At 65.8% G+C, this 56,584-nt stretch carries 55 protein-coding genes (1 of these 55 cut by a window edge); 26 read left to right on the forward strand and 29 right to left on the reverse strand.

Annotated elements, in window-relative coordinates:
- Both pgl and gnd read right to left on the reverse strand, forming a co-directional pair.
- Positions 1-43 carry the beginning of a 6-phosphogluconolactonase gene (pgl, locus tag D779_RS01305; protein ID WP_232424034.1) on the reverse strand. 680 nt of this gene lie to the left of the window's left edge, so the window shows 43 of its 723 coding nt (coding positions 1-43); it begins with the start codon at positions 41-43; the stop codon falls past the left edge of the window.
- A gap of 2 nt (positions 44-45) precedes the next feature.
- Complete coding sequence (gene gnd / locus D779_RS01310; RefSeq protein ID WP_043748280.1) at positions 46-1,023, reverse strand: phosphogluconate dehydrogenase (NAD(+)-dependent, decarboxylating); 978 nt, start codon at positions 1,021-1,023, stop codon at positions 46-48.
- 468 nt (positions 1,024-1,491) lie between these two features.
- On the opposite strand from gnd, the gene D779_RS01315 reads away from it, so the two are divergent.
- Genes D779_RS01315 through D779_RS01325 form a run of 3 tightly spaced genes read left to right on the forward strand, consistent with a single transcriptional unit; the run spans position 1,492 to position 4,053 of the window.
- Positions 1,492-3,318 (forward strand): DUF1538 domain-containing protein, encoded by a 1,827-nt coding sequence (locus tag D779_RS01315; protein WP_232424035.1) that lies wholly within the window; start codon positions 1,492-1,494, stop codon positions 3,316-3,318.
- Positions 3,315-3,695, forward strand: a complete 381-nt coding sequence (locus D779_RS01320; protein ID WP_043748282.1) for a P-II family nitrogen regulator — start codon at positions 3,315-3,317, stop codon at positions 3,693-3,695. The genes D779_RS01315 and D779_RS01320 overlap by 4 nt, the downstream gene beginning before the upstream one ends.
- 16 nt (positions 3,696-3,711) lie before the next feature.
- The gene (locus tag D779_RS01325; RefSeq protein WP_043748285.1) at positions 3,712-4,053 is read left to right on the forward strand and encodes a hypothetical protein; all 342 of its coding nucleotides are present in this window, start codon (positions 3,712-3,714) and stop codon (positions 4,051-4,053) included.
- A gap of 33 nt (positions 4,054-4,086) precedes the next feature.
- On the opposite strand, the gene D779_RS01330 is transcribed toward D779_RS01325, so the two are convergent.
- On the reverse strand, positions 4,087-4,635 hold the full coding sequence (locus D779_RS01330) for a cell wall hydrolase (protein ID WP_043748287.1): 549 nt from the start codon (positions 4,633-4,635) through the stop codon (positions 4,087-4,089).
- A gap of 209 nt (positions 4,636-4,844) precedes the next feature.
- Here D779_RS01330 and D779_RS01335 point away from each other — a divergent pair, with 209 nt between their 5' ends.
- Both D779_RS01335 and D779_RS21450 read left to right on the forward strand, forming a co-directional pair.
- Positions 4,845-5,345: a glycosyl-4,4'-diaponeurosporenoate acyltransferase CrtO family protein gene (locus D779_RS01335; protein WP_043748289.1), complete on the forward strand. Its 501-nt coding sequence runs from the start codon at positions 4,845-4,847 to the stop codon at positions 5,343-5,345.
- Between the two features lie 117 nt (positions 5,346-5,462).
- Positions 5,463-7,097, forward strand: a complete 1,635-nt coding sequence (locus tag D779_RS21450; RefSeq protein WP_043748291.1) for a c-type cytochrome — start codon at positions 5,463-5,465, stop codon at positions 7,095-7,097.
- Between the two features lie 39 nt (positions 7,098-7,136).
- Here D779_RS21450 and D779_RS01345 read toward each other — a convergent pair whose 3' ends face one another.
- Positions 7,137-7,673 (reverse strand): protein disulfide oxidoreductase, encoded by a 537-nt coding sequence (locus D779_RS01345; protein WP_043748295.1) that lies wholly within the window; start codon positions 7,671-7,673, stop codon positions 7,137-7,139.
- A gap of 59 nt (positions 7,674-7,732) precedes the next feature.
- Between D779_RS01345 and D779_RS01350 the strand changes: the two genes are divergently transcribed.
- Positions 7,733-8,338, forward strand: coding sequence for a DUF938 domain-containing protein (locus tag D779_RS01350; RefSeq protein WP_043748302.1), 606 nt, complete (start codon positions 7,733-7,735; stop codon positions 8,336-8,338).
- A 56-nt stretch (positions 8,339-8,394) separates the two neighbouring features.
- On the opposite strand, the gene D779_RS01355 is transcribed toward D779_RS01350, so the two are convergent.
- Entirely contained in the window at positions 8,395-8,748 is a 354-nt protein-coding gene (locus D779_RS01355; RefSeq protein ID WP_052347658.1) for a cupin domain-containing protein, read from the reverse strand.
- A gap of 88 nt (positions 8,749-8,836) precedes the next feature.
- Between D779_RS01355 and D779_RS01360 the strand changes: the two genes are divergently transcribed.
- Both D779_RS01360 and gloA read left to right on the forward strand, forming a co-directional pair.
- Positions 8,837-9,088 carry a hypothetical protein gene (locus D779_RS01360; RefSeq protein WP_043748304.1) on the forward strand — a complete coding sequence of 84 codons (252 nt, stop codon included), beginning with the start codon at positions 8,837-8,839 and terminating at the stop codon, positions 9,086-9,088.
- Between the two features lie 388 nt (positions 9,089-9,476).
- Positions 9,477-9,872 carry a lactoylglutathione lyase gene (gene gloA / locus D779_RS01365; RefSeq protein WP_043748308.1) on the forward strand — a complete coding sequence of 132 codons (396 nt, stop codon included), beginning with the start codon at positions 9,477-9,479 and terminating at the stop codon, positions 9,870-9,872.
- A 187-nt stretch (positions 9,873-10,059) separates the two neighbouring features.
- Here the strand turns inward: gloA and D779_RS01370 are convergent, their stop codons facing one another.
- From D779_RS01370 to D779_RS01385, 4 genes are all read right to left on the reverse strand, one after another.
- Positions 10,060-10,341, reverse strand: coding sequence for a type II toxin-antitoxin system RelE family toxin (locus D779_RS01370; protein ID WP_043748310.1), 282 nt, complete (start codon positions 10,339-10,341; stop codon positions 10,060-10,062).
- Positions 10,331-10,585, reverse strand: a complete 255-nt coding sequence (locus D779_RS01375; protein WP_043748312.1) for a type II toxin-antitoxin system Phd/YefM family antitoxin — start codon at positions 10,583-10,585, stop codon at positions 10,331-10,333. The genes D779_RS01370 and D779_RS01375 overlap by 11 nt, the downstream gene beginning before the upstream one ends.
- 104 nt (positions 10,586-10,689) lie before the next feature.
- Positions 10,690-11,529 carry an REP-associated tyrosine transposase gene (locus D779_RS01380; RefSeq protein WP_043748315.1) on the reverse strand — a complete coding sequence of 280 codons (840 nt, stop codon included), beginning with the start codon at positions 11,527-11,529 and terminating at the stop codon, positions 10,690-10,692.
- A 50-nt stretch (positions 11,530-11,579) separates the two neighbouring features.
- Positions 11,580-12,128, reverse strand: coding sequence for an NYN domain-containing protein (locus D779_RS01385; protein ID WP_198295645.1), 549 nt, complete (start codon positions 12,126-12,128; stop codon positions 11,580-11,582).
- Positions 12,129-12,377: 249 nt separating this feature from the next.
- Between D779_RS01385 and D779_RS01390 the strand changes: the two genes are divergently transcribed.
- The 3 genes from D779_RS01390 (at position 12,378) to D779_RS01400 (ending at position 18,858) form a co-directional block, all read left to right on the forward strand.
- A complete protein-coding gene (locus D779_RS01390) occupies positions 12,378-13,562 on the forward strand; it encodes an efflux RND transporter periplasmic adaptor subunit (RefSeq protein ID WP_232424036.1) in 1,185 nt (394 codons plus the stop codon).
- Positions 13,559-16,648, forward strand: coding sequence for an efflux RND transporter permease subunit (locus D779_RS01395; RefSeq protein WP_043748318.1), 3,090 nt, complete (start codon positions 13,559-13,561; stop codon positions 16,646-16,648). The genes D779_RS01390 and D779_RS01395 overlap by 4 nt, the downstream gene beginning before the upstream one ends.
- 224 nt (positions 16,649-16,872) lie before the next feature.
- Complete coding sequence (locus D779_RS01400) at positions 16,873-18,858, forward strand: NHL repeat-containing protein (protein ID WP_052347660.1); 1,986 nt, start codon at positions 16,873-16,875, stop codon at positions 18,856-18,858.
- 163 nt (positions 18,859-19,021) lie between these two features.
- On the opposite strand, the gene D779_RS01405 is transcribed toward D779_RS01400, so the two are convergent.
- Positions 19,022-19,558 carry a MarR family winged helix-turn-helix transcriptional regulator gene (locus tag D779_RS01405; protein ID WP_043748321.1) on the reverse strand — a complete coding sequence of 179 codons (537 nt, stop codon included), beginning with the start codon at positions 19,556-19,558 and terminating at the stop codon, positions 19,022-19,024.
- A gap of 77 nt (positions 19,559-19,635) precedes the next feature.
- Between D779_RS01405 and D779_RS01410 the strand changes: the two genes are divergently transcribed.
- Positions 19,636-20,523, forward strand: a complete 888-nt coding sequence (locus tag D779_RS01410; RefSeq protein ID WP_043748323.1) for an EamA family transporter — start codon at positions 19,636-19,638, stop codon at positions 20,521-20,523.
- A gap of 134 nt (positions 20,524-20,657) precedes the next feature.
- Here D779_RS01410 and cbiB read toward each other — a convergent pair whose 3' ends face one another.
- Positions 20,658-21,617: an adenosylcobinamide-phosphate synthase CbiB gene (cbiB, locus tag D779_RS01415; protein ID WP_052347672.1), complete on the reverse strand. Its 960-nt coding sequence runs from the start codon at positions 21,615-21,617 to the stop codon at positions 20,658-20,660.
- Between the two features lie 42 nt (positions 21,618-21,659).
- Positions 21,660-22,463 carry a precorrin-4 C(11)-methyltransferase gene (cobM, locus tag D779_RS01420; RefSeq protein ID WP_052347662.1) on the reverse strand — a complete coding sequence of 268 codons (804 nt, stop codon included), beginning with the start codon at positions 22,461-22,463 and terminating at the stop codon, positions 21,660-21,662.
- Positions 22,464-22,666: 203 nt separating this feature from the next.
- On the opposite strand from cobM, the gene tcuA reads away from it, so the two are divergent.
- The 3 genes from tcuA to katG all read left to right on the forward strand — a co-directional run bounded on the left by tcuA (position 22,667) and on the right by katG (position 27,714).
- The gene (tcuA, locus tag D779_RS01425) at positions 22,667-24,049 is read left to right on the forward strand and encodes an FAD-dependent tricarballylate dehydrogenase TcuA (RefSeq protein ID WP_043748328.1); all 1,383 of its coding nucleotides are present in this window, start codon (positions 22,667-22,669) and stop codon (positions 24,047-24,049) included.
- Complete coding sequence (gene tcuB, locus D779_RS01430) at positions 24,036-25,139, forward strand: tricarballylate utilization 4Fe-4S protein TcuB (protein WP_043748330.1); 1,104 nt, start codon at positions 24,036-24,038, stop codon at positions 25,137-25,139. The genes tcuA and tcuB overlap by 14 nt, the downstream gene beginning before the upstream one ends.
- A 346-nt stretch (positions 25,140-25,485) precedes the next feature.
- Positions 25,486-27,714: a catalase/peroxidase HPI gene (katG, locus tag D779_RS01435; protein ID WP_043748332.1), complete on the forward strand. Its 2,229-nt coding sequence runs from the start codon at positions 25,486-25,488 to the stop codon at positions 27,712-27,714.
- Between the two features lie 192 nt (positions 27,715-27,906).
- On the opposite strand, the gene D779_RS01440 is transcribed toward katG, so the two are convergent.
- Entirely contained in the window at positions 27,907-28,689 is a 783-nt protein-coding gene (locus D779_RS01440; protein WP_081763270.1) for a class I SAM-dependent methyltransferase, read from the reverse strand.
- A gap of 323 nt (positions 28,690-29,012) precedes the next feature.
- On the opposite strand from D779_RS01440, the gene D779_RS01445 reads away from it, so the two are divergent.
- Positions 29,013-29,558 (forward strand): cytochrome b, encoded by a 546-nt coding sequence (locus D779_RS01445; RefSeq protein ID WP_408605984.1) that lies wholly within the window; start codon positions 29,013-29,015, stop codon positions 29,556-29,558.
- Positions 29,559-29,622: 64 nt separating this feature from the next.
- Complete coding sequence (locus tag D779_RS01450) at positions 29,623-30,411, forward strand: cobalt-precorrin-6A reductase (protein ID WP_043748336.1); 789 nt, start codon at positions 29,623-29,625, stop codon at positions 30,409-30,411.
- A 95-nt stretch (positions 30,412-30,506) separates the two neighbouring features.
- Here the strand turns inward: D779_RS01450 and cobJ are convergent, their stop codons facing one another.
- Genes cobJ through D779_RS01465 form a run of 3 tightly spaced genes read right to left on the reverse strand, consistent with a single transcriptional unit; the run spans position 30,507 to position 32,663 of the window.
- Entirely contained in the window at positions 30,507-31,301 is a 795-nt protein-coding gene (gene cobJ, locus D779_RS01455; protein ID WP_081763267.1) for a precorrin-3B C(17)-methyltransferase, read from the reverse strand.
- The gene (locus D779_RS01460) at positions 31,294-32,034 is read right to left on the reverse strand and encodes a precorrin-2 C(20)-methyltransferase (protein ID WP_043748338.1); all 741 of its coding nucleotides are present in this window, start codon (positions 32,032-32,034) and stop codon (positions 31,294-31,296) included. The genes cobJ and D779_RS01460 overlap by 8 nt, the downstream gene beginning before the upstream one ends.
- Positions 32,035-32,039: 5 nt before the next feature.
- On the reverse strand, positions 32,040-32,663 hold the full coding sequence (locus tag D779_RS01465) for a precorrin-8X methylmutase (RefSeq protein WP_043748340.1): 624 nt from the start codon (positions 32,661-32,663) through the stop codon (positions 32,040-32,042).
- Between the two features lie 184 nt (positions 32,664-32,847).
- On the opposite strand from D779_RS01465, the gene D779_RS01470 reads away from it, so the two are divergent.
- The 3 genes from D779_RS01470 to D779_RS01480 all read left to right on the forward strand — a co-directional run bounded on the left by D779_RS01470 (position 32,848) and on the right by D779_RS01480 (position 35,065).
- Complete coding sequence (locus D779_RS01470) at positions 32,848-34,095, forward strand: bifunctional cobalt-precorrin-7 (C(5))-methyltransferase/cobalt-precorrin-6B (C(15))-methyltransferase (RefSeq protein WP_052347664.1); 1,248 nt, start codon at positions 32,848-32,850, stop codon at positions 34,093-34,095.
- A 71-nt stretch (positions 34,096-34,166) separates the two neighbouring features.
- Positions 34,167-34,424: a hypothetical protein gene (locus D779_RS01475; protein WP_043748343.1), complete on the forward strand. Its 258-nt coding sequence runs from the start codon at positions 34,167-34,169 to the stop codon at positions 34,422-34,424.
- A gap of 89 nt (positions 34,425-34,513) precedes the next feature.
- On the forward strand, positions 34,514-35,065 hold the full coding sequence (locus D779_RS01480; protein WP_043748346.1) for a YaeQ family protein: 552 nt from the start codon (positions 34,514-34,516) through the stop codon (positions 35,063-35,065).
- A 119-nt stretch (positions 35,066-35,184) separates the two neighbouring features.
- Here the strand turns inward: D779_RS01480 and D779_RS01485 are convergent, their stop codons facing one another.
- On the reverse strand, positions 35,185-36,507 hold the full coding sequence (locus D779_RS01485) for a cobyrinate a,c-diamide synthase (RefSeq protein WP_043748349.1): 1,323 nt from the start codon (positions 36,505-36,507) through the stop codon (positions 35,185-35,187).
- A gap of 78 nt (positions 36,508-36,585) precedes the next feature.
- Between D779_RS01485 and D779_RS01490 the strand changes: the two genes are divergently transcribed.
- Positions 36,586-36,996: a cobalamin biosynthesis protein gene (locus tag D779_RS01490; RefSeq protein ID WP_043748352.1), complete on the forward strand. Its 411-nt coding sequence runs from the start codon at positions 36,586-36,588 to the stop codon at positions 36,994-36,996.
- 102 nt (positions 36,997-37,098) lie between these two features.
- On the opposite strand, the gene D779_RS01495 is transcribed toward D779_RS01490, so the two are convergent.
- From D779_RS01495 to D779_RS01535, 9 genes are all read right to left on the reverse strand, one after another.
- Positions 37,099-37,896 (reverse strand): ABC transporter ATP-binding protein, encoded by a 798-nt coding sequence (locus D779_RS01495; protein ID WP_043748354.1) that lies wholly within the window; start codon positions 37,894-37,896, stop codon positions 37,099-37,101.
- Positions 37,893-38,891: a FecCD family ABC transporter permease gene (locus D779_RS01500; protein ID WP_043748356.1), complete on the reverse strand. Its 999-nt coding sequence runs from the start codon at positions 38,889-38,891 to the stop codon at positions 37,893-37,895. The genes D779_RS01495 and D779_RS01500 overlap by 4 nt, the downstream gene beginning before the upstream one ends.
- A gap of 8 nt (positions 38,892-38,899) precedes the next feature.
- The gene (locus D779_RS01505; RefSeq protein ID WP_081763271.1) at positions 38,900-39,781 is read right to left on the reverse strand and encodes an ABC transporter substrate-binding protein; all 882 of its coding nucleotides are present in this window, start codon (positions 39,779-39,781) and stop codon (positions 38,900-38,902) included.
- Positions 39,782-40,088: 307 nt separating this feature from the next.
- Positions 40,089-40,655, reverse strand: a complete 567-nt coding sequence (gene cobU / locus D779_RS01510; protein WP_052347665.1) for a bifunctional adenosylcobinamide kinase/adenosylcobinamide-phosphate guanylyltransferase — start codon at positions 40,653-40,655, stop codon at positions 40,089-40,091.
- Position 40,656: 1 nt separating this feature from the next.
- Positions 40,657-44,415: a methionine synthase gene (gene metH / locus D779_RS01515; RefSeq protein WP_043748359.1), complete on the reverse strand. Its 3,759-nt coding sequence runs from the start codon at positions 44,413-44,415 to the stop codon at positions 40,657-40,659.
- A gap of 258 nt (positions 44,416-44,673) precedes the next feature.
- A complete protein-coding gene (locus D779_RS01520; protein ID WP_081763268.1) occupies positions 44,674-45,117 on the reverse strand; it encodes an acyl-CoA thioesterase in 444 nt (147 codons plus the stop codon).
- 69 nt (positions 45,118-45,186) lie between these two features.
- A complete protein-coding gene (locus D779_RS01525; RefSeq protein WP_043748361.1) occupies positions 45,187-45,921 on the reverse strand; it encodes an LrgB family protein in 735 nt (244 codons plus the stop codon).
- Entirely contained in the window at positions 45,918-46,283 is a 366-nt protein-coding gene (locus tag D779_RS01530) for a CidA/LrgA family protein (protein ID WP_043748363.1), read from the reverse strand. Before D779_RS01530 ends, D779_RS01525 begins: the two co-directional genes overlap by 4 nt.
- 26 nt (positions 46,284-46,309) lie before the next feature.
- A complete protein-coding gene (locus tag D779_RS01535; RefSeq protein ID WP_043748366.1) occupies positions 46,310-46,639 on the reverse strand; it encodes a cysteine-rich small domain-containing protein in 330 nt (109 codons plus the stop codon).
- 73 nt (positions 46,640-46,712) lie between these two features.
- Here D779_RS01535 and D779_RS01540 point away from each other — a divergent pair, with 73 nt between their 5' ends.
- Positions 46,713-47,291 (forward strand): Uma2 family endonuclease, encoded by a 579-nt coding sequence (locus tag D779_RS01540; protein ID WP_043748369.1) that lies wholly within the window; start codon positions 46,713-46,715, stop codon positions 47,289-47,291.
- Between the two features lie 15 nt (positions 47,292-47,306).
- On the opposite strand, the gene D779_RS01545 is transcribed toward D779_RS01540, so the two are convergent.
- Both D779_RS01545 and bchE read right to left on the reverse strand, forming a co-directional pair.
- Complete coding sequence (locus D779_RS01545; RefSeq protein WP_043748372.1) at positions 47,307-48,875, reverse strand: cobyric acid synthase; 1,569 nt, start codon at positions 48,873-48,875, stop codon at positions 47,307-47,309.
- Positions 48,876-49,078: 203 nt separating this feature from the next.
- Positions 49,079-50,719, reverse strand: coding sequence for a magnesium-protoporphyrin IX monomethyl ester anaerobic oxidative cyclase (gene bchE / locus D779_RS01550; protein ID WP_043748374.1), 1,641 nt, complete (start codon positions 50,717-50,719; stop codon positions 49,079-49,081).
- A gap of 384 nt (positions 50,720-51,103) precedes the next feature.
- Between bchE and cobF the strand changes: the two genes are divergently transcribed.
- The 4 genes from cobF (at position 51,104) to ubiD (ending at position 56,191) form a co-directional block, all read left to right on the forward strand.
- A complete protein-coding gene (gene cobF / locus D779_RS01560; protein ID WP_043748377.1) occupies positions 51,104-51,874 on the forward strand; it encodes a precorrin-6A synthase (deacetylating) in 771 nt (256 codons plus the stop codon).
- 118 nt (positions 51,875-51,992) lie between these two features.
- Entirely contained in the window at positions 51,993-52,565 is a 573-nt protein-coding gene (locus tag D779_RS01565) for a CNP1-like family protein (protein ID WP_043748380.1), read from the forward strand.
- Between the two features lie 96 nt (positions 52,566-52,661).
- A complete protein-coding gene (prlC, locus tag D779_RS01570; RefSeq protein ID WP_043748382.1) occupies positions 52,662-54,695 on the forward strand; it encodes an oligopeptidase A in 2,034 nt (677 codons plus the stop codon).
- 23 nt (positions 54,696-54,718) lie between these two features.
- A complete protein-coding gene (gene ubiD, locus D779_RS01575; RefSeq protein WP_043748384.1) occupies positions 54,719-56,191 on the forward strand; it encodes a 4-hydroxy-3-polyprenylbenzoate decarboxylase in 1,473 nt (490 codons plus the stop codon).
- Positions 56,192-56,244: 53 nt separating this feature from the next.
- Here ubiD and D779_RS01580 read toward each other — a convergent pair whose 3' ends face one another.
- Positions 56,245-56,523, reverse strand: a complete 279-nt coding sequence (locus tag D779_RS01580; RefSeq protein WP_043748386.1) for an RNA recognition motif domain-containing protein — start codon at positions 56,521-56,523, stop codon at positions 56,245-56,247.
- Positions 56,524-56,584: the final 61 nt, after the last annotated feature.

Here is a 56,584-nt window from a genome sequence, read left to right on the forward strand (position 1 = left end):
GCGTCGGGAAGGCACGCAAACGACTGTGCTGACGATGGGGCACGATCAGTCCCCCGTGGGCTCTCGATGCCCGCCGAAGCCATGGCGCATGGCCGAGAGCACCTTCTCGGCAAAGGTATGCTCCTGGCGCGAGCGGAAGCGGGCGAAGAGCGCCGCCGTCAGCACCTCGGCCGGAACGGCCTCGTCGATCGCCGCCTGAACCGTCCAGCGGCCCTCGCCCGAATCCTGGACGAAACCGCTGTAATTCGAGAGATCCGGATTCTCCGCCAGGGCCGAGGCCGAGAGGTCGAGCAACCAGGAGGTCACCACGCTGCCGCGCCGCCACAGCTCGGCGATATCGGCCAGATCCAAATCGTAGCGCTCGTCGGGGGGGAGCGACTCGGAATTCGCGTTGCGCAGGATGTCGAAGCCCTCGGCGTAGGCCTGCATGAGCCCGTATTCGATACCGTTGTGGACCATCTTGACGAAGTGCCCCGCCCCCGCCGGACCGCAGTGGAGATAGCCACGTTCGGCGCTGCCGCCACCGGTTCGACCGGGTGAAGGAGGGATCCCCGAATCCCCGGGGGCCAGGGTCGCGAACACGGGCTCCAGCCGGGTCACCGCCTCGGCCGGTCCGCCGACCATCAGGCAGTAGCCCCGCTCGAGCCCCCAGACGCCGCCACTGGTCCCCGCATCGATATAATGGATGCCCTGCTCGACGAGGGTCTTGGCGCGCCGGACGTCGTCCTTGTAATGGCTGTTGCCGCCATCGACGATGACGTCTCCAGGGCTGAAATAACCCGCCAGCTCGGACACGACCCGATCGGTGACGGATCCGGCCGGCAGCATCACCCAGGCCGCGCGCGGAGGAGCCAGATGTCCGGCCAGATCGGCCAGGTCGCCGACCCCGACCGCCCCATCCGCGACCAGCGCCTCCACGGCCGCCGGGTCGCGATCGTAGACCACGCACTCATGGCCATCGCGCATCAGGCGCCGGGCCATGTTTCCGCCCATGCGTCCCAAACCGACCATTGCGATCTGCATACCTTGCCTCCTGACTCGTTCGATGGAAAAGGGCGTCGGCAGCCCGTCCAAGTACCCACATGGGTTTACCGACCGGACGGCTCACGAAGGGTTCAATGCAGCCGCACCAGAAGGATACAACCACAGAGGCGATCGGGTGGTGTGGACACCGAGCTCTCGCGGTCCACCCCGAACGCAAACCGAACGGGCTCCGTGGTACTAGATTGGGTATCGCATCGCACCTACACACCCCCGGCGGGCTTGAGACCGACATTAACATTCGGTCATCGACCGGGCATCGAGACGAACCGGATTTGAGATCAGGTCCTTAAACCCAATACACTTCCCGCCTGCTCAGTCGCGACGCGGACGACCGGGGTCCGCGACCCGCCGCTCGCGCGGCGGACAGCGCGCCCGAGAACGCGAAACGGAATCACGATGAAGCATCCGGGCCCGAACGACCAGAATGCGACACCGGAGGACATGCAGTTGCCACGAACGGAATCCGACAGCGGAGACCAGACCGCGCCGCAAACGATGCCGACCGAGATCCGCTTCGGCGCCTTCGTCCGTGAGATCACGGTCCAGCAGAACCGCATCTCCTACAACAGCCTCACACCCAAGGTCTGGCGCGACGCGGAAGGGAGAGAGATCCCCTATCAGGCGTCCAGGATCCGGCTCAGGCCCATCGATGCCTACCGTCTGATCCGCCCCTACGTCAGCGTCCGCTTCATGGAGCAGATTCGCGCCGTGCTGCCGCTGGCGCTCTACCTGGTCCTGTTCCAGCTCTTCGTCCTGCACCAGAACATCCTCGACGCCTGGATCATCGCCGGCGGACTGGTCGCCGTCATCCTCGGCCTCATGTGCTTCATGGAGGGACTCAAGGTCGGGCTCATGCCCTTCGGCGAGACCCTGGGCAGCACGCTGCCGGCCAAGGCCCATCTGCACCTGGTGCTGCTCATCGCCTTCCTCTTGGGCATCGGCGTCACCTTCGCCGAACCGGCGATCGGCGCGCTCAAGGCGGCTGGACAGATCGTGCGGGTCGAATCCGCCCCCTATCTCTATACCCTGCTCAACGACTGGTCCGAGATCCTCGTCCTCGGGGTCGGGCTGGGCGTCGGCATCGCCGCCGTGCTCGGCACCCTGCGCTTCCTCTACGGCTGGAGCCTCAAGCCGCTCATCTATCTGACCCTGCTCCCCACGCTCGGATTGACGCTCTACATCCTGCAGGATCCCGAGCTGGCCAAGACGCTGGGGCTGGCCTGGGACTGCGGGGCCGTCACTACCGGACCGGTCACCGTCCCGCTGGTGCTGTCCCTGGGAATCGGCATCGCGGCGGCCGCCGGCAAGGGCCAGACATCGCTCTCGGGCTTCGGCATCGTCACCCTCGCCTCGCTCTTTCCGATCCTGGGCGTGGAACTGCTGGCGCTCTACGTCGCCCAGGTCTCGAGCCCGGAGGAGATCATCGCCGCCGCGGCCGAGGCCAGCGCGCTCGCCACCGAGCCCGACTGGTACGCCCGAACGCCCTGGCTCGAGATCCTCGGCGGACTGCGCGCCATCCTGCCGCTGGTACTCTTCCTCTTCCTGGTGCTGCGCCTGGTGCTGAGAGAACGCATCCAGCATCCGGGCAACATCACCTACGGCATCACACTCGCCGTCATCGGCATGATCATCTTCAACCTCGGTCTCACCTACGGACTCACCAAGCTGGGCAGTCAGTCCGGCGGACTGGTGCCGGCCTCCTTCACCGAGATCGCCGCGGTCGAGGGCGATCCGCTCTACAGCTTCGAGCTCGGCCTCACCATCGCCTTCGTCTTCGCCTGGCTGCTCGGCTTCGGCGCCACACTGGCCGAACCGGCGCTCAACGCACTGGGGCTGACGGTCGAGAACCTGACCAACGGCGCCTTCCGCAAGCAGCTGCTCATGAACGCGGTCTCGATCGGGGTCGGCTTCGGACTCATGCTCGGCGTGGCCAAGATCGTCTTCGCCTTCTCCATCGCCTGGCTCCTGGTCCCGGGCTATCTGCTGGCGGTTTTCCTGACCTTCTTCTCGACCGAGGAATTCGTCAACATCGCCTGGGACAGCGCCGGCGTCACCACGGGTCCGGTCACCGTTCCGCTGGTGCTGGCGATGGGGCTCGGCTTCGGCGACGCCATGAACGCGATCGAGGGCTTCGGGATCCTCTCCATGGCCTCGATCTGTCCGATCCTCTCGGTGCTGATCACCGGGCTCTGGATCCAGTGGAAGGTGCGCCGCAAGCATCGTCGCTACGACGCATCCATGAATACGAGCGCTGCTCAGGAGGCATCCGCGTGAGCAAGCAGGAGATCGTCGTACTGACCGACGTCGCACTCATCACCGCCAGCGTGCAGCGCGGCATGGCCGATGAGATCGTCAAGGCCGCCCAGGAGGCGGGCGCCCAGGGCGCCAGCATCCACTATGCGCACGGACGCGGCGTGCGCGAGCGTCTGGGGATCTGGGGGCTGGCGGTCGAGGCCGAGAAGGAGGTGATCAACATCGTCGTCTCGGGCGACCAGGTCGACCGTGTCTTCGAGAAGATGTACATCGCCGGGCAGATGGATACACCAGGCATGGGCTTCATGTGGGTCACGCCGCTCGAGAAGGCCGCCACCTTCGTTCCGCCCGAGATCGTCGAACGACTCGCCAAGCCCAAATCCAGACGCCGGACCTGACGCGGAGGGATATCGGATGCTCAATACCGAACCACAGAAGATCATCACCTGCATCCTGCCCAAGGGCCGGGCCCAGCCCCTCGCCAAACACCTGACCAAGGAGCGCGGACTGACCACCGTCGACATCCATTACGCGCGCGGCGTCGGCCGCATCACCCCGCTCCGTCACCGGGGCATCGGCGAGACCTCGGAGCGCGAGATCCTCACCGTCGCCGTCCCCGCCGAGGAGGCGGATGCCCATTTCGAGCACATCTACGCCTTCGCCGAGATCAACCGTCCGCACGGCGGACTCATGTTCATGCACGGCACGCGCTCATCGACCCATTTCAGGCTGCCGGAACTGCCGGAGGAGGACTAGGGGGAGCGGCCGCAGCGGACGTATCGAGGCGGGTCAGATCTTGACCGGGCGGTAGAAGAGGTGCTGGCCGATACGGGTGGTGCGCTTGTAGGCACTCGACCAGGAAGGCTTGCAGTAGCTGGCGTGGTAGTAGAGGGCGCCATGGGTGGGATCGGAAACCACATCGTCCATCACGCGCCGGGCGATCTCCATGGCCTTGCGCCAGGCCTTCTGGTTCGTCGGCCGATCCGAGCGGCCATCGCACCACCAGGAGAACTGGCAGCGGTTGCGCTCGATTCCGCCCTGCTTCACCACGGCGCAGACCGACCCGGGAAAGGACTTGGAGGCGACGCGGTTCATGGTGACGCGAGCCACCGCGACCTGCCCTGCCTCGGATTCCGAGCGGGCCTCATGATAGATGTTGAGCGCGAGACAGCGCAGATCCTGCTCCGCCATCGAATTGGTGACGGGCCGATCGACGGCAACCTCTGCCGCCGGGGTCTCGATCCTTGTGGCTACCTCGAGAGACTCGAGATGGGACGAGGTGAGGATCGATGGAAAAAAGATGATTGCGGACAAGGCCGTTAGAGAGAGAACACGCATGGTCGAATATCGTTGAAGTCATATCGAGTATCTCTTCTATGGTAGAGCATCGACGAAGATTAGGGAAATCCCTAATTGACCGATTGTGATCGCCATCACCCGAAGCGGACTCGGGCGATGGCGAAATCCAGCTTCAAAACAAAGCCCTGGCGACAGTCATCCTGAATCGACAGACGACCTGGCGCAGATTCTCTGCCGAGACGTGAAAGATGCATTATGTCGCGCTCTATTCCGCCATCTGGATCTGTTTTCATTTCGGATCCGGGTACCTGGCCTACCTGTTGCCGAACGCCGCCATCGGAAGACTCCCATTGGTGAACGCGAGCTACAGCTGGGAAAACGACGGAAAATTCTACGAAGGACTCGGAATCCGGACGTGGAAGGATCGACTCCCGGAGGCCGGGGCCTTCTTCCCCGGGGGATTCTCGAAACGCAGGCTGCTGAGACAGGACGCAAGCTATCTGGGGAAATTCGTCCTGGAGACGTCCCGCGCCGAGTGCTCGCATTGGCTGACCTGGGGCTTGTCCCTCACCTTCTTCGCCTGGAATCCCTGGGAGATCGGGGTGGTGATGCTGGTTTACGGCGCGTTGTCCAACATTCCCTTCATCCTAGTGCAGCGCTACAACCGCGCGCGCCTCAGGCGCACCTTGCGAATCATCGAGCGCCAGACGCGCGGAGCCCGCCCTGTCCGAAGAGGAATGGATACTTGAGCGGCCGCCGGGCCGGCCAGACACCGCGGGCGCCCTCATCATGCCCGGGGCCGGGCAAGCGCCGAACGAACAGGGAATGGGATTCGCAAACCGCCACTCACCGGACTCGATAACCTCATGATTCAGTTCAAACGTCTCGCCCTGCCCCTCCTCATCTGCTGCTCGACCCCGGCCGTGGCCGAAGACACCGTCGGACAGCGACTCGCTTCGCAAGGCGATACGGCCCGCGGCATCCCGGCGTGCGCCAGCTGTCACGAGCCGGACGGCGGCGGCAGCGAGCCGATCGGATCGGCACGGCTCGCCGGACAGAATTCCGTTTATCTGCAACGTCAGATCGAGCACTTTCGCAGCGGCCGCCGAGACAATCCGATCATGACCCCCTGGGCGAATCAGCTGACCGCCAGCGAGATCGTCGCGGTCAGCGACTATTACGCGGGACTTAGGCCAGCGACACATGCCTCGGTCCCCAAGGGAGTGGATCCGCGTACAGGTGCCGAACTGGCGCTGTTCGGCGACTGGCAGGATCGCGGGCTACCCGGCTGCGTCCAGTGTCACGGCCCGAATGGATCCGGGGTCGGAGAGGGCTTTCCGGCGCTGGCGGGCCAACCCTATGCCTATCTGCGCAACCAGTTGACGGCCTGGATGCAGGACCGACGCTCCGGAGATCCGCTCGGCCTGATGAAAGGCGTCGCCTCGCGTCTGACCAAGGACGAGGCATCGCTGGTCGCCGCCTATTTCGCCGCCATGCCGATCACGTCGGGCGGCCTTGAGAAGTCAGGGACACCAAGCGATTCGGCCAAGCATCTGCCGGCGGCCAGCCCGACCTCGGCCGGTCTGCACTCGGAGACGATTCCCGAACTGGCCGACATCCCGGCAGGCCGAGCCCCGACCAGCCAGGGGTATTTCAGGCCGCCGGCGCGCAGCGAACGCCCGGACGGCCCCTTCGGAGAGATGGTCGCGCTCGGCGAGGCCATCTTCCGCCAGACCGACACGCACCCAGACTCCGCGCCGCACGTCGGCAACGGTCAAACCTGCCGGAACTGCCATCTGGACGCGGGCCGCCTGGCCAACGTCTCGCCCATGTGGGCGGCCTGGGTCTCCTACCCGGCATACCGCGGCAAGAGCCATCGCGTGGACACGCTCACCAGCCGCATCCAGGGCTGCTTCACCTATTCGATGAACGCCCAGGATTCAGCCACCGGGGAACCGCCCGACGCCGACTCCAGGACCATCGTCGCACTGCTCAGCTACAGCTACTGGCTCGCGACCGGCGCGCCGACCGGCGACCGCGGCATTCCGGGACGGGGCTATCCGGATATCGAGGAGCCTGCCGGCGGATACGACGCCAGGCGCGGCGAAGACGTCTATCAGGCCAACTGCGCCATCTGTCACGGAGAGGACGGAGCCGGCGCGCGGAAGGACGGCATCTCCGTCTTCCCCCCGCTCTGGGGACCCAACTCCTACAACTGGGGCGCCGGGATGCACGTCATCGACACGGCGGCCGCCTTCATCCGGCACATGATGCCATTGGGCGGAAGCATCGCACTGAGCGATCAGGATGCCTGGGACGTCTCGGCCTTCATCAACAGCCACGAGCGCCCCCAGGACCCGCGCTTCACCGGGGATCTCGATGAAACGGCAGAGCGTTTCCACGGCGGACGCTACGATCTATACGGCACACCGAGCGCGCTCGACGGCCATCGGCTCGGCGCAGGCACGCCTGCCGCGACAGCGAAAGCCGAGGGCAATTGAAGAGGAAGATGGCGGATACCCGGAGATCCGCCAGCGCCATCAACCGCTGCGGCCGAAGAGCCAGAGCCGCAGACGCAGTCCCCATGAACTGCTCAGTCCCACGGTGGCATCGGCGATCCGGCCATCGGCATCGACGATGAAGGACGCGGGCACGCCGACCACGCCCCAGCGGGCACCGATATCGCCCTCTGGATCCGTGATCGTCGGGAAGGCGATCTCGGCCTTGCGCATGTACTGCTGGACCTCCATCCAGCCGCCCGACTGCAGGGCCACGCTGATGACGCGGTGATCCTTGGCCACCGAGTCGATCGCCCCGTCCATCGCCCGGCACACCGGACACCAGGTGCCCCAGAAATGGACCAGAACCGGCTCGCCGCGCAGGTCGCGCAGATCGAACCGGCTGCCGTCGAGCTCGAGCCCAGCGAGCTCGGGCGCCTCGCCGGCGGCCAGCGGCCTGGACTTCCACCATTGGACGGCGGAGAAGACCAGCACCAGAATGAGCAGATTGACGCCCAGGCCCCGCAATCGCCGCCCCCAGGGGGAAGCCGGTTTGGTTGGCTTTGGATCCTCACTCATCGAAAACACCCTCATCGGTTACCACTTCTCAATCGATCCACAGCGACTCGGACCACAGCATGCATCCGCAAAAAAAGCCCTACGCCCCCTCATGCGACGAGAACAAAGCGCCCATTCTGGCCGTCATCCGCCCCTTGTTCGAAACGGCTCGCAGCCTGCTCGAAATCGGCAGCGGCACCGGCCAGCATGCCGTCTGCTTCGCCGCCGCCATGCCGCATCTGATCTGGCAGACCAGCGACATGGCCGAGAACCTGCCCGGCATCCACGCCTGGCTCGATGAGGCGGACCTGCCCAATCTGGCACCGCCCATCGTGCTCGACACCACCCGCGACTGGCCCGAGGGCCCTTTCGACGCCGTCTTCAGCGCCAACACCGCGCACATCATGCCCTTCGAGGCGGTCGAGGCCATGTTCGCGGGCGTGGGGCGCGTCCTCGCACCCGGCGGCTACTTCGCGCTCTACGGCCCCTTCAACCGGGACGGCGCCTTCACCAGCGACAGCAACCGGCGCTTCGACGCCTGGCTGAAATCGCAGGACACGCGGATGGGGGTACGGGATCTGGCGGACCTCCATGCCCTGGCCAGTCAGGCCGGTCTGAGACCGGTCGCAGAGCACCCCATGCCGGCCAACAATCTCACGCTGGTCTGGCAGCGCGACGCCACCTAAACGCGGATTCATGCGTACCCTCGACCGAGACGGAAGCGGTCCGTCCCGACGGACCTTCATTCCGAGGGGGCGACCGGCTCCTCGCCTCCCTCCGGATGCAGATGCACCGCCAGCCATAGACAGTGCGGCTCGCGCGAGGTTTCGAGCACCCGATGCGGCGTATGGGCCGGGATGAAGCGATAGTCTCCCGCCTCGAGCCTCACCGTCTCGCCATCGATCCAGAGCCGCGCCGTCCCCTGCAGCAGACAGACCCACTCATCCTGCGACTGGTCGTAGAGCTCGCCGTCCCTGTACTCGCTGCTGAGGATACGCTCGATCCGCAGCCGGCCGAGGCGCAGCAGATCCTCGAAGACCTCGCCCTCGACGGGACAACCCAGACCGGCGAATAGATTGCCAAACGAAGGTGGCATGCGAACTAATCTCATCTTGCAATCACGCCAAAGATTCACTACTATTTTAGTCAGGTTTTCACGAACGCTTCATTGTAAGGATCGAGCCATGTACAAAGACCCCAACGACTGGCCGGCCTTGGTCGGCCCACAGACGACCTACCGAGCATCGAACCCGGACACCCTGCGCGTCGAGATCCCGGTCGATCTGGTCCAACGACTGATAGAAGAAGGCCACATCGGCGCGGCCGACCTGCATTGCCTGGACGCCGGCAGCAAGCAGAAATTGCAGCGCGCCTGCCTCGACAACTGCGCCCGCGACCTGAGCTACCGCGCCCAGTTCGAGCATGCACTTGTCTAGGCGCAACTTCAGCCGCATCGACCGTGGTCGAACCCCGGCATGCGGCTGAAGTCCCATTGAAACCAAGCCTCCAGTCCTGAACCCGGCATCAGGGCGCTGACGCTCTCCCATCTCCAACCTCGCCGACTTCGCCCTTCTCCGCCCCGACCGTCACGACCGCTCGAACTTGGACACTGAAATATGGTCAGCTTGATTCGTCGAGCTTACTGGATTTCACTCTCGGCGTCGGCGATGCGGAGTCCAGCCTTTCATCCTCTCCGGAGGCATCGTAAGGCTACAGCGCTCCTCGTTCCTGACCTCCGGCCAGCCATGTCTTCGGTCGTCGAGCGGCAGACAGACGATTCCACCCATCGCCCCGTCTTCCAACCACCACAAGCGGAGATTTCACATGAGACTCCTACACACCATGCTGCGCACCGGCAATCTGCAGCGTTCGATCGATTTCTACACCCAGGTGCTCGGGATGAAGCTCCTGCGCCAGAAGGACTATCCGGACGGCGAATTCACCCTCGCCTTTCTCGGCTACGGCGAGGAGTCGGACAACACCGTCATCGAGCTGACCTACAACTGGGGCGTGGACTCCTACGATCTCGGCAACGGCTACGGCCACATCGCCATCGAGGTCGAGGATATCTATGGCGCCACGGACCGGATCCGCGACATGGGCGGCAAGATCCTGCGCGAGGCCGGCCCCATGAATGCCGGAACCACCCTCATCGCCTTCGTCGAGGATCCGGACGGCTATCCGATCGAACTCATCGGCGCGGGACAGAGGGCGGGCTGATCCGCGACTGGGGAGGAATCAGCGTCCGTCTATCATCGCCACGGGAAAGGAGTGGGCGGACGCTTGTTCCGTCAGCGGCCGCTGCAAGCCGAATGTCTGGATGACGCGGAAAGGAGCCAGTCGAGCCGCAGGGATCCTTGACTGCTCAGACAGAGGGGAAAGCCGTCACTCGAGATCATAATCACGGCTATCGCTTTGCAGCGGATTTGTAGACTGCGCTCCGCTCGCGTTTTCCGACTGCAACAACCAAGACGAGCAACTGCGTGTCTCGTACTTCGTAAACGAGCCGATATCCGGCAGTCCTCAGTTTGATTTTGTAACGGCCTTGCCGTCCAGCGAGCCTCGAGGCTGGGACGTGGGGCTCCTCCAAGCGCTCCACGAGCTTCTTTTTGAACTGCTCTCTGACGGCCTTGTCCAGCCTTCCCCACTCGTCCCAGGCGTCAGGGTGAAACAGCAGCTCATAGCTCATCAAGCGAGACCTTGATCGGCGCCCTTCCGTCGCTGAGGCGCGCATCGGCGACGGCATTGAGTTCAAGGTCGTCCAGGCGCTCCATCAGCGCCTCGTAAGCTTCTGCCGGCACGCAATAGAAGGCCGGCTCGTTACGATTGAGGACCGCGACCGGGAGGCCCGCACCGGCAGCCACTGTACCCATCGGGTTGCGTTTCAGCTCCGAGATACTCGCAGTCGTCTCGGCTAGAATTCGATGCGTCATAGCAATTCAAAAGCACTTTTAAATGCACTAAAAATAGCGCTCTTAAAAGATCTCCGCAACTTGCCAACCTTGAGAGCGGACAGCGGACAGGGTCAGTTCTCGCATCATTGCATTCCCTTCCGCACGACGCGTCCGACGGTCGCCAAATGAACCCCAAAGTGCTGCGCGATCTCGCGATAGCTGTAAGCTCCGGTCGCATAGGCCGCGCGAATGGCCGCGTTGCGATCCGCATGCTGCGCGGCGATCACAGCCAACGCGGGTGCCGGGGCGCGACGTTGCACCTTGGGGATGGTGAGCACGTCGCCTCGAATCCGGGCCTTGGCCTGCATCCGCTCCACAAACGTGGAATCCCCCAGGTAGACCTGCTGCCGAAGGCCGCTCCAGAAATCCTGCTTTCCGACGCCTTCGCTGACGAAGCGTTGATACTGAAGACGGGCCTCCTCGCGACGGTCGCCGAACTGGCTCAAAAGTCCGTCCACCGCCAGCCAGGCTGGCGCAGGCACCATCCCGATCATGGCCCGGTAGCTGCTCCAAGGCCAAGCATCCGGAGTCGCGACAAGCCCTGCGCGCACTGGATTGAGCACGACGTAGCGGGTCAACTCCAGCAGATAGGCATCTTTGTCGACCAGGATGCCCTTGAAACGCCCCTGGAAGAGGTGGCCGACGCGGCCATGACGTCGGTTCGAGGTTTGCGTGTAAACGCCATTCAACTGGCGCATTCCCTTGGAGAGATTGCCCTCGACCGTCTCGATGATGAGGTGATAGTGGTTTGTCATCAGGCAGTAGGCGTGACACAGCCAATTGAAACGCTCCACCACCTCCGCGAGCACCCGCAAGAACGCCTCACGATCGTCATCGTCCTCGTAGATCGGCTCGCGCCGATCACCACGCGAGGTGATGTGGTACAACGCACCGGCGAACTCGATTCGGAGAGGTCTAGCCATCACTCAACGATAGCGTATCGGGGAAGGTGATACAATGCGAGACCTGACCCCTAATACCGAGTGACCCCTAATACTACCGCCTGAGACGGCTCGGCCAAATTCGGGAGCAGAAAGGTGGTCAGGTTGGTGCGCCGAGCCGTCGGAATCTGACTGTCGGCATAGGCGACATAGAGCCGAACGCCGGCGTCCTTGACCTGCTCGGCAGCGTCGAGCAAGAGCGTATCGCGTGAGACGACCACCACGCGCATCCGGGTTCGCAGGTGCTCGGCGAGATCCGCCCCCAAAGCGAGGATGAGCGCGATATCGGCGGCATTGGGGCGACAGGGCACGGACAGATTCTCGATCGCCAGACCGGGAATCAGTTCCCGCAACGCCTTGATCCAGGAATCGTTCTTGTTTCCCTTATCGTTCCCGGCCAGGGTCACGCGATGGATCGAGCCACCGACGTCATGCTGGAGGACGTCGATCAGGGCCGCGGCACTCTGGGCCGACTGATTGTCGGCGTCGATGTAGAGGGCGAAGGCCGGACGCTCGAGGCGCATCGGCTCGATCTCCGCCAATGTCGGCTGTGGAAAATCCTGCGTCTGGATATCATCCATGCGGTCTCTCCCGGTGATGATGCTCATGCCCAGGATGCCCACCCGGTCGGCCAGATGGCAAGATCCGAGACATCGGCCGACGGCCCTTCCTGCCCCAGCCATCGGAAACAGGATGTCACATGAGAACGGCGCACCGATCGCGTGCATCGGCGCGGTAAGGACTGCGGGATAATCGGCAGCGGGGAACGCCCCCAACGACCGATGGACCAACCTTCGAACCGCGCCGACACTCAACTGGATCCCGATGCCGTGACACGCCCCAGCCGCAAGACACTGCTATTCACATTGGCCCTCGTCGGCGCCCTGGGCTGGCTGGCATGGGCCGTCCAGCAGCAGCTGCGGGAGACCGCCGGCTCGCAGGGCCGCGATGGCGACCAGCGTCCGATCCCGGTCGAGGTCGCCCCCATCGTCCATGGTCCCATCGAGAAGCGGCGCACCTTCACCGGCACCCTGGAGGCCCAGGCCGAGTTCGTGGTGGCCCCCAAGGTCAGCGGCCGGATCGAGGACATCGGCCTGGATCTGGCCGACGCGGTCAAGCGCGGCCAGGTGGTGGCCATGCTGGACGATGCCGAATACGTTCAGGACGTGGCGCGCGCCGAGGCGGACCTGGCGGTCACCCGGGCCAGCCATCTGGAGGCGGAGAGCCTGCTGAAGATCGCCGAGCGCGAGCTGGAGCGGGTCGAGAAGCTCCAGACGCGCGGCCTCAGCTCGGACTCCCAGCTGGACACCTCGCGCGCCGAGCAGCTGGCCAAGCGGGCCCTGGTCTCGGTCACCGAGGCGCGGGTGGCGAGCGCCCAAGCGGACCTGGAGGCGGCGCGCATCCGGCTCGGCTACACCCAGGTCACGGCCGACTGGCGCGGCGGCAGCGAGAGGCGCATGGTCGCCGAACGCTATGTCGACGAGGGCGAGACGGTGACCGCCAACACGGCCCTGCTACGCATCGTCGAGCTCGATCCCATCACCGCCGTCTTCTCCGTCACCGAGCGCGACTATGCCGAGCTTCGCACCGGCATGGCGGCGCTCATCTCGACCGACGCCTTCCCGGGCGAGTCCTTCGAGGGACGGATCCAGCGCATCGCCCCCGTGTTCCGCGAGTCCACCCGCCAGGCTCGGGTCGAGATCGGGGTCGAGAACCCGGACCGCCGCCTCAAGCCGGGCATGTTCGCCCGGGCGACGCTCATCCTCGACCGGCACGAGGACGCCACCATCGTCCCCGAACAGGCGCTCACCAAGCGCGACGCGGGAGAAGGGATCTTCGTCATCGCATCCGAGTCGAGCCAGGCGCTGTGGCGGCCCGTCCGCTCGGGAATCCAGGAGGAGGACCGGCTCGAGGTGATCGGCGACGGCCTGGAGGGCCGGGTCGTGACCCTGGGACAGCAGCAGCTGCGCGACGGCGCCAGGGTGCGCGTCGTCGAACCGGAGACGGCGCCATGAACCTGGCCAGCGCCAGCGTCCGCCGGCCCGTCTTCACCGTCATGGTGACCCTCATGGTGATGGTGCTCGGGGGGCTCTCGCTCAGCCGGCTCCAGGTCGACCTGCTCCCCAGCATCGAGCTGCCCACCCTCACCGTCCGCACCGAATACGAGGGCGCCGACCCCATCGTCATCGAACGCCTGGTCACCCAGATCGTCGAGGAGATCGTCGCCACCGTCCCCGGCATCGTGGAGATGACCTCCAGCTCCTACGAGGGCAACAGCAGCGTGCGCGTCAGCTTCGCCTGGGGCACCAGCATCGACAACCTGGCGGTCGACGTGCAGGCGACGCTCGAGGACGAGATCAGCGAGCTGCCGGACGACATCGTGGGGCCGCGCATCAGCAAGTTCGACGTGGACTCCTTCCCCGTGGTGCTGCTCGGCATCTCCAGCCATCTGGATCCGGTCGAGCTGACCCAGCTGGTCGAGAACCAGATCCGCTACCGCTTCGCCCGCATCCCCGGCGTGGCCCAGGTCGACCCCTGGGGCGGATTCACCCGCGAGGTGCGGGTCGAGCTGGATCCGGGCAAGATCAACGCCCTGGGACTCGCGCTCAACGACATCCTCGACGCCATCGAGGACGCCAACCTCGACCTGCCGGCCGGCAAGCTCGAACGCGGACGCTACGAGGTCACCCTGCGCGCCCCGGCCGAATTCACCAACCTCGACGAGATCCGCGAAACCGTGATCGGCCGCCGCGAGGGCACCCTGGTGACCCTGGGCCAGGTCGCCAAGGTGACCGACACCTACGAGAAGCTGACCCGCCTGATCCGGGTCAACGGCGAGCGCGGTCTGCGCCTGGCCATCCGCAAGCAGGCCGAGTCGAACACGGTCGAGGTCGCGCGCGCGGTGCTCGAACAGGTCGAGGCGATCAACCGCGACTTCCCCCAGCTGCACATCGTCCCCGTCATCGACCAGGGCAACTTCATCCAGCGCTCCATCACCAACGTCGCCAACTCGGTGCTCTACGGCGGCGCGCTGGCGGTCCTGGTGCTGCTCTTCTTCCTGCGCAACCTGCGCAGCACCTTCGTCATCTCGCTGGCGATCCCCATCTCGGTGCTGGCCACCTTCGCCCTGCTCTATTTCGGCGGATTCACCCTCAACCTCATGACCCTGGGCGGGCTGGCGCTGGGTGTCGGCATGATGGTCGACAGCTCGGTCGTGGTGCTGGAGAACGTCTATCGGCGCCACCAGAGCGGCGGCGAACCGCCGCCCGCCGCCGCCGTCTCCGGCACCCAGGAGGTCGCCTCGGCGGTCGTCGCCGGGACCATCACCACCCTCACCATCTTCCTGCCGCTGATCTTCGTGCGCGGCGTGCCGGGTGTGCTCTTCCAGGAGCTGGCCTACGTCATCATGTTCTCCCTGGTGTGCTCGCTGCTGGTCGCGCTCGGTCTGGTGCCCATGCTCGCCTCGCGTCTGCTCGACGAGCGGCCCCCGGGCTCGGACAAGGGCTGGACCTGTCGCCTCGCCGACCGCACCGGACGCTGGCTGACCGCCCTGGAGGACGCCTACGGCACCCTGCTGCGGCAGGCCCTGCGCCATCCCTGGCTGACCATCACGGCGGCAGCCGCCACCTTCGCCGTCAGCCTGACGCTGGCCCCCTTCATCGGCACCGAGTTCCTGCCGCCTAGCGACGAGGGCGAGGTACGGGTCACGGGCGAGATGGAGGTCGGCACCCGTCTGGACCTCATCGACCGCCAGACCCGCCAGATGGAGGAGATCGTCTATGCCGCCGTGCCCGAGGCGACCTCGTCGGTCGTCTCCGTGGTCACCTCGGGCACCCGGGGCAGCGCCAAGGCCAACGGCGAGATCCGGCTCTCGCTCACCCCGGCGGCAGAACGCTCGCGCTCCAACCAGGCTATCGCCGAGGATCTGCGCCAGCGGCTCGAGGGACGCATCCCGGGCATGAAGATCCGCACCCGCGCGCCCCAGGGGCAGTTCCTGCTCGAACGTCTGCTGGCCGGCACCGAGGGCGTCACGGTGGAGGTGCGCGGATTCGACCTGGATACCCTGGGACTGCTGGCCGGTCAGGTGGCGGACGCCATCGGCGACGTCGCCGGCGTGACCGACGTGGAGGTCAGCCGCGAGGCCGGCATCCCCCAGCTGCAGATCCATATGCTGCGCGACAAGATCGCCGACCTGGGGCTCACGGTGCGCGACGTCACCGAGGTGGTCGAGACCGCCGTGGCCGGCTCCAAGGCCGGCGAGCTGCGCACCGAGGGCGATTCGTACCGCATCCTGGTCCAGCTCGAGAACGCCGAGAAGCGCTCGATCGACGAGATCCTGGACCTGACCCTGCGCACCCCGGACGGCGAGCAGGTGGCCCTGCGCAACCTGGTCACCACCGAGAACGGACGCGGCCCGGTCATCGTCGAGCGCAAGGACCAGCAGCGCGTGGTGAGCGTCACCGCCAACGTCTCCGGGCGCGACCTGGGATCGGTCGCCGCCGACGTGCGCGAGCGTCTCGGCGACATCCCGCGCCCGGTCGGCTACGACCTCACCATCGCCGGCAACTACGAGGAACAGCAGAAGGCCTTCGACGAGCTGCTGGTCTCGCTGCTGCTCGCCCTGGTGCTGGTCTACATGGTGCTGGCCTCACAGTACGAATCCCTGCTCGACCCGCTGGTAGTCATGCTCTCGGTCCCGGTCGCCTCGGTCGGCGTGGTCCTCACCCTGCTGCTCACCGACACCACGCTCAACCTGCAGTCGGCGATCGGCTGCATCATGCTCTGCGGCATCGCGGTCAACAACGCCATCCTGCTGGTCGACCAGACCGGACGTCTGCGCGCGGAGGGGCTCCAGGTGCGCGAGGCATTGGCCGAGGCCGGCCGACGCCGGCTGCGCCCCATCCTCATGACCACCTCCACCACCCTGCTCGCCCTGCTGCCGCTCGCGCTCGGCATCGGCGAGGGCGCCGACGCCCAGGCCCCCCTCGCCCGCGCCGTGCTCGGCGGGCTGGCGGCCTCGACGCTCATCACGCTGGTGTTGATACCGGCGGTTTATTCGCTGTTTCATCGGGATTCAGGGCAGTCGAAAACACCGAACTGATGCCTATATCGGCGGGCTTCGCGCCGTTGCCCTTTGCGCTCGATGTGCTCTGGGATAGGTGACACGAACTGTCGTTGACCCGATATCGACAAGCTGACAAGTCAATCCGCGCGAACTCAGTGGTCAATTGTCCGGACGATTCGTGGACAATCATCTTCAGGCTCCATCGACCGGGTGACACCATGAAACGACACGCCAACATCCGCAGATTTCGAGGACTTTGGATGCTTTCTGCCATCGGGCTCTATCTGTTCCTGGGATCGGCCAGGGGCGCGGAGCTGAACGGGCAGCTGATGCTCGCGACGACGGATCGTCCGGATCTGATCCAAGACGTCGCCATCACGCTCTATGAGGCCACCGAGTTCGCCCCAGTCGCCCTTGCGACGACGAGAACCGGAAGCGACGGCCTTTTCAGCCTCGAGACTGGCCGGGCGACATCGGATAGCATCCTCTTCCTCTCCGCCACCGTCAGCGATCAGGTTCGGCTGGTCAGCATTCTCGGCGAGACGCTTCCTCACTTTGCGACCATCAACGAGGTGACCAGCGTCGCCGCCTCCTACGCGATGGCACAGTTTCTTCGCTCGGGCCAAATCGCCGGAGACGCCTTCCGACTGCGCATTGCGGCGATGATGGGTACGAATATCGCCAATCCGGTCACCGGAGAGATCTCGGCGGTGCTGAGCGCGCCGCCGAACGCGGATCAGACCAATTCGCTCCGACTCACGCGCTCGCTGGCCAATCTGCTCAATCTCTGTGCCGTGTCGCCGTCTTACGCCAAGGCGCTCCTGCCACTGCTCACCGACGAGCGGGGCCAGGTGCCGGCGGACACGGCGATCGGGTTGGCCAATCTCGCTCGAAACCCGGCCGTGGACCCCGAACTCATCTATCTCTTGTCCTCTCTCCGTCAGGGCTATGTGCCAGCACTGAGCCAAGCACCAGACCAATGGTCCGTCACGGTCAAGCTGAACGACACGGGCCGAGCCGATATCCCGTTCGGAGGCGCGGCCAACGTCGACTGGGATTCCTATGGCTACGCCTGGGTCGCCAATAACGTCACACAGGGAACGCCGAACTCCACCAAGTACAACGTCGTCCTGAGGCCGGACGGCAAACCGGCGGATGGCACCGGAGGCGAGCCCGTCTCTCCCTTCGACTCGGGCGGACTGCTCGGTGTGGGCTGGGGCGTGTCGGTCGACCAGAAAGATCGGGTCTGGTACGGCAATTTCGGCTGGGGCAGTCCCAAGGACCTCTATTATCCGAGTCAGACCCCCGGCAGTCCCAGCGGGGCCGGAACCGGAAGCGTCTCCACGTTCGACGCCGCCGACGGCTCACCGCTCTCCGAGGTCGGTTACTTCGGCCCCTACCGCGTTCAGGCCATCGAACCCGATGACTGGGGGAACATCTGGATGGCAAGCTTGGGCGACACCGATGTCGACGGCGGCAGCGGGGTTTGGGTGTTTCGCGACGGCAATCCCGACGACAGCGTCTCAGCCGTCGTGGACTGGGAGGACGCGCCGTTCGGGGTCGCCCCGATCCCTGGTCAGGCGGCCGCATGGGTCACCTTCTCCGGCGGACTCGCGGGCGAGCACCAGAGCAGCATCGCCAAGTACGCGCTCACCGACACGGGCGAACTCAAGCAGAGCTTCATCGCGCCGGTCGGCGACACCCTCAAGGTGGTGGCCACGGATTTTGCGGGTAACGCCTGGTTCGCCTCGCAGGGCACCGATTCGGTATTCGCCTACAGCCCGGACGGAGAACAGCTCGGAGAGTTCGGCGGCGGCGGAATCGATGGTCCCTGGGGCGTTACGGTAGACGGCGAGGGCAACGTCTGGGTCGCCAACTTCGGCGACCTCGCGATCGGCAACGTCTTCGACCGGGGACGCCTGTCGAAGCTGTGCGGGGCCAATCCGGCCGCCTGCCCGCCTGGGCTGAAACTCGGCGACCCGATCTCGCCCGAGACGGGTTACACCCTGCCCTCCGAGGGGGCTCCGGTCCTGCTCTCCAATGGCGATCCACTTTACGGCCCCGGTGCGCCACCGAGCTTCGCCCCCATGATGCGGCAGACGAGCGTACAGATCGATGCCGCCGGCAACGTCTGGACCATCAACAATTGGAAGCCCCGCTTCGATGTCGACATCCTGTCGAACCCCGGCGGCGACGGGATCGTCATCTTCGTCGGACTCGCCACGCCCCCGCCGCGATCACACTGAGAAACGTCTCGGGTCAGACCGCGCGATGCAACCGCAGATCGACATGGATGTCATCGAAGGGGCACAGCATCCCGCTACGTTCTGAGAGGGCGAGCCATGGCCAACGCCTAGCTCGGAACGGGCAAAAGACACGACACCTGTCCTCCACTGAGGACCCGCTGTTTTAGCGACCGCCCTTGACCGGCGCCTCGCAATCTGGGCGCTCCAATTCGGACAACAATGCCGAGAGATGCTCATCCAGCGCCGTCACCGACGTTGGTTCGCTCAAAGCCAGAATGGCGCGTTCGGTCTCGACGTGAGCCTCGACCGCACGATCGATCAGATCCAACCCCGCTGGCGTCAATTTCACCAGCATGCTGCGCGCGTCCTGGCTGTTGGGCACACGCAGCACCCACCCATTGGCCTCCAGTCGTTGCAACCGGTGGGTCATGGTCCCTGAGGTAATCATCAGGGTCGAGAACAATGCCTTGGGCGACAGGCAATAAGGTGCACCCGACCGCCGAAGCGTTGCCAAGACATCGAACTCCCCCGCGCTCATCCCGAAGGTAGAAAAGGTCTCTCCCAGCCGGCGCTGAAGCAGCGCCGAACAGCGCATGATGCGCCCAATCGGACCCATCGGGCTGGTATCGAGATCAGGTCGCTCTCGCCTCCACTGCGCAAGGATCGCGTCCACTGCGTCGGGCTGTCGCCTATCGGTCATTGCAGTCCCCCATATATCTTGACTTCAAGATAATTTACCGGCAGGCTACTATTTTATCTTGAGCTAAAGATAATTAGATGCCTAAATCACTCACGCCCTCGATCTGGGGCGACATCTTGCTGACCGCCTTGGCCCCAACCATCTGGGGGTCGACCTATATCGTCACCACCGAACTGCTGCCGCCAGACCGACCGTTCACCGCAGCCTTGATTCGGGTACTGCCCGCCGGTCTGCTGCTGGTCTTGCTCATGAAGCGCTTGCCCGCGCCTGGAGACCGGCTCCGACTGCTGGTGTTGGCCGCCTTGAATATCGGTGTTTTTCAGGCGCTCCTGTTCGTTGCGGCCTATCGGCTGCCAGGCGGTTTGGCTGCCGTGGCGGGTGCGACTCAGCCCTTATTGGTCATGGCGCTGGCCTGGAGCCTGGACCGACACACACCAGCCCGATTGACCCTATGGGCCAGCATCCTGGGGGTCTTAGGGATGGCTGTGCTGTTGCTCTCGCCCAATAGCGTTTGGGAACCCGTGGGAATCATTGCCGCGCTGGCGGGCGCGGCCTGCATGGCGGCGGGCACCTTTCTCACCCGACGCTGGAAACCGGACCTGCCGGTGCTCGCACTGACTGGGTGGCAACTGCTGCTCGGTGGTCTGATGCTAGCCCCGGTGGCCTGGATTGCGGACGCTCCCCTGCCGGTGCTGTCCCTGACGCAGATGGCCGGTTATACCTATCTGTGCCTCGCGGGCGCGTTGTTGGCCTACGCGCTTTGGTTTCGCGGTATCGCACGCTTGCCTTCGGTGGCGGTGTCTTCGCTGAGTCTGCTGAGTCCGTTGACAGCAGTGGTACTCGGGTGGGTGCTGTTGGGGCAGGCGATGACCGGCACCTCTCTGGTGGGTTTGTTTATGGTGCTCTCTAGTGTGCTGACCGTGCAGTGGTCCATGTCACAGCCGCAACGCATGCGGATGCCATGACGGGAAAAGCGGAGAGGAACCATTTGCCCCCGTGCCTCGGATGGCGGCGACGAAATCCGGTCACTGATTCTCCACGACGACCCTAATTCTACTTTGCCAGATTCATTCCAGAGCCGCCGCAGCCTCTCCCCCACTCACATTGCGACACCCAATCCCCAAGACGCAAACACCATCCCCACGCCAATCGCAAGCGGATAGCAGATCAACATCAGCATCAGCGCACGCCTGAGATCGGCCCCATCCAGATCGAACGGCCAGTCGAGATCGCCGATATAGTCGTTGGTGAGCAGCTGGCCGTTGCGCCATAGCGGCCCCAGCAATCGCACCCGCAGCGCGCCGGCGCAGGCGGCCTCGCTCCAGCCGGAGTTGGGGCTCGGCAGCCGGTCGCGGTAGTGGAAGGGGGCCTCGAGCGCGAGCAGCGGATGCTGTCGGAGTATCGCTGCGGCGGCGGCGATCAGCGGCACCGAGAGACGCGCCGGCAGCCAGTGCACCAGGTCGTCGCTGCGCGCGCCGGCCCAGCCGAAACGGGCGTAGCGTGCGTTCTTGTAGCCGATCATGGAGTCCAGGGTCGAGACGGACTTGACCAGGATGAGCCCCGGCAATCCGAACAGACAGAGCGCCCAGAGCGGGGTCAGGACGCCGTCGGTCAGGTTCTCGGACAGGCTCTCGATGGTGGCGCGCACCATGCCGGGGCGATCGAGCCGTGCGGTGTCGCGTCCTACCAGCATCTTCAGGTGTTCGCGCACCGCGGCCGGGTCGTCGAGATCGCGCAGCACGCGCCAGCCCTGCTCGACCAGCCCGCGCAGACAGAGGAAGCTGTAGGCGAGATAGAGATCCCATACGAAGGCCAGCCCCGGATGCAGCGTCTCCAGTGCGCTGCGCACGCCCAGCCAGACCGCGAAGGCGGCGCCGACCACCAGCAGCCAGTGCAGCACGCCGCCCCAGCGTCCATCGAATCCCATGGCGAATAGCGGACGCTCGAAGAGGCTGCTGGCATCGCCGATCAGCCGCACCGGGTGCAGACGATAGACCGGATCGCCGAAGGCGGCATCGAGCAGACAGGCCCCGATGATGAGTGCGAGATGTTCGGTCACGGCCGTCGGCAACCCTTATACGACAGGGATTGCATGGGCATCTCAGTCGCGATCCGTCCCCGAGTTCCCTCTGTTGTGCCCCGGACGGAAGCGGCGCGGAAAGGCGTTGTCGTAGAGCTTCGAGGTCCGGGTTTGGGGCCGGGAGCGCGCGCCGAGCGCCGGACTGACCAGGATGAGCGCCTGACGGTCGATCCCCTCGGCGCGGCAACGTCCGGCGATGTCCTCAAGGGTGCCGCGCAGCACCTGCTCCTCGCCCGGCCAGGTCGCCTTGTGGACCACCACCACGGAGGCACTCGAGGCCCAGCCGGCCTCTTGCAACTGCGCGACGACCGCATCGATCCGGTCGATCGAGAGAAAGATGCAGAGGGTGCAGCCATGGGCCGCGAGGGAGACGAGGGACTCGCTCTCGGGCATCTTGGTGCGTCCGGACAGCCGGGTGAAGATGACCGTCTGGGTAACCTCGGGCAGGGTCAGGGATTCGCCGGCGGCGGCGGCCGAGGCCATGGCCGAGGAGACGCCAGAGACGATCCCGATCGGGATTCCGGCGGCATCGAGCGGCCGGGCGAGCTCGGCCACCACCCCGTAGAGGGTGGGATCGCCGGTCTGCAGACGCACCACCGTCTCGTGCCGGCTGGCGCGATCCAGCAGCCAGGCATTCACCTGCTCCAGATCCATGGACTTGGAATCGGCGATCTCGCAATCCTTCGATGCCCATTCGAGCACCGTCTCGGCGACCAGCGAGCCCGTGTAGAGGATGGCGCCGGCCTCTCCCAGCAGACGCGCGCCGCGCACCGTGATGAGATCGGACGCGCCCGGCCCGGCACCCACGAACCAGACCTTACCCATGACGGTCGCCCCCCCTGGATGCCGGATACCTGGAGACTGACGGCTGGAGCAGTTGCATGCTGGCGGGCCCTTACGTATGGTTGCGGGAAAAGTTGAGTATTTTCGTAGCCGGTTTCGACGCTTGTCAAACTCGGCCGTCCAAGCCTTCTCGGCGACCCCCACCACAGCCACATCCCGCTCCGATCCAGACGACGACAGCCAGCATGCATCGACCGGACGTCCTCATCATCGGCGGAGGCACGGCCGCCCTATGCGCGGCCATCTCGGCGCGCCGCACCGGCGCCTCGGTGCTGCTGGCCGAGGCCGCGCCCCGAACGCAGCGCGGCGGCAACACCCGTCACTCGCGCAACCTGCGCTTCATGCACGAGACCGAAACGCCGCTCTCGTCCGGGCTCTATCCGGAACAGGATTTCCGCTCCGACCTCGAACGGGCCACGCGCAACGGCGGCGATCCGGCACTGAGGCAGCTTCTGGTCAGGGCGTCGGCCGACGCGGCCGACTGGTTGCTGGATGCCGGGGTGCATTTCCAGCCCTCAGCGGGCGGCATCCTGCCCGCGTCGCGCCGCACCGCCTTTCTGCTCGGGGGCGGCATGTCCATGCTCAATGCGCTCTATGCGACGGCCGAGCGGCTCGGTGTCGAGATCCGCTACGGCTGCGAGGTCGATGCGCTGCGGATCGGCACCGAGGGTCTGGAGCAGGTCCAGATGAAAGAGCAAGGCGAATCGGAATGGATCGCACCGGGCGCCCTCGTCGCCTGCTGCGGCGGCGCCCAGGCCAATCGCGACTGGCTGAGGATCCATTGGGGCGATGCCGCCGAGGGCTTCGTCAACCGGGGCACGCCCTTCGCGACCGGGACCCTGCTGGAATCCATGTTCGAGCAGGGCGCGCGCCGGGTCGGCGATCCCACGACGGCCTATCTGGTCGCGGTCGACGCACGCTCCCCGGCCGACGACGGAGGCATCGTCACCCGCATCCGCTGCATGCCGTCCGGCATCGTGGTCGACCGCAGCGGCCGGCGCTTCGACGACGAGGGCGGCGACACCGCCTCGACACGTTACGCGGTCTGGGGCCAGCGGCTGGCGCGCCGGCCCGGCCAGATCGCCTATCTGATCCTGGACGCCCGAGCGCAGCGGGAGGCACCGCCGTCGCTCTATCCACCCATCCAGGCCGACGACCTCCCCGCCCTGGCCGAACGGCTGGAGATCCCAGCATCCGCGCTCGTCGAGACCCTGGCAGGCTACAATGCCGCCACCCGGCCGGGCGAAAACACCGACGACCCGGACGGCTGGCACACGGTCGACCTGAATCCACCCAAGACGCACCATGCAAAGCCGCTGACCGAGTCCCCCTTCTCCGCCTATCCCATGCGACCCGGAATCACCTTCACCTACGAGGGCGTCGCCGTCGACGCGCATGCCCGCGTACTGCGCCCAGACGGCGGCACCATCCCCAATCTCTTCGCCGCCGGCATGATCATGGCGCCCAACATCGTCCCGCGCGGCTATGTCTCGGGTCTCGGGCTCACCATCGGGGTCGTCTTCGGCCGGATCGCGGGAGAGGAGGCGGCACGCCATGCGCTCGGATGAGATCGCGACCGAGGCGCGGCGCGTCCTCGACATCTGCGACGCCTGCGGCTACTGCAACGGCTTCTGCGATCTGTTCGAGGCCGCCAGACGCCGCCCCGCGCTCAGCGACGGCGACCTGGCCCATCTCGCCAATCTCTGCCATGCCTGCCGCAACTGTCTCTACGCCTGCCAGTACGCGCCGCCGCATGTCTTCCAGGTCAATGTCCCGCGCACCCTGGCGAGGCTGCGACAGCGCACCTACGCCGAGTATGTCTGGCCCAAGGGGCTCGCCTTTCTGCTGGACCACGGCCGACTCTCCACGTTGATCGTCACCCTGGCGGCGACCGCGCTCATGATCGGACTCGTCCTGACCAGTCTGCCACCCGAGACGCTCTTCGACCGGCACCTGGGCACGGGAGCCTTCTACCGCATCCTGCCGTGGGAGACGATGGCATGGATCGGCGCCATCCCGCTCGGCTGGTCGGCCCTGGCGATCGGAATCGGGCTACGCCGCTACTGGCGAGCCACCCGCCCGGGATCCGCCCGAGTCACGAGTCGCGCATTCGTCAGGGCGTTGCGCGATGTGGTGCTGCTGCGCAATCTCCAGGGCGGCGGCCCCGGCTGCAACGACCTCGACGACCGACCGTCGCACGCCCGACGCCGCCTGCACCAGACGCTGGCGGCGGGCGTCCTGCTGAGTCTCGCCGCCACCCTGGTCGCGACCCTCTATCACCATGCGCTCGGCTGGGAGGCCCCCTACCCCGCCCTCAGCGCACCCGTGGCGCTCGGCACACTGGGCGGAGTCTGCATGACGGTCGGCGCGATTGGACTGCTCTGGCTGAAGCGGCGCGGAGACCAGACGCCCACCGCCCCCGAATCGCGCCGCGCCGATGCCGCCATCCTCGGCCTTCTGCTCTGGGTCGCCCTGACCGGACTCGCCCTGCTGATCTGGCGCGAGACCGGAGCCATGGGAATCCTGCTCGCCATTCACCTCGGCGGCGTCCTGGCGCTCTTCATCCTCCTGCCCTACAGCAAGCTGGTCCACGCCGGATATCGCTTCATTTCGCTACTGATCGAGGCGATGGAGCAAGCGTCGGGACGCAAGGCGTAGACCGAGCCCCGCAGCCGAACATTCGGTGACGCGGCCACCGCCGCTCAAGCACCGGGAGCGATCGCGTCAGGCTCGGACGGCCCAGAGCGAACACACTTCGATTCTCACCCTGACGACCACCAACGGGCGAATCTATCGGGACGATCGGGTTTTCCGCATAGCATACAGATAGTTATCGACTTACCCTTTGTCGTGGCACCGTCTCCGCCGACGCAGAGCCCGCCCGGGCTCGAACACATTCGTTCAGGCGCATCCTTCTGAAGAGCAGACATCGATGAAAGCGGACACATGCCAGGCACCTGGACGAAGAATACATACCAACGAAGAAGACGAGGAGAGCGTTCCGATGCACATGAAAGCGATTCCCGCCGCCATCCTGGCGGCCATGTTCGCCGCCCCGACGTTCGCCGATCCGAGCATGGAGCCCGGAAAGGCCAAGCCCAATCAATTCTGGTGGCCCGATCAACTCGATCTCCAGCCGCTGCGCGACCACGACCCCGCATCCAACCCCTATGGCGAGGACTTCGATTACGCCAAGGCCTTCGCCAGCCTCGACCTCGATGCGGTGAAGAAGGATCTCAAGGAGGTGATGAGCACCTCGCAGGACTGGTGGCCGGCCGACTTCGGTCACTACGGCCCCTTCTTCATCCGCATGGCCTGGCACAGCGCCGGCACCTATCGCGTGGCCGACGGGCGCGGCGGTGCCGGCGGCGGCCAACAGCGCTTCGACCCACTCAACAGCTGGCCGGACAACGTCAATCTCGACAAGGCACGGCGTCTGCTCTGGCCGGTCAAGCAGAAATACGGACGCAGCATCTCCTGGGCCGACTTGATGGTCCTGGCCGGTACCGTCGCCATGGAGGACATGGGATTCAAGACCTTCGGCTTCGCCGGCGGGCGAGCCGACGACTGGGAGCCCGACATCGTCTACTGGGGGCCCGAGGCCGAGATGATGGGCCGGGAGCGCTACGACGAGAAAGGCAATCTGGAGAACCCGCTTGCGGCGACTCAGATGGGCCTCATCTACGTGAATCCGGAAGGCCCAGGCGGCAACCCGGATCCGCTCGCGGCCGCCGAGCAGATCCGCACGGCATTCGGACGTATGGCGATGAACGACGAGGAGACGGTCGCCCTGATCGCCGGCGGTCACACCTTCGGCAAGACCCATGGCGCGCACAAGCCGTCCGACTGCGTGGGTCCCGAACCGGCGGCGGCACCCATGGAGCAGCAGGGACTCGGCTGGGCCAACAGCTGCGGCAAGGGCAATGCCGAGGACACCGTCGGCAGCGGCCTGGAAGGCGCCTGGACCGCGGCACCCACCCAGTGGTCGATGCTGTACCTGACCAATCTCTTCGGCTTCGAATGGGAGCAGACCCGCAGCCCCGCCGGTGCCATCCAGTGGAAACCCAAGGATGACGGCGGTGCCGGCACGGTCCCCGACGCCCATGTCGCGGGCAAGACCCATGCGCCCATGATGTTCACGACCGACCTGGCACTGAAGTTCGATCCCAAGTACCGCGAGATCTCCAAGCGTTTCCTGGAGAACCCCGACGATTTCGAGCTCGCCTTCGCCAAGGCCTGGTTCAAGCTGACCCACCGCGACATGGGTCCCCGAGCCCGCTACCTGGGTTCCGAGGTCCCCGATGAGATGCTGATCTGGCAGGATCCCATCCCCGAGATCGACTACGCGCCGATCGACGCGGCGGACGTGGCCGATCTCAAGGGGAAGATTCTCGACTCGGGCCTCTCGACCGCCGAACTGGTGCGGACCGCCTGGGCATCGGCCTCCACCTATCGTGGCTCGGACATGCGAGGCGGCGCCAATGGCGCGCGCATCCGGCTCGCCCCGCAGAAGGACTGGCCGGTCAACGATCCGGCCGAGCTGGCGAAGGTGCTTGAGACGCTGGAAGGCATCCAGAAGGACTTCAACGACTCGGCGCCCGGCGGCAAGCAGGTCTCGCTCGCCGATCTCATCGTCCTCGGCGGCGCGGCCGCCATCGAGCAGTCGGCCAAGACGGCGGGATACGTGGTGGAGGTGCCTTTCGAGCCCGGCCGCGCGGACGCGACCCCGGAGCAGACGGACGTCGAGTCCTTCGCCGTGCTCGAACCGACAGCCGACGGCTTCCGTAACTACTTCGGCAGCGGCAGCCGTCTGTCCCCGGCCGAGATGCTGGTCGACCGTGCGGACCTGCTGGGTCTGACCGTCCCCGAGATGACCGCCCTGGTCGGCGGCATGCGCGCCCTGGGCGCCAACGCCAGCGGTGTCGAGCACGGGGTGCTCACGGATCGTCCCGGAACCCTGAGCAACGACTTCTTCGTCAATCTGCTCGACATGTCGACCCAATGGTCGAAGTCCGAGGACGCCGAGGGGATCTACGAGGGACGCGACCGCGCCTCGGGCGAGCTGAAATGGACGGCGACCCCCGTGGATCTGGTCTTCGGATCGAACGCCGAGCTGCGTGCCGTCGCCGAGGCCTATGCCTCCGCCGACGGCGATGAGGAATTCATCGACGACTTCGTCGCCGCATGGACCAAGGTGATGACCGCAGACCGCTTCGATCTCAAAAAACCGTAGGGCGCAATAGCGACAGCGTATTGCGCCGCATGACAGGCAGCGGCAAGGTATCGATCCTCGCCGCCAATGTCATACGGCGCAATACGGCCGCCCCCAAATCGAAGCACGGCGGTTCATGCCAAACCACCAAAACGGCAAAGGTTGCACCCACCAAATACAGGCGACCTATTACGCCCTACCAGATAGGGTACTTCAGCGCTTCACGCCGCTCGCCATGACGTAGTCGAGACCGGAATAGACGCTTTCGGGATCGAGCCGAAGCGACATCCGGGCGACGGCCCGGGCGAGCGGATGCAGCCGGCGCAGCGACTGGGGATGCTCGCGCAGATAGGCGTGCATGGGCGCATAGACGCGATCGCGGATCGACTCGATGCGGATGGAATCGAACCCCTGCGCGACCAAGCGCTCGCGATAGCCCTCGATGCCGTAGACGTTGGCGTCCGGCACGGCGAATTTGTTCGCCATCATCCCCCAGGAGAGTCGCTGGAGCGCGCGCGCCTTCCGGCCCTCGGCCGTCGGCATCGGCAGGATGTCGGCCGTCACCAGCCGTCCACCTGGACGCAGCACGCGCCAGGCCTCGCGAAAGAAGTCCTCCCGGGTGTCGAAATGGAAGGCGCATTCGAGCGCCATGACCCTGTCGACCGAGGCATCGGGGATCGACATCCGGGTGGCCGACCCCAGACGCAGATCGATACGCTCTTCCAACCCCAGGTCGGAGACACGACGCTGCGCCACCTCCACCTGCGAGGCGGTCGGATTGAGTCCGACGATCCGTCTCGGACCACAGCGTTGCGACCAGAGGATGTCCTGATCGCCGAATCCGTAGCCGACGTCCAGCACCTCGTCGGACGCACTCAGATCGGCCCAGTCGGCCATCAGCATGACCAGGGACTCGCTCGCCTCGTCGGCATCGGCGGTGGAACCGGTCCAGTATCCCAGGTTCAGATAGAGGGCCTTCTCTGTGACGGATCCCATCGACAAGAGGTCGTAGATCCTGGTCACATGGAGCCGCTTGAATGGATTGAACAACCAATTCAGGTGACCCAGAACGTCGCGGGACGTCCGGTCTCGAAGCGTGAGTGACTCGCTATTCACGTGCGGCTGACTCCAGTCGACTATCGTATTCCCCCGGATCTGCGGCTGCTCGGCACCAGATCAACCATGGCCCGACCGAGGCATTACGACGCGGTTCGGATTCATGGATCGGCTCGCGCAGGGTTTAAGATAGCGCCGCGCGCCTGTCGGGGCCGAAACCTTCGATTCCCGTTCACCCCAGCATCCATCGCAAGGAGATGAACTTGAAAAACAGATACACATTTCTGCAACGTCTGACTCACTGGCTGATCGCCCTCATGGTCTTCGGGCTGCTCCTCGGCGGCCTCGCCTTCTGGGCGCTCGGATACGAGGGTCTGTCCAAGATGCTCGGCGAGGACACGGCCGGCATGCTCTTCATGTACCACAAGAGCTTCGGCATCCTGGTCCTGGCGCTGACCTTCCTGCGTCTCTGGCTGCGCCGGCTCACGCCCGCGCCGGCCTACGATCCGCCGCTCGGGCTCCTCGAGCGCATGGTCGGCGGCAGCATCCATCTGCTGCTCTATCTGTTCCTGATCGCCGTTCCGGTCGTCGGACTGGTCGCCACCGCCGCCTCCGGCCATCCGATCCAGTTCTTCGACGCCCAGTTGCCGAGCATCATCGACGAGAACAAGGAGTTGGGCGCCACGCTCTTCGCCTATCACGGTCTCGGCGGTCTGATCGTCGCCGGTCTGCTGCTGATCCACATCGCGGCCGGACTCAAACACTGGAAACTGAAAGACGGCATCATGACCCGCATTTCGCTGCCCTGAGGAGGGCCGGCCAGGGACGGCCGACAGACGGATCCCCCAAGCCACAGATGAGGACAAGCACACGATGAAGGAACGGATCCTGATACTCGGCGGAACCACGGAGGCCTACGCGCTCGCCGAGGCACTTTCCAACCATGAGGATCTGCGAGTCATCAACTCGCTCGCGGGACGCACGAGCGACCCGCGTCTGCCGGCCGGAGAGACCCGCATCGGCGGTTTCGGTGGACCCGAGGGACTGACCGAGTATCTGCGCGAGCAGCGCATCCGCGCGGTCTTCGACGCGACCCATCCATTCGCCGCCACCATGGGCTGGAACGCGCATCAGGCCTGCCGCGAGGCCGGCGTCCCCCTGCTGCGTCTAGAGCGTCCGGCCTGGATGCCCGAGGAGGGGGACCGTTGGGAACTGATCCAGGGCTGGGACCAGGGCGTGAATGCGCTGCAGGAAGGCGGCTCCCGTCGGGTACTGCTGGCCGTCGGGCGCCAGGAGCTCACCCCCTTCGCCGGACTGGACGGCATCTGGTTCCTCATCCGCGCGGTGACGGCACCGGACCCGATGCCCGACTTCCCCGCGGCCGAGCTGCTGCTCGCTCGCGGCCCCTTCGATCTCGACAGCGAGCGCATCCTGCTCGACGACTACGGCATCGACACCATCGTCTGCAAGAACAGCGGCGGCGGTGCGACGGCTGCCAAGCTGATCGCCGCCCGCGAGCGCGGCATCCGCGTCATCCTGCACCAGCGGCCGAGCCGGCCCGCCGTTGCGCTGGCTACCAGCGTCGAGGGCGCGCTCAACTGGCTGGAGATCCGGAGGGAGCAATGGCGCTGCGAGCGCGAACCGATACGAGCGGCCGGCTGAACCCGCAGACAAGAATCGAACCGCAAAGCGCGCAAAGGATCTGGTGAGAGTGCTCCTCGTGGCGTCCTTTGCGCCTTTGCGGTTCGAATATCCGATCAGCCGCGCGGAGCCTCGGGGTACCAGCGCGGGGTGTAGACCCAGGCGCCGCCGTCCGAACGCGGGAATTGGCGGGTCAGCGAGGATCCGACGATGACCAGGGTGCGCATGTCCACCTGCTCGGGACGCACCTCGGCCAGGGTCGTGGCGATGACGCGCTCGTCCGGACGCCCCACGTCGCGACCCAGCACGACCGGGGTCTCGGGCGCGCGATGACGCCTCAGCAGTTCCAGTGCCTCGCCCAGCTGCCAGGGCCGAGCCTTGGAGAGCGGGTTGTAGAGCGCGATCACGAAATCCGCCAGGGCGGCATGCTCCAATCGCAGCAGAATCTGGGACCAGGGCTTGAGGTTGTCCGACAACGAGATGGTACAGAAGTCGTGCCCCAACGGAGCGCCGATGCGCGCGGCCGTCGCCTGGGCCGCCGAGATGCCCGGCAGGATCGCCAGATCCACGGTCCTCCAGCTCGGATCCGAGGCCCCGTCCAGCGCCTCCATCACGGCCGTCGCCATGGCGAAGACGCCCGGATCGCCCGAGGAGACCACCACCACGCGCCGCCCCTGGGCGGCCAGCTCGAAGGCCAGCCGGGCGCGGTCCATCTCGCGGCGGTTGTCCGAATCCAGGATGCGCTGATCGGGACGGAAGGGTCCCGCCATCTCCACATAGGTGGTGTAGCCGACGATGTCCTGCGCCCGGTCGAGCTCCTCGCGGACGGCCGGCGCCATCAGCTCGGCGGCACCCGGCCCCAGACCGATCACGGCCAGCCGTCCTCGTGCGTCCTTCGCCGGATCAGACATCCGAGCCCTGCCAGCGTTCGCCCGGAATCAGGACCATCGAGAAATAGGGCACGGTCTCGGGGGCGATCTCGGCGAAGGGACGCACGCATTCGCCCTCCATGGTCGCCCGCTCCACATAGAGCGCCCGTTTTTCCAGCCCGAGTTTGGTGATGACCCGGCGGATCTTCTCGAAGTTGCTGCCCAGCTTCATGATGGCGGCCGCCTCGACCCCGTCGAGCATCTCGGCCAGGGTTTCCTCGGGCAGCGTGCCGGGCAGCACCTGGAGCCGTTGGTCGCGATAGACCAGCGGGGTGCGCAATACCGAAGCACTGGCGACCACCGAGCAGACCCCCGGGACCACCTCGGTCTCGAAGCGGTCGGCCAGACGATCGTAGAGATACATGAAGGAGCCGTAGAAGAAGGGATCGCCCTCGCAGAGCACCGCCACGTCGCGTCCCGCCTCCAGATGCTCGGCGATCGACTCGGCCGATTCATCGTAGAAGCGGCGCATGGCCCCCTCGTAATCGTAGGGCGGCGGCGGCTTCCTGCCGGTGACCGGATAGATCAGCGGCAGCAGCTGTTGATGCTCGGAATCGAGATAGTCCTCGACGCTGGTCAGCGCATTGCCGCGCTTCTCCTTCGCCGCGTAATAGGCCACCACGGGCGCCGCGCGCAGATAGCGCAGCGCCTTGACCGTGATGAGCTCGGGATCGCCCGGACCGACGCCCAGGCCGAACAAACGCCCCTGCGCCATGACGATCAGTGATCCCGACCGAGCGCGTTGACCGCGGCGGCGGCCATGGCGCTCCCGCCACGACGTCCGCGCAGGGTCACGAAGGGAACGCCGCGGCTGTCCTCGGCCAGGGCCTCCTTGGACTCGACCGCGCCGACGAAGCCGACCGGAAAGCCGAGGATCAGCGCCGGTCTGGGGGCGCCCGCGTCGAGCATCTCCAGCAGACGGAAGAGCGCGGTCGGCGCATTGCCGACCACCACGATCGCGCCTTCGAGCCGGGGACGCCACAGCTCCAGCGCCGCCGCGGTGCGAGTATTGCCGAGCTGCTTGGCGAGACCGGGAACGCGGGGATCCTGAAGCGTGCAGAGGACTTCGTTCTCGGCCGGAAGACGGGCGCGGGTGATGCCCTCGGCCACCATGCGGCTGTCGCACAGGATGGGAGCCCCACCCTCGAGGGCGGTCCGACCGGCAGCCCCGGCGCCGTCCGAAAAGATCAGATCCTCGAGAACGTCGGGCATACCGCAGGAATGCACGACCCTGACAGCCAGCGCCTCCAGATCGGCCGGCAGACGATCGAGATTCGCCTCGGCGCGGATGATGGCGAAGGATTGGCGATAGATGTCATGAGCATCGCGATTGTATTCGATCATTGTGGGTCTCTAACGCGCGGCGATACCGATCGACGCGGACTCGGGCGAGTCCAGGCGGAGGCGGGGCGAAAAGGCTGGCCGACAGGTAAGCGTGAACTGGTGGATATACTCTATAGTGAAGAGCGGGATTATAATCTCGGCCCGAGAGATATACCACCATCCCGCCAGACCGAGCCACAGACGCATGCCCCCAATCGACCCACCGGCAGACACCGAACCCACCACCCCCTGGCTGACCATCGTCGGTATCGGTGAAGACGGGCTGGACGGACTCGGCGAGGAGGCCCGTCGCGCGATCGCCGAGGCCGAGATCCTCTTCGGCGGCGAGCGTCATCTCGCGCTGGTTCCGGAGAGACCGGGAATGGAACGCCACCCCTGGCCGAGCCCGTTCGGCCTCGCCTACGAGCGGCTGCTCGCCCGTCGGGGCACGCGCGTTTGCGTGCTCGCCAGCGGCGACCCCATGTTCTTCGGCATCGGCGGCAGCCTCGCGAGCCGGATCCCGCCCGATGAGATGCGCATCCTGCCCGCCCCTTCCTCGGTCTCGCTGGCCGCGGCCCGACTCGGATGGCCATTGCAGAATACGCGCGTCATCCCCGCGCACGGCCGACCGCTGGAACGGGTCAATCTGCATCTGGCCGAGGGCGCGCGACTGCTGATCCTCTCCGCCGACGGCGAGACGCCGGCCCGGCTCGCCGCGCAACTGACCGAACGCGGCTTCGGCGCCAGCCGGCTCGGCGTCTTCGAGCGGGTCGGCGGCCCCGATGAGCGCAGACTGGACGGGATCGCCGGCGATTGGACCCACCCGAGCTGCGCCGCGCTCAACCTGATCGCGGTCGAATGCCATGCCGGCCCGGATGCACGCCCGCTGTCGCGCCGCTGCGGACTGCCCGACGACGCCTTCGTCCACGAGGGCCAGATCACCAAGCGCGACGTCCGCGCGGCCTCCCTGTCCAGGCTGGCCCCGCTGCCCGGCGAACTGCTGTGGGACGTGGGCGCCGGGAGCGGATCCATCGGGATCGAATGGATGCGTGCCGAGACCGGCTGCCGCGCCATCGCCATCGAGCCCGATGCGGCGCGCCGAGACCTGATCGACCGGAACCGCAAACGGCTCGGCGTCCCCGAACTCCAGATCGTCGCCGGACGCGCCCCCGATGCACTGCAAGACCTGCCAACGCCCGACGCCGTTTTCATCGGCGGCGGACTCACGGCCGATGGCGTCGCCGAGCGCTGCTGGGAGGCACTGAAGCCGGGCGGCCGCCTGGTCGCCAACGCCGTCACCCTCCAGAGCGAGGCATTCCTGGTCGCCCTGCGCGCGCGCATCGGCGGCGAACTCACCCGCCTCTCGGTCTCCCACGCCACCCCGCTCGGGCGCTTCGACGGCTGGCGCACCGCCATGCCCGTCACCATCCTCGCCGCCGTGAAGCCGGATTGACATGCATCCAGACTGGATAGCGAATAACATAGGGATCGAAAGTTCCCCTCATCGAGAAAGGTCGCCGTACCATGGACCATCAATCCAAGACCTATACCGACGATCAAGGACAGCCCCTCCCTGATCAGCGAACGAGTCTCCAGGTTCGACAGGTGTTCGACGAAGCCTGGAAGCTGCTCGAGCCGATGCTCGACAAGCAGGGCGTCAAAGAGCCGGCATCCGGTTTCATGCTCGTCCAGGAACTGCGCAACGAATTCCCCCAGCTCTCGGCCGCCGACCGGCACCTGCTCATCTCGACCATCATGCGGATGTACGTCAGCAGGCGTTAGGCAAAAAATTTTCCCGCATCTCGGCCTCGCGAAACCCGGCTTCGCCAACTCCATGCCCAGGCCGAACCGGGACACGTCAGGATCGAGCCATGGCCCTCAAGGCAACCATCTTCAAGGCGCAGGTCCAGATCTCGGATCTGGACCGTCACTATTACGAGAGCCATGCGCTCACACTCGCCCGCCATCCCTCCGAGACCGACACGCGCCTGATGGTGCGTCTACTCGCCTTCTGTCTCCACGCCGACGAGCGGCTGCTCTTCACCAAGGGGCTCTCGACCGACGAGGAACCCGATCTCTGGCAGCAGAGCCTGAGCGGCGAGATCGAGTGCTGGATCGAGCTGGGCCAGCCGGACGAGCGCCGTCTGCGCCAGGCATCCGGGCGTGCCCATGAGGTGATCCTCATCAACTACGGCGGTCGCAGCTCGGACATCTGGTGGGAACAGAATCGCGACGGACTGCAGCGGCTACGCAATCTGCGGGTGCTGGACCTGGACAGCGAGACGGTCCAATCGCTCGCCGGACTGGCCGGTCGCAACATGGACCTGCAATGCACCCTCGACGGCGGACAGGTCTGGATCGGCAACGCCGACACGACGGTCGAGATCACGCCGACCATCCGCCAGGACATCAGGTCAGACTGAAACGCCTTTCCGAGCCGACAAGACCGCAAGGAATCCAAGGGCTACGATAGAGAATATTCGAACCTCTTCGCGCCCTTTGCGCCTTCGCGGTTCAAAAATCTCCTGCGGCAGACCGCAGCCTACCCGCCCATGAACAATGCCGCCGCGGCCTCGGGCGCCGACGGGAAATAGAGATGCAGATAGCTCGCGCGCACCGCGCCGTGCCGATAGAAGGGCTCGCCGGCCCGACCGTCGCTCTGGCGCCGGCCGAATGCGATCGGCTCGACGGGCGTCTCCATGGTCGAATGATGGAAGCTGTGACCCCGCAGCCGGCCCTGCGGCGTCTCGAGCGACTGCATGCCGAGACCGGCGAGACGCTGGCGCATCGATCCCTCCCCGGGAAGCAGGCCGGCCATCTCGGCCGAATCGCCCGACGTGTCGGTCAGCCGTTCGAGCAGATAGAGCATCCCGCCGCATTCGGCGTAGAGCGGCCGCCCCTCGGCGACATGCCGCGCCAGCGAACCCTTCATCTCCCGATTGTCCGACAGGGCCTCTAGATGCAGCTCCGGATAGCCGCCGGGAAGATAGACGGCATCGGCCTCGACATGGCTGTCGGCGAGGGGGGAGAAGAAATCCAGCTCCGCCCCGAGCCGCTGCAGCAGGCGCAGATTGTCCTCGTAGATGAAGGAGAAGGCGGCGTCGCGCGCGACCGCGATCCGCCGCCCGGCGAGCGGTCGCGGCATCTCGGCGGCATCGTCCGACGGACCGAAATCGACCGGCTCCGGCAGCTCGGCGAGGGCCGTCTCGCCCAGCCGGTCGGCGATCCGATCGAGCCGGGCGTCCAGATCCCCGACCTCCTCGGCCTGGACCAGCCCCAGATGCCGGCTCGGCAGCTCGGCATCGACGAGTCGCGGCATGGAGCCCAGATAGCGCAGATCCGGCGGGAATCCGGCCCGGATCATCTCCTCGTGACGCGGACTCGCAACACGATTGGCCAGGATGCCGGCGAAACGCAGCGCCGGACGATAGGTCGCGAGCCCCAATGCAAGCGCGCCGAAGGTCTGCCCCATGCCCTTGGCGTCGATCAGCGCCGCGACCGGGATGTCGAAGGTTTCGGCCAGATCGGCGCCGCTCGGCGTACCGTCGAACAGCCCCATGGCCCCCTCGACCAGGATCAGATCCGCCTCGCCCGCCGCCTCCCACAGCTTGCGTCGGCACTCCGCCTCGCCCACCATCCAGAGATCCAGCGGCCCCACCGGCGCGCCGCTGGCGCGGCCCAGGATCATGGGGTCGAGAAAATCCGGCCCCGTCTTGAACACCCGCACACGCCGTCCGAGACGCGCATGATGACGCGCCAAACCGGCGACCAGGGTCGTCTTGCCCTGCCCCGAGGCGGAGGCGGTCAGGAAGAGCGCCGGACAGCGGCGAACGGCGGATGGGTTGTTGGAGGCATTTTCTGACATGAGGAGGTCGACCGACTCGATGAATCCAATGACAGTATTCGCTATCTTCGCGTCCTTTGCGCCTTTGCGGTTCCATTCATGACCCGACCCACAGCTGTCGTCATCGGGATCGGCTGCCAGCGCGGAACCGCGCTCGAAACGCTCGAAGGGGCTATCGCCGAGGCGCTGCGCAGACTGGGCGCGGTGGAGGTACGCTGTATCGCCAGCCATGTCCGCAAGGCCGACGAACCCGCACTGCTGGCGCTTGCCGAGAGGCATGGCTGGCCATTTCTCACCTACCCCGCCGAGCGCCTCGACGCAGTCGGGGTCCCCAATCCATCCGCGCGCGTCGCCGAGGAGGTGGGTACCGCCAGCGTCTGCGAGGCCGCCGCCCTGCTCGCCTCGAATGCCCCGCAACTCCTGGTCGAGAAGCTCCGCCATATCGGACCCGACGGCAAGGGGGCGACGATCGCCGTCGCACGTTGGCAACCTGCCGAGGCTCCCGCGTAGGGACCCATGGCGGTTGAATGTAAGATCGGGTTTGCGATGATGGCGTGGCTTTCCATGCGGCGCAATACGCTTCGCTATTGCGCCCTACCGGCCCTTTACCCATCAGGATCGCATCGGCTCGGACGTTTCCCAGGGCACGACATATCCCTGCCCATCGTGTTCGCCCATGACGGCTCGCACACCATAGGTTCGGGCGAGATTCTCCGCCGTCAGCACCTCGCTGGGCGTGCCGGTCGCGATCAGTTCGCCCCGGTCCATCATCACCAGGCGATCGCAGAAACGGCTGGCGAGCGTCAGGTCGTGGAGCACCACCAGGACGCCCCGCCCGCTCTGGCAGGCCGAGCGCAGAAGCCGCATCACCTGCAATTGATGACGCGGATCCAATGCGGCCACCGGCTCGTCGGCCAGGATCAGCGGCGCCTCGACGGCGAGCACCCGCGCCAGACGAGCGCGGGCCCGTTCGCCGCCGGAGAGCTGGGTAACGCGACGCTCGCGCAGCCGCCAGACATCGGTCAGACGCATGGCCGACTCGATCGCCTCCAGATCCCCCTTTCGCGGCCCGCCGGCACCGCGCCACCAGCTCCCGCGATAGGGATGACGCCCGAGCCCGACCAGATCGCGCACCGAGATGGGCCATTGAACCGGATCCTCCTGGCTCAGATAGGCCAGACAAGAGGCACGCTCGCGCGCCGGCATGGCGCTCAATGGGCGACCCCGAAAACGGATCTCGCCGCCATGATCCAGCAACTGGGCGATGGCCTTGACCACCGTGCTCTTGCCCGCCCCGTTGGGGCCGATCAGGCCCAGCAGTTCGCCCTCCCCGATCGCGAAAGAGAGCCCGCGCACCAGCGGCTTACCGCCCAGCACGACATCCAGCCCGGAGACTTGGAGCAGGCTCACAGCATGTCCCTCCGCGAGCGCAACACCAGGACCAGAAAGAAGGGCGCGCCGATGAGCGCCGTCACCACGCCGAGCATCAGCTCCCTGGGCGTGTCCAGCAGACGCACGGCGATGTCGGCGGCCAGGATAAGTACGGCCCCGCCGAGCGCGCTCGGCAACAGGAGACGGCCCGGCCGATAGTCGACGAAGCGGCGCAGCAGATGGGGCACGACGAGGCCCACGAAACCGATGGTGCCGGACACCGCAACCGTGGCGCCCACGCTCAGCGCCGACCCCAGGATGACGAGCCCGCGCAGACGTCCGAGGTCCACCCCCAGGGTGCGCGCCTCGCCCTCCCCCAGCGCCAGCACGTCGAGCGAGGGTCCCGTCATCAGCAGCAATCCGAGCCCTGCAATGACGAAGGGCAGACAGAGCCGCACGTCGTCGAAGCTGCGATCGGCGATCGAGCCGAGCAGCCAGAGCACCATGTCCTGTACCCCGCCCGGATTGGGGGCCAGATTGAGCGCGAGCGACGTCAGGGCACCGGCCAGCGAGGTCAGGGCGATTCCGGCGAGGATGAGCGTCAGATTGGTCGAGCCGGCCTGGGTCAGGGCATAAAGAACGCCGGTCGCCAACAGGGCGAAGGTCATGGCGGCACCCGGAAGCGCCCAGAGACTGGCTGCGGTCAGCCCGAAATAGAGCGCGACCACGGCACCCAGCCCGGCGCTCGCCGAGATACCGAGCAGCCCCGGCTCGGCGAGCGGATTGCGCAGCAACCCCTGAAGCGCGGCGCCGGACGCACCGAGCGAGAATCCCACCAGCCAGGCCAGGACGACCCTGGGCAGCCGAATCTGCCGCACGATGAGGCTCTGCTCATCCGTGCCCGTGCCCAACAGACCGGCGATCACCTCGCCGAGCGACAGGGGCGCCTCGCCGAAACACAGCGAGATCAGGCTGAGCCCCAACAGGGTCACCAGAAGGACGAGCATCAAGGAGCGGAATCGAAACTGGGGCATGGACGGAATCAGGGATGGGCCTGACCGATGAGACTAGGCTGGACGGGAAGCGACTCGATCTGGGCGACGATCCGCTCGGCGGCGTCGACCAGCTCCAGTCCGCCGCAACCCCAGTCCTTCACCGGGACGGAGACGCTAGGGATGCGCTCCAACATCCGTCTCAACAGCGGATGACGCCCATAGGCCGAGGCGGCTCCAGGTCCAGACCGATCGAAATACCCGAGCAGAAACAGATCCGGCGGAGCCGTCACCAGACGCTCCAGCGGAAAACGGCCCCAGCCGGCGAACCCTGCCTCGGCCGCGACATTGCGCAGTCCCAGCAGGCGCAGCAGATCGTCGACATAGGTCCCGGAGCCGGCCGTGCCTCCGCTCGGTCTCAGATAGAGCACCCGATAGGGCTGGATGCGCTCGCGCAGAACACGCATCCGCGCCTCGGCATCGAGGATTCGGGCCTCGCCCGCCTCGGCGCAACCGATCCGGGCCGCCATCTCGCGGGTCGCCTTCAGAGTATCCGTCCAGGTGGTCGGATAAGGCATCGCAACGATCTCCGTCCCGCGACCGGCCAAGAGCTCGGCATGCCGCCGTCCCGTCCAACCGGTGTAGACCAGGGCCATATCGGGCTTCAGATAGAGGAGATCCTCCACCCCGCCGCGATTCGGCGGATAGGCTAGCGCGGCCTCGGCGACGGAAGAGACGCGCGGATCCTGGGCCTGGGTGGAAACCGAGAGGATCTGCTCCGGCGCGGCGATCCGCAACAGCAGCAGATCGGCACAGAGATTGGTGCTGACGACCTTGGGCAGGTCCGTGGAATCGGCAGCGACGGGAGCTGAAATCGGAATCAGAACCGCAAAGGCGCAAAGGACGCGAAGAATGATGAATGACCGCTTCATGCGCATCCTTCGGTCTCGGAATCACAGCATAACCACACGACACAACCCTTTGCGCGCTTGGCGCCTTTGCGGTTCACCCTCTCTCCTGAACTCAAGCAATGGGTTCGCCTATCAGTAGGGCGCAATAGGCCGCCCTCAACAGGTGACCGCGCCGCCTTGACTCAGGTGATCCATTTCATGAGTCGCCGCACCCCGATTTTGGGGCGGCCGTATTGCGCCGTATGTGCAGGCGGACGTGCGCAATCGAAGTCTCGCCGTTACATGCCATGCGGCGCAATACGCTTCGCTATTGCGCCCTACGCGACGCTCAAACGGGGTCGCCCAGGAGCGACAGGTCGAGTGCGTAGCCGCCGGTCACCAGATAGGTGGAGGCGCAGCGCGGGCCGAGCCGACGGATGAGGTTGCCGAGCCGGTCGCGGAAGGTCCGCCCGATCGGATAGGCCGGGATCACGCCCCAGCCGGTCTCCTCGGCGACCAGGATCAGGGGCGACCGACAGCCGTCGACCACGGCCTCCAGGCGCTCCGCGCGTTCGCGCCACTGGGCGTCGTCGAGCTCGACCAGATTGGCGACCCAGGTGCCGAGCGAGTCGACCAGTAGGCACTGGTCGGAGCCGTCATGCTCGACCAGCGCCGTCTCCAGATCGGTCGGAACGCAGAGGGTCGACCAGTGCTCGGGACGGCGCTGGCGATGGATCTCGATCCGGGCGGTCCAGTCGGCGTCGTCCGGATCCTCCCTGGCGGTCGCGACATAGACGACCGGACGGCCCGACTCGTGGGCCAGACGCTCGGCCCATTCGCTCTTGCCGCTGCGGGCGGGGCCGCAGACCAGGACCGCCGAGGACGCGCTCGATGGGTTTCGCTGCGCTCGACCCATCCTAGGCGGGATCGTAGCCGAGCACGGGGGCGAGCCAACGCTCGGCCTCGGCCAGGGTCATGCCCTTGCGCGCGGCATAGTCCTCGACCTGATCCTTCTGGATCTTGCCGGTGCCGAAATAGCGTGCCTCGGGATGCGAGAAGTACCAGCCCGAGACCGCTGCCGTCGGCAGCATGGCGAAGTTCTCGGTCAGGGTGATGCCGACGCGGCGGTCGGGCTCCAGCAGCTCCCAGAGGGTGCCCTTCTCGGTGTGATCCGGACAGGCGGCATAACCAGGCGCGGGGCGGATACCCTGGTATTTCTCGGCGATCAACGCCTCGTTGTCCAGCGATTCGTCGGGCGCATAGCCCCAGTAGCGGGTGCGCACCAGCTGGTGCAGACGCTCGGCGAAGGCCTCGGCCAGACGGTCGGCCAGCGACTTGAGCATGATGGCGCCGTAGTCGTCGTGATCGGCCTCGAAGCGGGCCAGGTGTTCGTCGATCCCGATGCCGGCGGTGAGCGCGAAGGCGCCGATCCAGTCGTCCTGGCCGACCGGGGCGACGAAGTCGGAGAGACAGAAGTTGGCCTGGTTCTTGGCCGCATCTCTGGGCATCTGCTGACGCAGATGGTGCAGCATGGCCCGCGTCTCGCCGCGCGAGGCGTCGGCATAGAGTGCGATGTCGTCGGCTCCGGCCGAGTTGGCCGGAAAGAAGGCGAGCACCGCGCGCGCCTCCAGCCAGCGCTCATTCACCAGACGCTCCATGAACGTCTGGGCGTCGGCGTAGAGCTTGCGCGCCTCCTCGCCGATCACGGCATCGTCGAGGATCTCGGGGAAGCTCTTGTGCGCCAGTTCCCAGGCATTGAAGAAGGGCAGCCAGTCGATGCAGCGCACCAGGTCGTCGAGCGGGAAATCGGCGATGGTGGCGATCACGCCGCCGCCGGCCGGCTCTAGCTGCAGCCTCCAGGGGGCGGACTCGCTGACCCCCTCTTCGAGCAGCGCCGGGCGCGGCGGTGTATAGGTGGACCAGTCGATCGGCACCCGATTGGCGCGCGCATCGGCGATCGGCATCGATTTGCGCGTCGTCCCCCGGCCCTCGCGCTCGGCGCGGACGCGGGCATAGTCCTCGCGAATCGAGGCGACATAGCCCGGGCGCAGCTCGTCGCTCAGCAGGTTGGAGGCCACGCCGACCGCGCGCGAGGCGTCCGGGACATAGATGACCGGCGCCTCGCGCTGGGGCGCGATCTTGATCGCGGTATGCAGCTTGGACGTGGTCGCGCCGCCGATCAGCAGCGGCATGTCCATCCCGGAACGCTCCATCTCCTTGGCGACGTGGACCATCTCGTCGAGCGAGGGGGTGATGAGTCCGGACAGACCGATGATGTCGACATTCTCCTCGCGCGCGCGCTGGAGGATGGTGTCGGCCGGGACCATGACACCGATGTCGATGACCTCGTAGCTGTTGCACTGCAGGACCACGCCGACGATGTTCTTGCCGATGTCGTGCACGTCGCCCTTGACCGTGGCCATGAGGATGCGTCCGTTGCTCTTGGCGGCCTCGCCCGAGGCGGCCTTCTCGGCCTCCAGGAAGGGGAAGAGATAGGCGACCGCCTTCTTCATCACGCGCGCCGACTTGACCACCTGGGGCAGGAACATCTTGCCCTCGCCGAAGAGATCGCCGACATGGTTCATACCGGCCATCAGCGGCCCCTCGATGACCAGCAGCGGACGCCCGAGCGCCTGACGCGCCTCCTCGGTGTCGGCGTCGACGTAATCGGTGATGCCCTTGACCAGGGCGTGCTTGAGACGCTCCTCGACCGGCCAGCCGCGCCACTCCTGCTCCGCGGCGGCGGTCTCGACCGCGCCGTCGCCCTTGTATTTCGGGGCGATGTCGATCAGACGCTCGGTCCCGTCCTCGCGCCGGTTGAGGATGACGTCCTCGACCGCCTCGCGCAGCTCCTCGGGCAGATCGTCGTAGATGGCGAGCTGGCCGGCGTTGACGATGCCCATGTCCATCCCGGCCTTGATCGCGTGATAGAGGAAGACCGCATGGATCGCCTCGCGCACCGGGTTGTTGCCGCGGAATGAGAAGGAGACGTTGGAGACGCCGCCCGAGACCTTGGCGTGCGGCAAGGTGCGCTTGATCTCGCGCACCGCCTCGATGAAGTCGACGGCGTAGTTGTCGTGCTCCTCGATCCCGGTGGCGACGGCGAAGATGTTGGGGTCGAAGATGATGTCCTCGGCCGGGAAGCCGACCTGCTCGGTCAAAATCTTGTAGGCCCGGGTGCAGATCTCGATCTTGCGCGCCTGGGTGTCGGCCTGTCCCACCTCGTCGAAGGCCATGACGATGACCGCCGCGCCGTAGCGCCGGCACAGCCGCGCCTCGCGGAGGAATTTCTCCTCACCCTCCTTGAGCGAGATGGAGTTGACGATCGGCTTGCCCTGGACGCACTTGAGCCCGGTCTCGATCACCTCCCACTTGGAGGAGTCGATCATCACCGGCACCTTGGCGATCTCGGGCTCGGCCGCGACCAGGTTGAGGAAGCGCCGCATGGCCGCGACCGCGTCCAGCAGCCCCTCGTCCATGTTGACGTCGATCACCTGGGCGCCGTTCTCGACCTGCTCCTGGGCGACGCTCAGGGCCGTGTCGTAGTCGCCCTCCTTGATCAGACGCTTGAAGCGCGCCGAGCCGGTGACGTTGGTACGCTCGCCGACGTTGACGAACAGGGCGTCCGCGCCGATGTTGAAGGGCTCGAGCCCGGACAGACGGCAGGCAGGCTGGATGTCCGGCAGTGGACGCGGCGTCATGCCCTCGACCGCCGCGGCGATGGCGCGGATGTGATCCGGCGTAGTGCCGCAGCAGCCGCCGATGATGTTGAGGAAGCCAGAGCGCGCCCACTCGGCGATCTCGGTAGCCATCTCCTCCGGCCCCAGATCGTAGCCGCCCAGCTCGTTCGGCAGACCGGCGTTGGGATGGGTCGAGACCCGGCACTCGGCGATCCGAGACAGCTCCTCGACGTACTGGCGCAGCTCGTAGGGTCCGAGCGCGCAGTTGAGTCCGATCGAAAGCGGATCGGCATGACGCAGCGAGTTGTAGAAGGCCTCGGTGGTCTGGCCCGTCAGGGTGCGTCCGGACTGGTCGGTGATGGTCCCCGAGATCATGATCGGCCGCTCGACCCCGTCCTCGTCGAACACCTGACGCACGGCGAAGATGGCCGCCTTGGCGTTGAGGGTGTCGAAGATGGTCTCGATCAGGATGATGTCCGCGCCGCCCTCGATCAGACCGCGCGTCGACTCCGAATAGGCGGCGACCAGGGTGTCGAAGTCGATGTTGCGCTTGCCCGGATCGTTGACGTCGGGCGAGATGGAGGCGGTTCGGTTGGTGGGGCCGAGCACGCCGGCGACGAAGCGCGGTCGATCCTGGGTGGCGATCGCATCGGCCGCCCGGCGGGCCAGGCGCGCCGCGGCGACGTTGATCTCGTAGCTCAGATCCTCCATGCCGTAGTCGGCCATGGCCACGCGGGTCGCGTTGAAGCTGTTGGTCTCGATGATGTCGGCGCCAGCCTCGAGATATTCCCGATGGATCCCCTCGATCACGTCGGGACGGGTGAGCACCAGCAGATCGTTGTTGCCCTTGAGATCGCTCGGCCAGTCCGCGAAGCGCTCGCCGCGATAGTCGGCCTCGGTCAGGCCGTGACGCTGGATCATGGTGCCCATGGCACCGTCGAGGATCAGGATGGAGCGTTCGAGACGCTCGCGGATGAGTGCGTTGGAATCGGTCATGACTATCCGTGGATCGTGTCTCGGCGCACGCATTGGGAGTGCGTGGACGCGTGGAAAGACGACAGGTGATCGAGCGACGCCGGTCCCCGATGGGTTCGGAAGACCCGAAAAGCGAGTTCGGACGGAGACGCAATCGCGCAATATCCGTCACCAAGCGTATTCGAGACCTGAACTCGAAAGAGGACGAACGATACCAGAAATGGCCGCTGCCTTCTCGCCCCATGCCCGGTTCGAGCGACCGCGAGCCACCAGGATCCCTTAAACCCGAGTCAACCCCTCGGCGAGTTCGGAAGCGTTGGGAACGGGTTTGGACCGCCCGTTCTCGTCGACGGAGACGTAGGTGAAATTGGCCGCCGCGACCTGATGCCGACTCTGCGGATCGGGCTCGCGCTGGGCCCAGATCTGGACCTCGATCGTCATCGAGCTCCGCCCGACCCTGACCAGCCGGGCGAACCCCTCGACCAGATCCCCGACCAGCACGGGCGCCATGAACTGGAACTCCTTCACCGCGACCGTCGCCACCCGCCCCTGAGCCACCTGCACGGCGATGGCACCCCCGGCGAGGTCCGCCTGCGACAGCAGCCAGCCGCCGAAGATGTCGCCATAGGCGTTGGTGTCCTTGGGCATGGCGAACAGCCGTACGGTCAGCTGCCAGGTACGTGGGTCGGTCAGACGCGGCATGGCCGGATCGACTCTATCCATGATTCCTCTTTGCGCGCTTCGCGCCTTTGCGGTTCGATTCTTTAAGGATAACCCAGGCGCCTTTGGGGCCTAGCCGTCGAGGAGACCCAGCCAGCGCATCAGTGGGGGCAGCAGCAGGGCGCTGACGATGGCCGACAGGGCCATGGCGAGCCCCGACATGGCGCCCTCGCGATTGCCGAGCTGGAAGGCCCTCGCGGTCCCGATGCCGTGCGCCGCCGTGCCGAGCGCGATGCCGGTGACCGCCGGGTCGCGGATGCCGAGCCGGCGCAGCAGACCCACGCCGAAGAGCGCGCCGACCAGGCCGGTGAGCACCACCAGCGCGGCGGTGAGCGCCGGAATCCCACCCAGCTGCTCCGAGATGCCCATGGCCACGGGCGTGGTGACCGATTTCGGAGCCAGCGAGAGCAGGATCGTCCGATCCGCCCCGAGCGCCGCGGCCAGGCCCACGGCGCTGATCGCGGCGACCAGCGCGCCCACGAGCAGCGCGGCCAGGATGGGGATCGCCAGGGCCTGCAAATCCGCACGCAGCCGATAGAGCGGGATCGCCAGCGCGACCGTGGCGGGTCCGAGCAGGAAGTGGATGAACTGGGCGCCGTCGAAATAGATTGCATAGGGCGTTCCAGTAAGCAACAGCAGACCGATCAGCAATCCGATGGTCATGACCACTGGATTGAGCAGGGCGAGACTGCCCGCCCGCCTATGCAGCCTCAGCGCGCCGAGCCAGGCGATCAGGGTCGCCGTGAGCCAGAAGAGCGGCGTCTCGGCCAGATAGACCCAAAGGGTTTCGAAGGGGGCCTGACTCACGAGTGATCGCCTCCACGCAAACGTCGCATCAGCCACTGAATTCCGCTCATGGTCAGGGCGGTCACGACCAGGGTGATCAGGGTTCCGAGCAGAAGGGCTACAGCCAATGCCAGCCAATGCTCGCGCAGCAGATTCCAGTGCACCATGACGCCCACCCCGGCGGGAACGAAGAGCAGCGGCAGATGGCCGAGCAGCGTGGCACCGGCCCGTTCCACCTCACTCGGAATGCCCCCGCGAATCGCCAGGCCGGCGAACAGGATGAGCATCCCGGCCACCGGACCGGGCAGCGGCAGATCCAGCAGTCTCACCAGACTTTCGCCCAGCAGTTGGCAGGAAAAGATGAGCGTCAAGGCCTCGAGCATGATGGTCCTGGATTCTCGACTCGGTGTCAGGGATCGCGCCGGCGCGCCGTGGCGTAAGGTTGGTGTTGCGCCCGACCGCTCCAGATCCGAGGCCGCTTCAGCCATTTCTGGATGAAGGACCAGGAGGCCGCGTAACCGTCGTGCGGAAGCCGGCAGTCGGAACAGTCCTTGCGCACCAGGCCGTTCCGGTCAGTGTAGAGCCGATAGGGCCCGGGGCACTCGTAGGCGATCAGCGGACAGTAGCAGAAGAGACAGTTGAATTCGCGCCTCACGCCCTGGTGACAGGGGAAGAAGGGACAGGCTCGGTTGCTGAATCCCTTGTAGGATTCGTTATGCGTGGTGTCTTTGGGCTGCATGGAATCGAAACGGAAACCGGAAGCGGATGGTTATACTGGAAGTGAGATTCGATCAGCCACCCGAGGTGTCGAGATGAACCTGGCCGAACAAATCCCTTGCGTCACCATGGAAGACTATCTGACCGGAGAGCAATCGAGCGACATCCGGCACGAATACGTGGCCGGCCGGCTGTTCGCCATGGCCGGAGCGGGAGAGGCGCACAACCGCATTGCCGGCAACGTCTTCTTCCATCTGAGGGCCGCGACGCGCGGAACCCCTTGTGGCGCCTTCATCAGCGATATGAAGGCTCGCGTGCAGAAGCACGACGCCTTCTATTATCCGGACGTGCTCCTGACCTGCGATGGCGAGGACGGTGCCGCGCTCTACAAGGAGGCCCCTTGCCTCATCGTCGAGGTGCTCTCACCCTCCACCGAGGTGATCGACCGTCGAGAAAAGCTCATCGCCTACCGAACGCTCGAGGCACTGCGCTATTACATCCTGGTCAGCCAGGAACGCCGCCAGGTCGAGCTCTACAGCCTGGGAGCGGACGAGGTCTGGCGACACCAGATCTTCGAGCAGGAAGGCGACCTGAGGTTCCAGTGCGGCGGGCTCGACATCGCCTTCTCGCTCGACGATATCTACGAGGATGTGGAGCTCACCCCGCAAGGATAAGCCTTCCCGGACACCTCACCGCGCCAGCGCCAGCAAGGCATCCAGATCCAGGTTGGCCTCGAAGTGGTCCGCGAGCTCGTCCAGGGCGGCCTCGATGCGTGCCTCGAAATCGATCCGCGCGGCCTGGGCGCCGACCTGTTCCAGCCAGTGGGCGCGGAAGTCGTCGGCGCCGAAGATGCCGTGCAGATAGCCGCCCATCACCCGCCCTTCCGGCGAGATGGCGCCCTCGGGCCGAACCTCGCCATGGCCGTCGTCGAGCAGCAGCCAGGGGCGTTCCAGGCCGGGGCCGGTGGTGCGGCCCATGTGCATCTCGTATCCGCTGACCCGGCAGCCGCTGCGCGTGTCGGTGACCTCGAGGTCGATCAGACGCTTCTCGCCGCCGATCTCGGTCTCGATGTCCAACAGACCGAGCCCCGGGGTCTCGCCCGGTTCGCCCTCGATACCCTGCGGATCGCGCACCACCCGGCCGAGCATCTGATAGCCGGCACAGAGCCCGACCACGCGCCCGCCGCGGCGCACGTGGGCGAGGATGTCGATGTCCCAGCCCTCGCGGCGCAGCACCGCCAGATCGGTGCGGGTCGCCTTGGACCCAGGCAGGATGACGACGTCGGTCTCGGCCGGGATCGGGTGTCCGGGCTCGATCCAACGCAGATTGACGCTCGGCTCGGCGGCCAGCGGATCCATGTCGTCGAAGTTGGCCACGCGCGACAGACGCGGAATCACGACGTTGAGCGTGCCGCCGCGGGTCTCGGCCGGACGCTCCAGGGCCAGCGAGTCCTCGGCCGGCAGCCGGCTCGCGCCCTCGAACCAGCGCACCACCCCTCGGAAGGGCCAGCCGGTGATCTCGGTAATGGTCTCGCAGGCCGGCTCGAACAGCGAAAAGTCGCCCCGGAACTTGTTGACGAGATAGCCCACGACCCGCTCGCGGTCGGCCTGGTCGAGCAGCAGCCAGGTGCCGACCAGCGAGGCCATGGTACCGCCCTTGTCGAGATCGCCCAGTATCACCACCGGGATGTCGGCACGCTCGGCGAAATGCATGTTGGTGATGTCGCACTGGCGCAGATAGATCTCGGCGCCGCTGCCCGCACCCTCGACCAGCACCAGATCGGCCTCGGCGCAGAGACGCTCGAAGCTGTCGAGCACCGCCGGCATCAGACCTTGGCGCATCTCATGATAGACACGGGCCGGACAGTTGCCGAGCACCCGCCCGCGCAGCACCACCTGGGAGCCGACATTGGTCTGGGGCTTGAGCAGGACCGGGTTCATGTGGATCGAGGGCGGCACACCGCAGGCACGTGCCTGCAGCGCCTGGGCACGCCCGATCTCGCCGCGCGGCTGCTCGCCGCCCGGACCCGGGGCGGCGTCCGTATCGAGCGTCACGGCCGCGTTGTTGCTCATGTTCTGCGCCTTGAAAGGCCGCACCACGAGCCCGCGGCGGCTGTAGGCCCGGCACAGCCCGGCGACCAGCATGCTCTTGCCGACGTCCGAGGCGGTACCCTGGATCATGAGCACGCGGGCGCGACGCGGCCCGTGCTCGACGAGGGGCGGCAGTTCGATGGAGATGGAGGGAGCGGAATCGGTCATGCGGTCAATCGTCCTAAACGGCAAGGCCCGCATCCGTCATCGAACGAATGCGGGCCAGGATCAGAAGGAAAGCTATCAGCCTCCAGCGGCCAGCTACCAGCTTGTTGCAGTCAGTCGAATGCCTTGCCAAGACATGACCGAAGAGGCGAAAACCTCGGCAAACGACAGCTGGAGGCTGGAAGCTGGTAGCTGACAGCTACCAATCAAGCATTCTCGTACTGCTTGACCTGCTCCTCGGTCATCTGCTGGTCGCCGCCGCCGCACGCCTTGGGACCGGCGCAGGCCTGAGGCGCCGCACCCGCGACGCTGACCGCCGGCCGCTTGGCCGGAGGCGCCTTCTTCCAGGCGTTGTGATCCGGCTCGACGATCTTGGCCTTGCTCTTGTCGTAGTCGAACTTGATGAACTTCTTGAACAGCGGACCCCAGTAGTTCTGTTTGCCCAGCTGGTAGAAGCGGCGCTCCATGGCGCTCTTGAGGAATGCCTTGATGCAGCCGATCAGATACTTGCGGCGGAAGGGGTCCTTCACCCAGGGGTACTGGAAGAACATCCGCTTCATGTAGAAGCGCCGGTAGTTGGCCATGACCCCGTCGAGCAGCTCGGCGCGGTCGATGTTGTCCGGCTTCATGATGGGCGAGACGAAGTTGTACTTGGAATAGTCGAAGACCTCGACCCGGTCGCCCATCTCGGCATACATGTCGGCGAAGGGCCAGGGCGTGTACATGGACCAGTTGGCCATGTCGGCGCCCCAGTCCATGACCATCTGATAGGTCTCTTCCAGGGTCTCGCGGGTCTCGTTCTCGAGACCGACGATGAACTGCGCCTCGGTGACGATGCCGTTCTCCTGCAGCAGCTCGATGGCGCGCTTGTTCTGGGCAACCGTAGTCTCCTTGACGAAACGGTCCAGATTCAACTGCGCCGCCGCCTCGGTGCCGAGCGAGATGTGCACCAGACCCGCCTTGCGATAGAAGGGCAGCAGCTCCTCGTCACGCATGACGTCGGTCACGCGGGTATTGATGCCCCAGTGGATGCCGAGGTCGCGGTCGATCAGTTCCTGACAGAACTCGACGAACTTGTTCTTGTTGATCTGGGGTTCTTCGTCGGCCAGGATGAAGAAGCCGACGCCGTGGACCTTCACCAGCTCTTCGATCTCGTCGACCATGCGCTTTGGATCGCGCACGCGATAGTCGCGCCAGAACTTCCACTGCGAGCAGAAGCTGCAGGTGAAGGGACAGCCGCGCGCCATATTGGGGGTCGCGACCGGCACGCCGAGCGGGATGTAGATGTATTTCTTCCACTCCAGGATGCCCCAGTCCGGCCAGATGGAGTCGACGTCCTTGATGGACGGCTCGGCCGGGGTGGCGACGACCTGCTGGTTGTCGTCCAGATAGGCGATGCCCTGGACCTTCTCGCGGTCGCCAGGCCAGCCGGTCTGATCGTAGGAACGCACCAGATTCAGGGTGACGGCCTCGCCCTCGCCGCGGATGATGACGTCGATCCAGGGAGCCTCGTTAAGCACCTGATCGTACATGAAGGTGGCATGAATGCCGCCCAGCACCGTGAGTGCGTTGGGACACTCCTCCTTGGCGATCTTGAGCAGGGTCTGCGCCGCATAGATCATGGGCGTCATGGCCGTGGTGGCGACGATGTCCGGCTTGGCGTCGCGGATGGCGACGCGCAGTTGATCGTCATCCAGATTGTCCACCAGGGCATCGACGAATTGATAGTCTTGGTAGCCCCCCGACTTGAGATAGCCTGCCAGATAGGCGACCCAGGCTGGCGACCAGTTGCCAGCGATGTCGGCGGCACCGGCGCTATAGTTCGGGTGGACAAAAAGGATTCGCATTGTCAGCTCCGGGTAATCAAGAACGGTCGATCAGGAGACGCACGACGAGCGGCGGCGATGAGACATCGACGTATCGCGACCGGGAGACTGCATCAATCCCGACGACCCAAGCAACCTCTAGATGAATAGGGGCATTGGTTGAACGGGCGCATTCGCCCCGATAAACACAACGAGGGCGAAATCCAAATCAAGTTGGCGATCATACCAACGACTCATTAGAATCGCCACGTTAACGATCCACCTCCGGATCCGGCCCATCGAGCGGCCATCCCACCCCGCCCGAGATCGAGCCCAGGTCCACGCATAGCGGCGGAGCCACCGAATCACAGCACTCAGCGGCAGAGTCTCCAGGCCGTACGAGCGCCCCATTTTCCTGACGTGACAATGAAGAAGATCTTTCTCATCGGCATGGGCCCCGGCCTTCCCGAATTCCTCACGGTCCAAGCGATCGAAACCCTGAAGCGCATCCACGTCTTCTTCATGCTGGAAAAGGAAGGCCGGGGCAAGGAGGAACTGCTGCGGATGCGCCGAGACATCCTGGACCTTCATCTCGGCAAGGACGCCTACCGCCTGGTGGTCGCCCAAAGCCCGTCACGGCGCATGGCGAGCAGCGATTACAACGAGGGCGTCAAGGTCTGGCACGACGAGAAGCACGCGCTCTTCCAGCGCCTGATCGACGAGGAACTGGAAGAGGGACAGAACGGCGCCCTGCTGCTCTGGGGCGACCCGGCCATCTACGACCAGACGGTTTCCCTGGTATCCGATCTGGCCTCGCGCTCCGAGGGCCGACTCGACTTCGAGATCGTCCCCGGCATCACCTCGGTCCAGATGCTGGCCGCCCGACACAGGATTCCGCTCAACCGAGTCGGCGAGAGCATCACCATCACCACGGGCCGCCATGCCGAGAACTGCGACCCCGCCACCATCGACAACGCCGTGGTCATGCTCGACTACAACGCCTCCTTCCAGCGCTTCCGCGACCAGGACATGGACCTCTATTGGGGAGGCTATCTCGGCTGCGAGGACGAGATCCTGGTCTCTGGCCCCGTCGACGAGATCACGGACGACCTGCTGCGCATCAAGTCCGAGGTGCGCGAGAAGAAGGGCTGGCTGATGGACATCTATCTGCTACGTCGGCGCAAGGACGAGCGCTGAACCGGCACTGCGCCCTCGCCCAGGTTCAGGTCGCCCCGGACCGCGCCCGAGAAGTCTCGACCCCGGCGGAGGCATCGCGCATCATTGGCCCCACTGCCCCAGCATCATCGGTTCCGCCATGAGAAGACTGCTGCCCTTGCCCATCGCGCTCTGTCTGCTGACGTCCTACCCTTCCGCGGCCGGCGAGAACGCCTTCGTCAACGACCCCGAGCCCCCCGGTCCATCGAACATCACCGAGGGAACCCCCTGGACCGAGATCCAGCGCCCGCTGCCGCCCTGGCCCAAGGACTCCGACCTGGTCGAATTCCAGATCGACAGCCCGGCCAAGTCGCCCTTCCGCTTCTATATAGACGCCAAAAATCTGGAGGTCGGCGCGGATCAGGTGGTGCGCTACACCCTGGTCGCCGAAACGGCCAATGGGACACGCAACCTCTCGGTCGAGGGGTTGCGCTGCACGCCGCGCGGCAAGTACAAGATCTACGCCTACGGAAACGCCAACCGCTTCGCCCCCGTCGAGGCGGCCGACTGGCAGCCCCTGTCCTTCATGCCGTCCGAGCGCTACCGGGAGGATCTGTGGCGCTATCACTTCTGCATCCCGCGCGAGTTCAGGCCCAGACCCAAGAAGGATATGCTGCGCTCCCTGCGGGGACAGATCGCACCGAGACAGAACACGGGATTCCAGGCCGACTGAGCCCGACGCTCGCCCCATTGAAGATGCGGTGCCGCCACCGCATCTGATTCTCAAACACACCCTGCAAACAGGCTCCAGATCGAGTTCTATTACGCCATGTCCAATCCATTGCTCGAACAGCCCGGCCTGCCGGCCTTCAGTCTCATTCGCCCGGAACACATCGAACCGGCCATCGACGACCGTCTCGCCGCCTGCCGCGAGCAGATCGAGCGCCTGACCCAGGGGACCCGGATCCCGACCTGGGAGAACGTCATCGAGCCCCTCGAGGAGATGGACGACACCCTGAGCCGGACCTGGTCCCCGGTCGGACACCTCAACGGCGTGCTCAACGGCGACGCGCTGCGCGCCGCCTACAACGCCTGCCTGCCCAAGCTCAGCGAATACGGCACCGAGGTGGGCCAGAACGAGGCCCTGTTCCACGCCTACCAGGCGGTCGCCGCCCAGGAGCATCTGGACCCGGTCCAGCGCAAGCTGCTCGACAACGCCCTGCGCGACTTCCATCTCTCCGGCGTCGATCTGCCGGCCGAGAAGAAGGCGCGCTACAAGGCCATCAGCCAGGAGATGTCGCAGCTCACCAGCAAGTACTCGGAGAACCTGCTCGACGCGACCAACGCCTGGAGCAAGCTGATCGAGGATCCGGCCATGCTGTCCGGCCTGCCCGAGTCCGCCCTGGGCCTCGCCCGTCAGAACGCCGAGCGCCAGGACAAGGACGGCTGGCTGTTCACCCTCGACATGCCCTCCTATGTCCCGGTCATGACCTATGCCGACGACCGCGACTTCCGCTTCGAGGTCTATCAGGCTTACGGCACCCGCGCCTCGGATCAGGGACCGCACGCCGGCAAGTGGGACAACGGCGAACTGATGGAGCGTATCCTCGCGCTGCGCCACGAGCTGGCCCAGCTGCTCGGCTTCGCCAACTATGCCGAGCGTTCCCTGGCAACCAAGATGGCACGCTCGACCGACGAGGTGCTCGCCTTCCTCGACGACCTGGCCGAGCGATCGGTCCAGCAGGCACGCCAGGAACTGGAAGAGGTGCGCGTCTTCGCCCGCGAGCAGCATGGACTGACCGAACTGGAGCCCTGGGACGTCGCCTATTATTCGGAGAAGCTGCGCGTCCACCGCTACCAGATCGGCCAGGAGGAGCTGCGGCCATACTTCCCCGTCTCCAGGGTCCTGTCCGGTCTCTTCGGCGTGGTCGAACGCCTGTTCGGCATCCGCATCCAGGAGGTTGGCGAATTCGACACCTATCATCCCGACGTCCGCTTCTTCGAGATCCGCGATCTGGAGTCGGGCGCGCTGCGCGGCCAGTTCTATCTCGACCCCTTCGCCCGCCCGAACAAGCGGGGCGGGGCCTGGATGGACGTCTGCACCAACCGCATGCACACCACCAACTGCGACCAGATCCCGGTCGCCTATCTGGTCTGCAACTTCACTCCACCGGTCGGTGACACGCCCTCGCTGCTGACCCACAACGAGGTCGAGACCCTCTTCCACGAGTTCGGCCACGGTCTGCACCACATGCTGACCAAGGTCGACTACCCGGCCGTCTCCGGGATCAACGGAGTCCCCTGGGACGCGGTGGAACTGCCCAGCCAATTCATGGAGAACTGGTGCTGGGAACGCGACTCGCTGGATCTGTTCGCCGCCCACTGGAAGACCGGGGAGGCCATTCCGGAATCGCTCTACGGGCGCATGATCGCCGCCAAGAACTTCCAGTCCGCCATGCAGATGGTGCGTCAGCTGGAGTTCGCCCTGTTCGACTTCCGGATCCATCTGGAGTACGACCCGGAACGCGGCGGACGCATCTACGAGATCCTGGATCAGGTCCGCGAGCGTGTCGCCGTCATCCGCCCGCCCGCCTTTCACCGCTTCGCCCACGGCTTCTCGCACATCTTCTCCGGCGGCTACGCGGCCGGCTACTACAGCTACAAATGGGCCGAGGTGCTCTCGTCCGACGCCTTCTCGCTGTTCGAGGAGAAGGGCGTCTTCGATGTCGACACCGGCCGATCCTTCCTGACCAACATCCTGGAGAAGGGCGGCTCGGAGGACGCCATGGAGCTCTTCGTCCGCTTCCGTGGCCGCGAACCCAACACGGACGCGCTGCTGCGTCATTCGGGGATCGCTGCCTGAGCGGCAGGGGCGACGACGCGACCATGAAATATCAGGATCTACGCGACTTCATCGATCAGCTCGAACAGCGGGGAGAACTCAAGCGCATCCGGCTCGAGGTCGATCCCTATCTCGAGGTGACCGAAATCTGCGACCGCACGCTCCGGGCCGGCGGCCCGGCCCTTCTGTTCGAACGGCCGAAAGGGTCTGAGATCCCCTTGCTGGGCAACCTCTTCGGCACGCCGCGCCGGGTGGCGCTCGGCATGGGCGAGGAATCGGTCGAGGCACTGCGCGAGGTCGGCAAACTGCTGGCCTTCCTCAAGGAGCCCGATCCGCCCAAGGGCATGAGACAGGCATGGGAGACGCTGCCCATCTTCAAGAAGGTGCTGGACATGGCCCCCAAGGTCCGGCGCAACGCGCCCTGCCAGGAGGTCTCCTTCACCGGCGATCAGATCGACCTCGGCTGTCTGCCGATCCAGCACTGCTGGCCGGGCGACGCCGCACCGCTCATCACCTGGGGACTGGTGATCACCCGCGGCCCCGAGAAATCGCGCCAGAACCTGGGCATCTACCGCATGCAGGTGCTCGGCCCCAACCGGGTCATCATGCGCTGGCTGGCGCATCGCGGCGGCGCCCAGGACTATCGCGACTGGCAGCGCGCCCATCCGGGCAAGCCCTTCCCGGTCGCCGTGGCGCTCGGCGCCGATCCGGCCACCATCCTCGGCGCCGTCACACCGGTGCCCGATACCCTCTCGGAATACGCCTTCGCCGGTCTGCTGCGCGGCAGCCGTACCGAGCTGGCCGACTGCCAGGAATCGGACCTGCAGGTTCCGGCCAGCGCCGAGATCGTCCTCGAGGGCCACATCCACCCCGACGACATGGCGCCCGAGGGTCCCTTCGGCGATCACACCGGCTATTACAACGAGGTGGACCGTTTCCCGGTCTTCACCATCGACCGCATCACCCAGCGCCGCGACCCCATCTATCACAGCACCTACACCGGACGTCCGCCGGACGAACCGGCCGTGCTCGGGGTGGCCCTCAACGAGGTCTTCGTTCCCATCCTGCAGAAGCAGTTTCCCGAGATCCAGGACTTCTATCTGCCGCCCGAGGGCTGTTCCTACCGGCTCGCCGTGGTCAGCATCAAGAAGCAATATCCGGGACACGCCAAGCGGGTGATGATGGGGGTCTGGTCCTTCCTGCGCCAGTTCATGTACACCAAGTTCGTCATCGTGGTGGACGAGGACGTCTGCACCCGCGACTGGAAGGACGTCATCTGGGCCATGACCACGCGCATGGACCCGGCGCGCGACACGGTGATGATCGAGAACACCCCGATCGACTATCTGGACTTCGCCTCGCCCGTCTCGGGCCTGGGCTCCAAGATCGGGTTCGACGCGACCAACAAGTGGCAGGGGGAGACGACCCGCGAATGGGGACAGCCGATCCGCATGGACGAGGCGGTTCGGGAACGGGTGGACCGAATCTGGAAGGATCTGGGGATCGGCCCGGAATAGCGGATGGGCAACGAGGCGCGGACGCTTTCCCGCGCCTCGGTCAGGTCAGCGAATCAGTAGCGACCGCCGCCACCGCCTCGCGGACGTTCGGCGCGAGGACGAGCCTCGTTGACGGTCAGTTTGCGCCCTTTCATGTCGGACTCGTTCAGCGCCTTGATGGCCGCATCCGCATCCGAGTTGCTGGGCATGTCCACGAATCCAAAACCCTTGGATTGACCGGAGAATTTGTCCTTGATCACCTCCGCGGACGCCAATTCTCCGAACTCGCCGAAAATGGTTCGCAAATCCTCGTCTGTCACGCTATAGGGCAGATTGCCTACGTAAATCCTCATCTCTCGTTCTCTCGCGCTCATGTGCATTGATCGAATCAATGCTGCCGGCGGCCAACACACA

The sequence above is a fragment of the Imhoffiella purpurea genome, assembly GCF_000585215.1.
Taxonomy (GTDB): domain Bacteria; phylum Pseudomonadota; class Gammaproteobacteria; order Chromatiales; family Chromatiaceae; genus Imhoffiella; species Imhoffiella purpurea.

Bases quoted from the DNA above. Each gene is read 5' to 3' on its own strand.
- gnd (WP_043748280.1), bottom strand. From the start codon at position 1,023: ATGCAGATCGCAATGGTCGGTTTGGGACGCATGGGCGGAAACATGGCC.
- D779_RS01325 (WP_043748285.1), top strand. From the start codon at position 3,712: ATGCTCAATACCGAACCACAGAAGATCATCACCTGCATCCTGCCCAAG.
- D779_RS01330 (WP_043748287.1), bottom strand. From the start codon at position 4,635: ATGCGTGTTCTCTCTCTAACGGCCTTGTCCGCAATCATCTTTTTTCCA.
- D779_RS01335 (WP_043748289.1), top strand. From the start codon at position 4,845: ATGCATTATGTCGCGCTCTATTCCGCCATCTGGATCTGTTTTCATTTC.
- D779_RS21450 (WP_043748291.1), top strand. From the start codon at position 5,463: ATGATTCAGTTCAAACGTCTCGCCCTGCCCCTCCTCATCTGCTGCTCG.
- D779_RS01345 (WP_043748295.1), bottom strand. From the start codon at position 7,673: ATGAGTGAGGATCCAAAGCCAACCAAACCGGCTTCCCCCTGGGGGCGG.
- D779_RS01350 (WP_043748302.1), top strand. From the start codon at position 7,733: ATGCATCCGCAAAAAAAGCCCTACGCCCCCTCATGCGACGAGAACAAA.
- D779_RS01355 (WP_052347658.1), bottom strand. From the start codon at position 8,748: ATGCCACCTTCGTTTGGCAATCTATTCGCCGGTCTGGGTTGTCCCGTC.
- D779_RS01360 (WP_043748304.1), top strand. From the start codon at position 8,837: ATGTACAAAGACCCCAACGACTGGCCGGCCTTGGTCGGCCCACAGACG.
- gloA (WP_043748308.1), top strand. From the start codon at position 9,477: ATGAGACTCCTACACACCATGCTGCGCACCGGCAATCTGCAGCGTTCG.
- D779_RS01370 (WP_043748310.1), bottom strand. From the start codon at position 10,341: ATGAGCTATGAGCTGCTGTTTCACCCTGACGCCTGGGACGAGTGGGGA.
- D779_RS01375 (WP_043748312.1), bottom strand. From the start codon at position 10,585: ATGACGCATCGAATTCTAGCCGAGACGACTGCGAGTATCTCGGAGCTG.
- D779_RS01380 (WP_043748315.1), bottom strand. From the start codon at position 11,529: ATGGCTAGACCTCTCCGAATCGAGTTCGCCGGTGCGTTGTACCACATC.
- D779_RS01385 (WP_198295645.1), bottom strand. From the start codon at position 12,128: ATGGATGATATCCAGACGCAGGATTTTCCACAGCCGACATTGGCGGAG.
- D779_RS01395 (WP_043748318.1), top strand. From the start codon at position 13,559: ATGAACCTGGCCAGCGCCAGCGTCCGCCGGCCCGTCTTCACCGTCATG.
- D779_RS01400 (WP_052347660.1), top strand. From the start codon at position 16,873: ATGCTTTCTGCCATCGGGCTCTATCTGTTCCTGGGATCGGCCAGGGGC.
- D779_RS01405 (WP_043748321.1), bottom strand. From the start codon at position 19,558: ATGACCGATAGGCGACAGCCCGACGCAGTGGACGCGATCCTTGCGCAG.
- D779_RS01410 (WP_043748323.1), top strand. From the start codon at position 19,636: ATGCCTAAATCACTCACGCCCTCGATCTGGGGCGACATCTTGCTGACC.
- cobM (WP_052347662.1), bottom strand. From the start codon at position 22,463: ATGGGTAAGGTCTGGTTCGTGGGTGCCGGGCCGGGCGCGTCCGATCTC.
- tcuA (WP_043748328.1), top strand. From the start codon at position 22,667: ATGCATCGACCGGACGTCCTCATCATCGGCGGAGGCACGGCCGCCCTA.
- tcuB (WP_043748330.1), top strand. From the start codon at position 24,036: ATGCGCTCGGATGAGATCGCGACCGAGGCGCGGCGCGTCCTCGACATC.
- katG (WP_043748332.1), top strand. From the start codon at position 25,486: ATGCACATGAAAGCGATTCCCGCCGCCATCCTGGCGGCCATGTTCGCC.
- D779_RS01440 (WP_081763270.1), bottom strand. From the start codon at position 28,689: ATGGGATCCGTCACAGAGAAGGCCCTCTATCTGAACCTGGGATACTGG.
- D779_RS01450 (WP_043748336.1), top strand. From the start codon at position 29,623: ATGAAGGAACGGATCCTGATACTCGGCGGAACCACGGAGGCCTACGCG.
- cobJ (WP_081763267.1), bottom strand. From the start codon at position 31,301: ATGTCTGATCCGGCGAAGGACGCACGAGGACGGCTGGCCGTGATCGGT.
- D779_RS01460 (WP_043748338.1), bottom strand. From the start codon at position 32,034: ATGGCGCAGGGGCGTTTGTTCGGCCTGGGCGTCGGTCCGGGCGATCCC.
- D779_RS01465 (WP_043748340.1), bottom strand. From the start codon at position 32,663: ATGATCGAATACAATCGCGATGCTCATGACATCTATCGCCAATCCTTC.
- D779_RS01470 (WP_052347664.1), top strand. From the start codon at position 32,848: ATGCCCCCAATCGACCCACCGGCAGACACCGAACCCACCACCCCCTGG.
- D779_RS01475 (WP_043748343.1), top strand. From the start codon at position 34,167: ATGGACCATCAATCCAAGACCTATACCGACGATCAAGGACAGCCCCTC.
- D779_RS01480 (WP_043748346.1), top strand. From the start codon at position 34,514: ATGGCCCTCAAGGCAACCATCTTCAAGGCGCAGGTCCAGATCTCGGAT.
- D779_RS01485 (WP_043748349.1), bottom strand. From the start codon at position 36,507: ATGTCAGAAAATGCCTCCAACAACCCATCCGCCGTTCGCCGCTGTCCG.
- D779_RS01490 (WP_043748352.1), top strand. From the start codon at position 36,586: ATGACCCGACCCACAGCTGTCGTCATCGGGATCGGCTGCCAGCGCGGA.
- D779_RS01500 (WP_043748356.1), bottom strand. From the start codon at position 38,891: ATGCCCCAGTTTCGATTCCGCTCCTTGATGCTCGTCCTTCTGGTGACC.
- D779_RS01505 (WP_081763271.1), bottom strand. From the start codon at position 39,781: ATGAAGCGGTCATTCATCATTCTTCGCGTCCTTTGCGCCTTTGCGGTT.
- cobU (WP_052347665.1), bottom strand. From the start codon at position 40,655: ATGGGTCGAGCGCAGCGAAACCCATCGAGCGCGTCCTCGGCGGTCCTG.
- metH (WP_043748359.1), bottom strand. From the start codon at position 44,415: ATGACCGATTCCAACGCACTCATCCGCGAGCGTCTCGAACGCTCCATC.
- D779_RS01520 (WP_081763268.1), bottom strand. From the start codon at position 45,117: ATGGATAGAGTCGATCCGGCCATGCCGCGTCTGACCGACCCACGTACC.
- D779_RS01530 (WP_043748363.1), bottom strand. From the start codon at position 46,283: ATGCTCGAGGCCTTGACGCTCATCTTTTCCTGCCAACTGCTGGGCGAA.
- D779_RS01535 (WP_043748366.1), bottom strand. From the start codon at position 46,639: ATGCAGCCCAAAGACACCACGCATAACGAATCCTACAAGGGATTCAGC.
- D779_RS01540 (WP_043748369.1), top strand. From the start codon at position 46,713: ATGAACCTGGCCGAACAAATCCCTTGCGTCACCATGGAAGACTATCTG.
- D779_RS01545 (WP_043748372.1), bottom strand. From the start codon at position 48,875: ATGACCGATTCCGCTCCCTCCATCTCCATCGAACTGCCGCCCCTCGTC.
- bchE (WP_043748374.1), bottom strand. From the start codon at position 50,719: ATGCGAATCCTTTTTGTCCACCCGAACTATAGCGCCGGTGCCGCCGAC.
- cobF (WP_043748377.1), top strand. From the start codon at position 51,104: ATGAAGAAGATCTTTCTCATCGGCATGGGCCCCGGCCTTCCCGAATTC.
- D779_RS01565 (WP_043748380.1), top strand. From the start codon at position 51,993: ATGAGAAGACTGCTGCCCTTGCCCATCGCGCTCTGTCTGCTGACGTCC.
- prlC (WP_043748382.1), top strand. From the start codon at position 52,662: ATGTCCAATCCATTGCTCGAACAGCCCGGCCTGCCGGCCTTCAGTCTC.
- ubiD (WP_043748384.1), top strand. From the start codon at position 54,719: ATGAAATATCAGGATCTACGCGACTTCATCGATCAGCTCGAACAGCGG.
- D779_RS01580 (WP_043748386.1), bottom strand. From the start codon at position 56,523: ATGAGGATTTACGTAGGCAATCTGCCCTATAGCGTGACAGACGAGGAT.